Origin of the sequence: Brevibacillus sp. NPDC058079, assembly GCF_042885155.1 — a bacterium.
Classification (GTDB): Bacteria; Bacillota; Bacilli; order Brevibacillales; family Brevibacillaceae; genus Brevibacillus.
In genome coordinates this window covers 285,848-330,905 of the sequence record NZ_JBHVSO010000008.1, presented here as the reverse complement: position 1 = coordinate 330,905, position 45,058 = coordinate 285,848, and the positions used below count along the sequence as shown (strand labels likewise).

Here is a 45,058-nt window from a genome sequence, read left to right as displayed (position 1 = left end):
CCGCAACCAAATATGGAGCTGTGGTGAAGTTGGAGTTCACGCCGGTCTGTCACACCGGAGGTCGCGGGTTCGAGTCCCGTCAGCTCCGCCATTTCTAATCAAATGAAATTGGCGCGTAAAGCATGGATATAAGGCTCGGTAGCTCAGTCGGTAGAGCAGAGGACTGAAAATCCTCGTGTCGGCGGTTCGATTCCGTCCCGAGCCACCTTTATAGGGGCATAGTTTAAAGGTAGAACGAAGGTCTCCAAAACCTTTGGTGTGGGTTCGATTCCTACTGCCCCTGCCATTTTTCAAGACAACAGTAGTAATCATGGCGGTCGTGGCGAAGGGGTTAACGCACCGGATTGTGGCTCCGGCACTCGTGGGTTCAAGTCCCATCGATCGCCCCATAAATTCATAGTTGGGGATTACTTATTGGGGTATAGCCAAGCGGTAAGGCAACGGACTTTGACTCCGTCATTCCTAGGTTCAAATCCTAGTACCCCAGCCATTAAAATGCGGACGTAGCTCAATTGGTAGAGCGTCGCCTTGCCAAGGCGAAGGTCGAGGGTTCGAGACCCTTCGTCCGCTCCATTTCTCAAATTGTTTCACCTTATATCATGGAGGCATAGCCAAGGGGTAAGGCACGGGTCTGCAAAACCCTTATCCCCGGTTCAAATCCGGGTGCCTCCTCCATAGTACTTGCCGGTGTGGCGGAATGGCAGACGCGCGCGACTCAAAATCGTGAGGGAAACCGTGGGGGTTCAAGTCCCTTCACCGGCACCATACTTTTACAAGCTAACCCTGAATGTCAAGATATCTTGATGATTGGGGTTTTTTTCTGCTTTATTATGCACATAGTGTAGACAGGGAAATAGACAACTTGTGTACGTAAGAGGACGAGGTGGTTGAGGTGTTTTACAAACTACAAGACAAACCGCCAATGGGGATCACGACGCTGTCCGTATTGCAGTGGATGATCGTAACTGTTTCCAGCAGTGTGGCGGTACCACTAATGATTGGAGATATGTACGGCTTGCAGGCTGATGAAATTGGAAAGCTGATGCAGCAGACCATGTTTTACATTGGACTCGCGTCACTACTGCAGGTATGGATTGGACACCGCTATCCAATGATAGAAGGACCGGCTGGATTATGGTGGGGGATCTTTATCATTTTGGCTCAACTCGGAACGAGCATGGGTCTTCACCCACAAGAAATTGGTCAATCCTTTCAAGTGGGGATGATATTAGCAGGTCTACTCTTTTTCATTTTTGGTTTATTAGGCTGGATTGGCAAATTGCAGAAGTGGTTTACGCCGCTGGTTTCAGGGACGTATATGATTTTGCTTGCTGTTTCTTTGTGTAGTAACATTCTCACCGGCATGCTCGGTATTGGTTTTCAGCATTCAAAAGAGGTACAACCGGGTGTAGCACTTGTGTCTATAGGAATCGTAGCCCTTGTTGTGTTTATTATGCGAACGAAGCGATTCTCCAGTTTTGCCGTATTGTTTGGCATGGTTGGTGGCTGGATCGTGTACGCGCTTCTTGGATGGACAGAACCTGTCCGGCCTACTGAGCAATTATTTTCATGGCCTTCTATTTTCTTTTGGGGACCCCCACGCTGGGATTGGGGCGTTGTATTAACAAGTATGCTGACAGGATTCGTTCTGTTGACAAACCTCATGACGAGTTTGTCAGTCATGGGAAAAGCGACAGACACTGTGCCTACTGAAAAGCAGTACAACCGCGGGGGCATTTTTACAGGGGTATCCCATTTCCTGTCAGGCTTGAGCGGTGTGGTTGGTATGATTCCACTTTCCTTGGCAGCAGCGGTTATTCAAACGACGAAAATGGCTTCGCGCCTACCATTTGTGATAGCGATGCTGGGCATGATGCTGATTGGGTTGGTTCCCACTGTTGCTCATTTTTTGGCGGCTTTACCTACTCCAGTGGCATACGCGGCAATGTTCATTTCCTATACGCAACTGCTTGGCTTCGGGTTGAAGGATTACGTGAATGTGAAGATGGACGAACGTACGATTATTGTTGGGGGCAGCTCGCTTCTGATCGGGATCGGAGTCATGTTCGTACCTGCTGTAGCTTGGCAGCAACTTCCTGCATTAGCCAGTTTTTTGTTCGGCAATGGTTTACTGCTTGGAGTTATTGTGTGCCTGGTCCTGGAACATATTGTTTTTAGAAAAAAGGAAGATAGCGTAGAAAAAGACGGCCAGGCTGCATGACGGGCCGTCTTTTTCTTAGGCAGTAACTATAGAGGAGTGAGTCAGCTCGCCACCGTTGATTTCCGTAAACATGCGACCAACTGAACCTACGATTTCTTCTTTTTTAGATTGTTCTATTTTTTCATGGAAAAAGATGACTTGGAGGAGCGTGCTGCTTTGTTCCGTTACGCATGAGCGCTTGGAATCGACGATGGGACTCCCAAATGCCCCATTACCATCCGCGAGTAGCAGTTTTCCTTCCATGTTGACTTCGCGTCCATTTAATCCTTCATAGACATCATCGGCGTAGCCGAGGCGACAAGTGATATCACCCGCTAAGTAATTGACGTCATAAATCCCAAAAGGAAGCGCGTGCAAAACCGAGAAAAAATTATTAACATCAACAGCGCTATTAATCCAGAAAAAAGGATTTCCCTGCAGCAGTCGGCGAAGTAATGCTTCAGAGGAAGGGCGGTATCTGGATGGATCAATGCCAACTTGCTTAAAGCAGGCCCTCCACTCGCGGATGCCTTCGATTTCTGCCAGGTTTGCAGTGTCGTGCTCCAGCCGCAAGCTCTCCACATAATAATTAATGCGTCCTTGCAGCATTTTCGGGGAGTCACTAACGGAAGCATTGCTGTATTGTAAAATGCCGAGAGAAAATTGCGGCAGACGCTCGGACACGGAAGAATCTAGCTGAACTTGCATCTATAGACACTCCTTATTAAACCTATTTTTGGTAGTATAACAAAAAATTTTTGTGGAAGCGACTAAGCTTCGATACAATAGAAGAGAACAGAGGAGGGAACCCTGACGATGACGATGCGTGAGGTTGATATTTATACTGACGGAGCTTGTTCCGGCAATCCAGGACCAGGTGGTTGGGGAGCTGTACTGATGTACGGTCAACACATCAAGGAAATGTCCGGTGCCGAATCGCATACAACAAATAACAGAATGGAGCTGTTGGCGGCCATCAAGGCGCTCTCTACATTGAAGGAGCCTTGTAAAGTGGCGCTGTACAGCGATAGTGCATACTTGGTTAACTGCTTCAAGCAAGGCTGGTATAAAGGCTGGCTGAAAAACGGCTGGAAAAACAGCAAAGGCCAGCAGGTGGAAAATCAGGACTTATGGAAAGAACTGCTGCAATTGATGGACACCCACGAGGTAGAGTACGTAAAAGTCAAAGGACACGCCGACAACAAATGGAACAACCGCTGCGACGAATTGGCGACAGGAGCGATTAAACAGCTGTGAACGACTTGCAGTACTGGGAGCAGACAAAGCAGTCCATCATTGACTATGCCAAGGAAATCGGAATCGATAAGATCGGGTTTGCCAGTGCCGATCCATTCACGACCTTAAAAGAACGGCTTATTGTACACCGGGAAAAGGGTTATGAATCTGGATTTGAAGAGCATGATTTAGAAAAGAGAACGAACCCGGAACTGTTGTTAGACGGGGCACGTTCCCTGATTTCAATAGCACTGGCCTACCCATCCAAGCTCAAAAATCCACCAAAGTCAGAGCCTGGCGCGTATCGGGGAATCTTGTGCCGTGCTGCATGGGGAACCGATTACCATCACGTTCTGCGCGACAAGCTGGACAAGTTGACTCGATTCATTATGGAGCTGGAACCAGGGACTCGGATCGAATCCATGGTAGACACGGGAGCATTGTCTGATCGTGCGGTAGCCGAGCGAGCTGGGATTGGGTTTGTAGGAAAAAACTGTGCCATCATAACGCCAGAGTTCGGATCATGGGTGTACTTGGGGGAGCTTGTAACGAATCTTCCGTTGCCAAGCGACCAACCGATCGAAGAAGGCTGTGGCGACTGTAATATATGTGTAGACGCTTGTCCGACCGGAGCCTTGATTCAGGGCGGGCAGCTTGATGCACAGCGATGTGTTGCGTATTTGACTCAGGTAAAAGATTTTATTCCAGATGAATTCCGCGGAAAAATCGGGAATCGGCTGTATGGTTGCGACACTTGTCAGACGGTATGTCCTAAGAATCGTCGTATGGACAACGACCATCATGCTGAATTTCAGCCTGATCCGGAGATTGCCAAGCCTTTGTTGGTTCCGCTGCTTCAGATGAGCAATAAGGAGTTCAAGGAAAAGTTCGGCCAATCATCTTCATCTTGGCGGGGCAAAAAGCCCATTCAGCGTAATGCCATACTAGCGCTTGCACATTTCAAGGATCGGACGGCTGTTCCTCATTTGGAGCGTCTTTTGTTCGAAGATCCCCGTCCAGTCATTCGTGGAACTGCTGCATGGGCACTTGGAAAAATCGGAGGAGAGCAGGCACAAGAAGCGCTCATTACCGCGAAAGCAAAAGAGGCGTCACCAGAAGTAGTGGAAGAGATAGAAAAAGGCATGAGCATGATTCGTGCACAGGCTTAGTTTGAACGAGAGAGGGAGGACGTAAAATGGCAAAGGAATTAGGCTATACCATGATGGATTCACCGATTGGACCATTGCTCTTGGCTTCTACAGAAGAAGGGCTGTGCTACATTCAGTTTGCCAATGAACAAGACGGATTGGAGCCTCTGGTGTGCTGGTGCAAAAAAACGTTCTTAGGAATTACCCCAACACGCAACGATGCGATCAATGAGTCCGCAAAAATACAGCTAGAAGAGTATTTTGCAGGCAAGCGAAAAACGTTTGATGTTCCAACCGTATTGTACGGAACTCCCTTTCAAAAGTCTGTATGGAATGAGTTATCGAACATCCCCTATGGAGAAACTCGTTCTTACAAAGATATTGCCTTGGCTATTGGAGCGGCGAAAGCTGTTCGAGCCATTGGCGGTGCGAACAATCGCAATCCGATTCCTGTCATTATACCGTGCCATCGTGTCATTGGCTCGAATGGTGCCTTGGTCGGATACGGCGGTGGCTTATCCATTAAAGAATATTTGCTGTCCTTAGAAGAAGGTCCACTATTTGCTCACGCTTCTTCCTAATAAGCTGTCTGCTTGCTCGGGCAGCTTTTCTTTTTCTTCTGAATGCTCCACGAGCGACATATTCTTCATTGAGATGAGCGGTTTATGAGTCTATGTCGCAGGCTGGAGGCGGAAAGGAGGAGGGGAAAGTGGAGTGGCGTGAATTTGTTCAGCAATACTTTCAAGCAGTTCATCGGTCATCTATGGACGGAAAGTATGAGCGGCTGCTGCCTTTTTATTGCACAGGAGAGTCTGGCGTACAGGAAGAATGGGATCGACTGAACCGGGAGAAGCGGAAAATTGAGGAGCGGGGAGTCAAATTATTGGCTGTCCAGGGACAAGTAACGCCCATGTGTTGGGTAGATACCGATGCCACCATGGAAATAACGGTTCAATGGCAAGAAAATAAAACACTGGGGATCAAGCATACCAAGTATAAAGAGGCAAATAAAAGAGTGTTCCAGCTCCAGTTGCTCAAAACGAATGAAAAGTGGTCCATTATCGGGGCGAGGGAGTCGAATGGGGATCAAAAATTGGTGGTCGAGGAAGAGGAGGAGCCTGTCATCGTTGTGTCAGGCGTCGAGGATGCCATTGACCAACCTATGCTGATTGTGCATGGAGCGGGAGGTTACAACGCTTCAAATGCAGTCGCGTATGCGGAACGCTACTGGAACACGACCAATCCCGTGTATCCTCGTTTTACGGATGACTGCACGAATTTTATTTCGCAATGTTTACACGCTGGCGGAATCCCTATGCTGATGTCGAAAGAGATGGGCAAGGGCTGGTGGATTCGCACGGGAAAAGGAACCTCTTGGAGCTATAGCTGGACGGTAGCGCATAGCTTGTATTTGCTTTTGAAATCGGGTGGACCACCTATGCGGGCTGTTACGAAAAGCTCTGCGGCCGAATTGCTCCCAGGTGATATCATTTGTTATGACTTTGACGGGGATGGGCGTTTTCAGCACAATACGATCGTGGTCGCAAAAGACGCGAATCAGATGCCGTTAGTGAATGCCCATACAACAGATAGCAGCATGCGTTATTGGGCATATGAAGATTCCACAGCCTATACGCCCAAAATGCGCTATGCCTTCTTTCATATAAGAGGGGTATAATTACCGCTTGCGAAAAAAAGCTCTTCGTATAAATGAGATGCTGCGAATCATCCAAATCATTGCTGCGAAAATAAGCATGTCTGAAAAGGTATGCGGTTCTCCTTTAATGGATTGTATGTAAATCAAGCCATGGAACAACACGATGATAAAAAGCCATGGATTGGCGAGATGAAGCCTTTTCCAACTGGAGCCACCCAGCCATTTTTCTGCCCGTGCAGAAGAAGTCAGCCATAGGGCTAGTAGAATGAAAAAAGCAAGCAGCCCAAGATAGTTCGCAACGCCTGTGAGGGTCCAGTTGGGAGATGGCCACATGGTGGGATCAGAGGAATCGAAAAAGAACAGACCCAGCCATCCATCAGCCTTTTCAGAACGGTTTTCATGAATGATCATCAGGCGAGGCTCACTTTCAAAAAGGACGAGCACAAGAATGACATGCAGCAGTCCAATTAGTCCAGCCCATATGCCGATATCTCGACGGATGGACAAGCTGACAGCCGTCCAGCTAACAGGGAGCCAGGACTGGAGTGGACCAATCAGTAAGGTGCAGCCAATCAAAATAAATGAGAGATAGCCAAGAATCATGCTCCATGTTTCCAGTGCAGGGAACGAAGAAAAATCAGTCCACATCCAACTGGCGCCTAACAGGATCAAACTCACGATGCTCACATGTGCGACAAGGCGTCGCCCAAATGAAAAGGGTGTCCCCATCTAATCGTCACTCCTTCGATAGCCAAAGTTTTCTGATTAGATGCAGCAGGCACTCCATTTGTTACAGAAGCTGGGTACGGTGGTATAATAGGACGAGTACAGGTATCAAGTTCGCAATTTACAAGGAGATTTTCAGATATGCCGTTACATATTGTTTTGCATGAGCCGCTCATCCCTGCCAACACGGGAAACATCGCCCGTTCATGTGCAGCGACGGGAGCGCATCTGCATTTGATTCATCCGCTCGGATTTTCAACGGACGATCGTTACCTGAAGCGGGCTGGTCTCGATTATTGGCATGCAGTAAATGTTCACCATCATGAGAGCTTCGAGCACTTTGCTGCGGCACAAGGAGAAGGTCCGGGTACCTTTTACTTTGTGGAGACCTGGGGGGAGAAGTTGTATACAGACGTTTCTTTCCGGGATGGCGACTACATTATCTTGGGCAAGGAGACGACGGGCTTGCCAGAAGAGCTGACAGAAAAATATCGGGAACAGACTATTCGTATCCCGATGAGCGGTGCGACCCGTTCTGTGAACCTGTCCAATTGTGCAGCTATTGTCTTATTTGAGGGACTTCGTCAGTTAGGTTTTCCATCGCTATCGTAAGGCATTTGGGAGGGAGAGATCCATTATGACTGTGAACACCATCCTGTTTGATTTGGACGGTACGTTATTAGAGATGCAGACAGAACCCTTTGTCAAAAGTTACTTGGTTGAAGTAGGCCGTCATGTCGGAGATAAGTACGATACCGAAAAGCTGTTGGCGCTGATTTGGGATGCGACCAAGGCAATGATCATGAATCAAGAGCCTGACAAGACGAACGAGCAAGTTTTTATCGAACATTTTACCGAACACAGTGAGTGGGATCGGGAGGAAATATGGCCTCTGTTCGATTCGTTTTATCGCGATGTATTTCCGACACTTTCTCACCTGACGTATCCTTCACCATGGGCAAAGCAGATCATTGATGCCGCCAAAGAGCAAGGATTTCGGGTTGCAGTAGCGACGAATCCTGTTTTCCCGCGTGATGCGATTCACCATCGCCTCGCTTGGATCGGGATGTCCCCGAATGATTTCGAGCTGGTCACCGTCTACGAGGAGTCGCATTTCACAAAGCCGAATCCTGGTTACTACAAGGAGATTTGTCAAAAGCTCGGGGTTGAACCGACAGACTGTGTCATGGTCGGGAATCACATGCAGGAGGACATGGTCGCATCCAAGCTGGGAATGAAAACGTTTTTGGTAACCAATTGGATGGAAGACCGCGGTGAGCCTCAGTATCCGGTAGATCAGCGGGGATCATTAGAAGAGCTGTTTACGGCCCTTTCTGAAAAAAGCGGTGTGTTTGCAGGTTAAGGAATGACCATGAAAGTATAGACGAGAAGCAGGCTGTCCGTTTGAAAAAATGGTCAAGCCTGCTTTTTCACATACTTTTCCCAAAATCATCAGGTAGGCTAGAGGTGTACGACTACGTTTTACATAATAAAGGAGGAAAAAATCTGTATGAAAAAACTTGTTTCGTCTCTGGTGATGGCTACCTTACTGTTTAGCGGTATCTCTGTTGTGGCTGCAGCGGATACAGCAGCGGATGCTACGGTTAAGCACTCGAAAGTGGAGAAAAAGGAAGAAAACAGAGCAAAACTGAACGCGAAGGCTACCAAGTGGGGCGTAGAAACCACGGATAAAACAAATAAGGAAGTAAAAGCAGCCATTCAAGAAGCAAAAGCGGCAAAGAAAGCAGAAAACGTTGAGAAAAAAGCGGCAAAAGAAGCGAAGAAGCAAGAGCAACTCGCCAAGCTAAATGATAAAGCTGTGAAGCTGGGCGTTGATACAGCAGGTAAGACGGCGAAGGAAGTAAAAGCGGCTATTAAAGAAGCAAAAGTAGCAAAAAAAGCAGAAAACGTTGAGAAAAAGGCAGCAAAAGAAGCGAAGAAGCAAGAACAGCTCGAGAACCTGAAAGAAAAGGCGGCCAAGTGGGGCGTTGACATAACAGGTAAGAGCGCAAAAGAAATCAAGGCTGAAATCGAAGCGAAGAAAGCAGAAAAGAAAGAGAATAAGAAATAACAAGAAAACAAAAAAAGCAGGTTGCCACAGTAGGCAGCCTGCTTTTTTCCCCTGGATGCTTCTTACATGTTCCAGGTTTTGTCTTCGTTGTAGCCCGCTGTCAGCATGAAAAACAGAAAAGCTCCGAGGACCAATGCTACGATAAATGTACCCACGTTTGACAGCTCCTTTCGTAAACAAACTACTCCCATTATAGCGTAGCCTGCCCACTTTGCAAACGAATTAAAGCTGTTGCGCCCTTGTGAGTGACAATTTTCGATAGTCATACACGAGCTTTAAAAAAGCACTTAGCGCAATATATACACTCAGTTTCTCACCCGTATCGAGTTCCATCCCTGTCACTGCTTGGTAAATGAATATCGCAAGAATCACCAAGCTCGCGATGCCAGTCAAATAAAGTCCTTTTTTCACTTGAATGCGTTCTACTTGAATATCCATGATCGTTCCTCCTGTTATTTTATGCCAATCCGTCTTGGCCTCCGTGTATGTTGCTTATGATTGTATTTTACAGGGGAGATGGGCTTACAAACCATCGAATCAACTTACAGCTACGCACGGTAAACCTTACAATTCCGTAATCTTCCAAGCTGTTAAAAAGCAATGTGACGGATTTTTTATGGGAAGATTGCTGAAACTTGTGCAGATGTCTCGCATACACATATGTAAAGGCTGTAAGAGCCTGTTGGCAACCGGAGAAAACGGCTTGCACGTGAATGCGTGACCGCAGGCGGACATATACATGAGAGTACATTGTCGTTGGGAAGAGAGAGGGCTTAAGAGGGAGGAGTGTCGAACATGGACATTTTAAAACGGATCGCTGAGCACCGGGCCCGCGAAGAAAACCTGATGTGGAGAGGAACATTCGCCGAATATTTGCAACTGGTTCGTAAAAATCCGCAAATAGCCCAGACGGCGCACTCACGCGTCTACAACATGATTAAAAGCGCGGGGGTTGAAGAGAACGAGGACGGCTCACGTTCGTATCAATTTTTTAGTCGAGAAATCTTCGGATTGGATCGTTCTGTTGAGCGCCTAGTGGAGGAATATTTCCACTCGGCTGCACGTCGTCTGGATGTTCGCAAACGCATCTTGCTTTTGATGGGACCTGTCAGTGGCGGTAAGTCTACGCTCGTAACGATGCTCAAGCGAGGACTGGAAGAGTATTCTCGGACGGAAGACGGAGCGATCTTTGCACTTGATGGTTGCCCCATGCACGAAGAACCTCTTCATCTTATCCCGCACGAGCTGCGTCCAGAGGTAGAAGAAGAGCTGGGAATCAAGATTGAAGGGGAATTGACGCCCTATAACCGGATGAGGTTGGAGAACGAATTCGGAGGGTGCATCGAAGATTTCCCTGTTCACCGGATTTTGTTTTCCGAAGCCAATCGTGTCGGGATCGGTACATTTAGCCCTTCCGATCCGAAGTCACAGGATATTGCTGATTTGACGGGGAGCATCGACTTTTCGACGATTACGAAGTACGGCTCTGAGTCCGACCCGCGTGCGTATCGTTTTGATGGGGAGCTGAACAAAGCCAATCGCGGATTGATGGAATTCCAGGAAATGTTGAAATGCGACGAGAAATTTTTGTGGCATCTCCTGTCGCTGACACAGGAAGGGAACTTCAAGGCAGGTCGTTTTGCCCTCATTTCTGCAGATGAGCTGATTGTTGCGCATACGAATGAATCGGAGTACAAGGCTTTTATTGCGAATAAGAAAAATGAGGCACTGCAATCTCGGATTATCGTCATGCCGATGCCGTATAATCTGCGTGTCAGTGACGAAGAAAAAATATACGCAAAATTAATCAAGCAATCCGACTTGGGGCATGTGCATATTGCACCGCATGCGCTCCGGTCAGCAGCAGTCTTTTCCATTATGACCCGCCTGAAAGAATCGAAAAAGCAAGGGGCCGACTTGCTGAAAAAGATGCGGCTGTATGACGGTGAATCGGTGGAAGGCTTCAAGGGAGCCGATCTGGAAGAGCTGCGTAACGAGCATTCCGATGAAGGAATGTCCGGTATTGATCCGCGTTATGTCATCAACCGTATCTCCAGTGCACTGATCCGCCGCGACACCGAGTGCATCAATGCGCTTGATATTCTCCGGGCACTAAAAGAAGGCTTTGACCAGCATCCATCCATCACCAAGGAGCAGCGGGAGAGGTATATGAACTTCATCTCTATCGCGCGCAAGGAATACGACGAGCTGGCGAAAAAAGAAGTGCAGAAGGCGTTTGTCTACAGCTACGAAGAGTCGGCAAAAACGCTCATGGATAACTATTTGGACAATGTGGAAGCTTATTGCAACATGAACAAAATCCGTGACCCCGTTACAGGTGAGGAGATGGATCCAGATGAGCGCCTGATGCGTTCTATCGAGGAGCAAATCGGCATCTCAGAAAATGCCAAGCGGGCCTTCCGTGAAGAAATTCTCATCCGTATCTCGGCCTATGCGCGTAAAGGGAAGCGTTTTGACTACAGCACGCATGATCGTCTGCGGGAAGCTATCGAGAAGAAGCTGTTTGCCGATCTGAAGGATGTCGTCAAGATTACGACCTCGAACAAAACACCAGATGAGCATCAGCTCAAGAAGATTAATGAGGTCACCAAGCGTCTTATCGAAGAGCATCAATATTGCCCAGTTTGCGCAAATGAGCTGCTGCGCTATGTGGGTAGCCTGTTGAACAGATGACGGAACTTTGGCGACATGAGGAGCACGTCATATTCGGCGCAGATTGCGCCAGTTGCTAGGAGGAGACGGCATGAAAGATGAATCATCGTTCATTGTCTCCCGGGAAGACTGGTCGCTGCACCGCAAAGGGTACCAGGACCAAAATCGACACCAGGAAAAAGTGAAAGAAGCGATCAAAAAAAATCTGCCCGATCTCGTCAGCGAAGAAAACATCATCATGTCGAATGGTCGGGAAGTTATTAAGATCCCTATTCGCTCCCTGGATGAATACCGATTGCGTTTTAACTTCCAAAAGGGAAAACATGGCGGTCAAGGTAAAGGAAATAGTAAAGTAGGCGATGTCGTAGCCCGTGACGGCGATCCGGCACAAGGGCCAGGAAAAGGTCAGGGAGCGGGTGATCAGCCAGGTGTAGACTACTACGAGGCTGAAATCAGCGTAGAAGAATTGCAGGAGATGCTTTTCGCCGAGCTGGAGCTGCCGAACCTTCAACAAAAAGACGAGGAACAAATCGTCGTGGAAGAGACTCGGTTCAATGATGTCAGGAAAAAAGGCTTGATGGGCAACATTGATAAAAAACGTACGCTGATCGCAGCCATCCGCCGAAATGCGCTGGCAGGCTACAGTGATATGGAGCTGGGGATCACCGATGATGACCTGCGCTTCAAGACGTGGGAAGAGATCATCAAGCCACATTCCAATGCTGTCATTATTGCGATGATGGATACTTCCGGATCGATGGGCGTGTTTGAAAAGTATATCGCCCGCAGCTTCTTCTTCTGGATGGTACGTTTTCTGCGCACCAAGTACGAAAAAGTCGAGATCGTCTTCATTGCCCATCATACGGATGCGAAGGAAGTAACGGAGGACACCTTTTTCTCGAAAGGGGAAAGCGGGGGGACGATCTGCTCCTCTGCCTACAAGAAAGCGTTGGAGATCATCGATAGCCGCTACCCAACATCGCAGTACAACATTTACCCGTTCCATTTTTCCGATGGCGACAACCTCACGTCTGACAATGAGCGTTGCGTAAAGCTGGTAAAAGAGCTCATGGAGAGATGCAACATGTTCGGCTATGGCGAAGTGAATCAGTATAATCGTCATTCAACCCTCATGTCAGCATATCGCCACATCAAAGAGCCGAAATTCATGCATTGTGTCATTCGGGAAAAGGGCGAGGTATATAAGGCATTGCGTACTTTCTTTGGCAAGAAGGAAGCTGTGAAGTAATCATAGAGGCAACCGGGCGAGAAATCGTCCGGTTGACTTATATTTGCTTGCATGAGCCACATGAACAAAATGTGAGGGATGTTACTATGTATCCACAAAAGCATCGGATGCGCAACACGGGAGCCTTCACTTTCTTGGCATACTTTACATTGGGCGCAGGTGTACTGCTATTTTCCATCGGTTTATACAATGCAACAGGTCTTCAGCTGCACGAAAAGGGGTATTATATCGCATGTATGCTTCTGGTAGCAGTTGGATCGATTTTGACGCAAAAAGTAGTGAGAGATAATGCAGAGGATCGAGCGATTATCGAGGAACAGGAAAGAGAATTTAATTTGAAGGTATCGAAAGCGGAGAAAGATACGCCGAAATAGCCCTGTTTACATATGGGTGGTCCGGTTAATCCAGTTGACCCTGTAGAAACTTCGGAGTCTAGTATTCTCGTTAGAGTATCGCAGAGCAGCATCTCTTTTTGAATGACTGTCTGTAGCATATTTTGAACACTCGTATTCAGTAGTAATAAATCACTGAGCGATACAGGCTGAGTAAATCCTGGCATCGTTCCGAGTGCATACTGAATCTTTTCTGCTTCCGCATTGACGATATGACCGAGCCCCAATTCTTCTAAAGCGATCGAGGCTAAAAGTAATGTAATGGCATTCTCACGAGTAAGGCTGATTGGATGTTCACCCAATCTGGTCAAAATTGGACGGGGATGCAGCTATCGGCGGAACCAATGATTCGCAAAAGAAAACCGTCAGGGTCATGCCCTGACGGTTTTTCGAATGAGCTCTATAAACTCCGCTGCTTTCTCGATGTGTGGAGCATGCCCCACATGTTCCATGACAATCTCCTGATAGGAACCCCCAGCGCGTTGATACTGTTCGAGCACGTCACGAATTTGGGAGACCATTGGCTGCGGGGGATAGTCGTCTTCCCCTGGCCATCCGGGGACATAGCCAAGCTTGCCCAGCGTACCGAAATCAGCAAGTGACTGATCCGAGATAATGGCATCATCCGCACCGCGAATCCATAAAATCGGACACTTCGGCTCAATCTGGACAATACCGGACAAATTTACGTATTTGGGAGAAATCGCATTCGTAATCCCTGTCGTCCCAGGAGCAACACCGGGCCAATCGTTTACGTATTCAAAAGCACCAGGGTAAAAGTCTTCTCCCGTTCTCGTAGAGAGTATCGCGCTCACATAACGGTCTTCCTGCTCTGGGCCGACTTGGAACGGGGGCTTGAAATAAAGCTGATTCATGACATTGCGAGGACTGGAGGGAGATTCATTACTCATATCTTTGGCTGCTATCCTTTTAACCAACTCGGAGTTGACGGCTCCTCCACCCGAGCCTGAAAAGCTGCTGTAGCAAGGGGTGCCAGCTATATCCTTGGTTCCACCAAAGCCGTAAGGGGACATGGGGGCGATTAGAATCAGGGAGCGGACTTCCTGCGGGTGATCGATGGCAAACTGCATCACGATCCCTCCACCCAAAGACCAGCCGGCAAGATGGATAGGTGTTGGCAAGTCCAATGCCCGAATAAACGAATGAAGGTCATCCGACCAGTCTCGCAAACCGCGTGTTGCATCGATAGGCAATGCTTCACTTGCTCCATAGCCACGCATATCAGGTGCATACACACGGTACTGGTCACATAGAGCCGCAATGGTATCATCCCAGAACAAGTTGGCTGATGCATTGCCGTGAATGAGGAGAAGCGGTTCTCCTTCCGGTACGCCTGCTGTCAGGTGGGAAACAAGCAATCGATCTGTTTGAATCGTTTTTGTTTCGATTCGTGCATCCATCAATGATGTGCCTCCTTTCATTGTAAAAGAACATAAATATCAGAATATTTACATTATATATCTATTCAGTTACAAAATGAGAAAAGAAAACAACCGCCCGTGAAAGGCGGTTGCAGGAAGGTTACATATGGAGACCACGCATCTGTTGTTCGATTTTTTCAAAGCCGCCAGAAACCTTAACGACTTCGTCTTTTTGCTCAGAAACGAGAACAAGCACTTCTTCCAGGCTCTCTTTGTTCTTGTCGGTAATATCTGCGTTGACTTCTACTTTTGCGCCGACTTCCTGAATCATGCTGTGAACATGGATGATGAACTCTTGCAGGTTTTTCGTTTTATCCGCAAAGTTTTGCATGTAGTTGTCTACATTGGTGAACATTTCTTGCACTTCGAGGATGCCCTCGCTATTTTTCTCAAAAGAAGTCTGTGACTCGGAAATCATATCCGATACCAGCTTCATTTTTTCGCGAATGGTCATCAGCAGGCTCGAGATCGACTCAGAGGATAGCTTGGAGGATTCAGCCAGCTTGCGTACTTCATCTGCTACGACAGCAAATCCTCGGCCGTGTTCGCCTGCGCGAGACGCTTCAATCGTGGCATTGAGTGCCAACAGATTGGTTTGTGCAGAAATCTCGGAAATGGTTTGAATGATTTTCCCAATCGATTCGGTTTCTTTATTGAGCTCTTGAATCAGTTGGTTCGTACCTTGGATGTCCGTGATGAATCGTTCAAAGTCATTGCCGATGTTGCCAATGCGTTTGCCGCTCTCGCTAGTGGCTTCTTTGGTCGATTCTACGTACTCATGCATCTCTGTAACAGAGCGAGTCATATCCTCAACTTGCAGATTCGTCGAGCTCATTTCCCGACGCAGCTCGTCCGTATTGCTGGTCTGGACCGTAAAGGACTCCATAATGTCTTGCAGGGAAGCGACGGTTTCGACTGCTCGAACATTCACGCCGTCCGTCACCTGGTTCAAATTCTCTTGATAGTCTTGCATAGAGGTGAGTGATTCATTGATTTGATCCAGAACACGTTGCAAAGATTCCTTCGAGGCAATCGCTTCTTGCTTTTGTTGCTCACTTTCCTCTTGCAGCTTGTTATTGAATACAGCATGCATCATGCTCGTGACAGAGACGAAGCAGAAGGTAAGCAGGAAGTACATCAGATCAAGATTGTTAGTCGAATGGAAAATCGTTTCTCTCTGTGTCAGGAAGTAGTAAGAGACAATACCCAATGTCGATACAATCGTCAAAATATTGATGAGTCGGTCTTGATAAATCCCCATGACTGCTACAAAGAACATAATGGTCATGATATTGATCATATGCGGGTCTAGTCCAACTACGATGAACATGAAGATCCCGATTACGGCGAAGTTGAAAAACTTCATGAAGGGCGCTGCTTTTTCACGGAAGCTCGGGCGATTGGAGATGTAAGTAAAAGGTGCCAGCACACCATACAAAATACCCAGTATCGTGAAAACGAATGTGTACGATACGCCTAGAAAAAGGTTTAAGACCTGAACAACCGTAATAATACTTGCAAATACGATTACGACCCAATTGTTTCTTCTTCTCAATAGATCAATGTTATCAATGTTATCCATGTTACCCACCTACCTCGACTTTTACTTGGTTGGATGACGACGAATTGTACCAGGAATATTTCGGATCGTGCTTATTGTCATAGACATCTTTTAGATGAAAGAGGGTCGGAATAGCATCGGCCCCTTTGTAAAAGACGATATCTTTGGTTTGAGTCGCTTTTACTTGATACTTCTTGTTAATGAACGAAAAAAAAGTCGGATCTGCTACCCCAATTGCGTGGGTATAATCATGCTTTTCAGCGTAATCTATCATCAAGCAAATTCCTTTTTGCCCTAGTTGTCCACGGTATTTCGGCAAAACAGCAAGACTGTCTACCTCCATTACTTTCATATCTTCTGTAACAACATCCTGAAAAAGTGATTTCATATAAGCATTTGATTCGGAAAAGGGCGTCATTTCAAATGTTCCACCTGCTTCACCGTCTTCGGCAATTAAGAGGAATTGTGCGGAGCCTTCTTTCGCGTACTCCATCTCGAAGCCCATGCTTGTCCATACTGTTTCTTTGATTTCATGAAATTTTGCTAACTCTTGTACGGTTTCTACTTGTTTGTACATAACTTCCCCACTCCATCATTTTCTGATTACCGTGTTGTGTATGTTTGACGTCTCAAAAGTTATGTTTTTCCATCCGTTACGAAAATGAAAGTGCTTTCATCCTCCTTTCAAAAAACGAAACACAAAAAAAGGCCGTTCCATTGAAATGGAACAACCGAAGCTACCAACATCAAAAAAAATGGTCTCAAGATGATGGCAACCCGGCTATCATGGTCAAAGACTGTAGACCCGTGGTTTTGCGTCGCCACCTTTCGATGACTTTGCCTTTTGCATTTTTTAGCAAAACTTGTAAAAGTGTGTCGAATTTTGCTAGATATAATCATGCAAAATATAAGCCAAAAGATATATCTTTGTCAAGTTTTGGTAGGGAAAAGAAACTAATTGTTTATAAAGCTTAGACGTACAAAAAACCAGTTGTGGTATCAACTGGTTCTTCGTTATATAGGCGTTAGGTTAGGGTACGCAGAATGTCTAAAACTTCAGTTGGCTCCATTCGCTTTTTGTAATCTGGATCTAAGCATGCTAACCGGATTACGCTCTGGTTGTCGAGGATATAAGTAGCAGGAATGGGGAGCGTCCAAGAATCGTCACTATTAAAATGCTTGAGATCAATATCCAATGATCGGTAGGTATCCTGTAAAGAATCAGGCAGTCTGAATTTGAGTTTATATTTTTCTGCTACCTGGTTATTGGTATCGCATAACACGGGAAAGCTCAGTCCGTTTTTCTCTTGCATAGTAAGAGAGTGTGCAGGAGATTGTGGGCTAATGGCAAACAATTGGGCACCCAGAGAGGCTATCGTATCGATCTGTTTTTGGTATGCTTGCAGCTCCAAATTGCAGTAGGGGCACCATGATCCACGGAAAAACGTGAGGACGATGGGACCCTTTACGATTTCTTCCGACAAGGTAATGGTCTTGCCAGTGTGATCGTTCAATGTGAAATCAGGCGCCATCGAACCAATCGGTAAGCCCTTTGCCTGTCCAGAGATCCTCAGCTCCTCGATTGATCTTGTAAATGAATCTGTTACTTCACGAGTGAGGAAGTCTGCTATTTGAATGGTTGTATAATCTAGCTCTTCGCGCAGGCTCTGAAAATGTGGTTTATCCATATGTCGTTCCCCTCTTTTTCGAAAGAATAGTAGAAGCCATAGCTTTACGATATCTTTCTTTTGGAGGGAAAGATGTAAACTGGATTACATCTTCTTTAAAATGTTGTCCCGATGAATGGAAATGGTTTTAAAGCCTGTTTGAATTAGTTCTTCTCTTGCTAAAGCACGTAATGCTACCGTCACAGCTTCCCTGGATGCCCCGACAAAATGGGCGAGCTCTTGATGGGAAAGAGGTAACTCAATTTGTTGAAACGCAGAACTGTTAGGATTGCCAAATTGGTCGGCAAGCCTTACTAACGTGGAAATAATGCGATCTTGTAAAGGGAGAAGGGCAAGATTTTCGGCTGCTTGGCTGATCGAAACCATTCTATCGCTAATGAGCCTCATGATCTTCATCATCAGTTGCGGGTGTTCGATTATGTAGCTCTCAAATTTTGCTTTGCTCATTTTACAAATGAGGCAGTCTTCGATGGTTTCTATATACATCTCCCGTGTACCTAATGAGAGCAAATCCACTTCTCCAAACACATTGCCTTCCCCAAGGATATCAAATGTAAACTGCCGACCATCCCGATTTACTTTATATAAACGTACTTTCCCCTCTTTGATGAAGTAGAAGCCCTCTGAAAAAGTTTCTGGTGTTTGAGTGCACGTATTTTTGGGGAAAGGGGTTAAGGAGGTTAATTGATCGATTAAGCGCAAACTTTCCTCGGATAATGAATTCAACAAATAAAATTGGGATAAATATGTGATTCGGTTCATCATTTCTTTTCGGTTTGGGTCTTCAGGATGGTTCTTTTCGCTTTGGTTACAATTCTTTTCGTTTCCTTTGAATCAGAGATGCTTAGCCACTCGTCACAAAGCTGTATCACCCAGCTTGGTTGTGATTTACTCGCATCGTTCAACCAATTCCCTACAGAATCTTGAACATATTTAGATGGATCTGACTTCACTGGCGTGAGCAAAGGCAGGCAGCGAGCAGGCTCATTTTTCAATGCGTCAATATGTTTACACCAGACACCTCGTGGGCGTGTGGCCTCTACCGCAAAGCGGCGAATATTTTCGTCGGTATCTAGTACCCATTCGCTCAGAAGTTGAATGGAATGGTTCAGTTCATGCACGAGAGAATCTCGAATCGCCATCCATGCGATCTCTCTCACTCCAAAATGATGATTTGCCGCAAATTTTCTTATTTGCCTTAGTTTTTCTTCGACCGATAAGGTGTTGTCCAAGCCAATGATATAGGCACTCCAACAACGTACACTGTCTGACTTGTGGGTAGCCAACGATAGGAAAACGGGAGACGTAGCTATGGGTTCACCCGATTTGTGTAAGATCGCAAGTAGTTCTTGTCCAATCAGACGGATAGCCTTCATTCCGCTCGTAGATCCCGTTTCTTCTAATTGATCAACAAGTGGAGAGACATGCGCATCTAATTGAACATGAGGCAGAACGCTTCGTAACAGATGAATATGATCCACAGCCTGCCATTCAGTCAAATTGACGCTTTCTAATTCTCCAGCATAAAGGAGTGCTAATACATTTTCAGGGATGAGCGAGGCTTTAACTGCTCCTTTTCTCGTGTGTACCGAATCCGGCATTTTCACCAAACCCCTTTTCACTGAAATGATAGACATTCAAAACGGAATAGCTGCAACAAAAGTATACATAAAAATCACCCGTAACAAAAATTTTCCAACTATCCGATAACTAGAAGGAATAGGAGGGGATTTTATGAAGGAAGTAAAAGTGATTCAATTTTACTTTTCCGGAGGCGGTGAAACGATTAGCATCGAATCGACGGAACCGGAAGAGATCATTCAAATGGTCGCTAATCAAAGCGACGGATGGCTCCAGTATGATGATGTTGTCATCAACGTCAGAAATGTTTCGTATATCAAAGTACGCAATCAGGCGTAAGGATAGGAAAAGGGCGTCAAGCTCCGATACGAAAAAGCTCTCCTTTGAATGTGGAGGGCTTTTTCGTGTTGGAGGTAGCGCTGCTGGTTATCCTATTTAATAGAAGAAAAAGGAGGGTGGCAAGATGACGCTGGAAGAAGTCATGCAGAAGCTCGAAGCGATGGGGACAGAGCAGACGAAAAAAACGTTATTGCGGCATGGGGCGAAAGAGCCTTTGTTTGGCGTGCGAGTCGGCGATATGAAAAAGCTGGTCAAGGAGGTAAAGCGTGATCAGCAGCTCGTCCAGGCGCTGTACGATACGGGAAACTACGACGCCATGTACTTGGCAGGATTGACGGTTGACCCAAAGAGCATGACAAAAGAGCGGCTGCAGGCTTGGGTCAAGGAAGCGTCTTGGTACGCGCCCGCCGAATATACGGTTGCGAGTGTAGCCGCTGAGAGCCCTTTTGCCATGGAGTTGGCACGAGAATGGATCGAGTCAAAAGAAGAGATGGTAGCCACATGTGGGTGGAATACGTATTCGAACTACTTGTCGATTATTCCCGATGAACAGCTAGATAAAGAAGAAATCAAGCGGCTCCTTATGAGAGTGAAGGAGACGATTCACCAGGAACAAAATCGCGTACGGTACACCATGAATCAATTCGTTATTTCAGTAGGAGCATATGTACCGGAACTTCATCAGGAAGCGTTGGAAGTGGCCACAGAAATTGGCAAAGTGCATGTGGACGTCGGACAGACAGCGTGCAAGGTTCCGTTGGCTACGGAGTATATCAAAAAGATAGAGGAACGCGGGAGTGTCGGAAAAAAGAAAAAGACGTGCATCTGCTAGTCGGGCATTTTACTCATTCATTTGGCGTATATTTCTAAGGTGCTTTTGTTTACTAAAGTATCGACTATTCCTTGCTAATGTGCTATCATGATACCTTGTTAACGTATTACCACTTTATCAGAGTAAAATATAGAGTAGGGAAAACGAGGGGGATCATCACGATGAAGAAAATAGCATGGATGTCATTGTTATTGAGTGCGATGGTTTCATTGGTAGTGGGCTGTTCCAGCGCAAAGACTGGCGCTGACGCGAACAAGCTGATTATCGGAGTTGATGATAAGTTTGCACCAATGGGATTCCGGGATGAGAAAAATGAGCTAGTCGGTTTTGATATTGATTATGCGCGTGCAGCCGGCGAAAAGATGGGCAAACAAGTCGAGTTTCAACCTATCGATTGGAGCGCAAAAGAATCTGAACTAAATAGCGGTCGTATCGACTTGATCTGGAATGGATATACGATTACAGATGAGAGAAAAGAGAAGGTTCTCTTTACCAAGCCTTATCTGAAAAACGCGCAAGTAGTTGTTACGATGGCAAATAGCAACTTGACCAAGCTGTCAGACTTGGCCGGTAAAGGAATTGGTTTGCAAAAGCTGTCTTCCGCAGCTGACGCTGTCAATGCAAGTGACATGAAAAATCAGGTCAAATCAATTACAGAGTATCCTGATAATGTACTGGCATTGAGCGATATGAAGATTGGTCGCGTGGAAGCAGTTGTCATCGACCAGATTGTAGCCGATTACTACATGGCAAAAGAATCTGGAACCTTTAAGCTGTTGGAAGAATCACTTGCACCTGAGGAGTATGGAGTGGGCGTCAAAAAAGGGAACGAGGCGTTATTGAACGAACTGCAAAAAGCCTTGGATACCATGAATCAGGATGGAACAGCAGCTAAAATATCGGAAAAATGGTTTGGCGAAAATCGCGTGTTGAAATAAACGGAAGATACGATGGCTTCGCCGAATGATTGGCGAAGCCACGCTTTATTATAAGGATTAGGAGCATACCAGATGAGCTTAGACTATATTATCTCCATTACCGTGCCTATGCTAGAAGGGGCGCAGATGACGGTGTTACTGTTCTTCATCGCTATTCTGGCAGCGATCCCATTGGGATTTCTCATTACCTTAATGGCGAATAGCAGCAACAAAGGTCTGTCTTGGTTCGCGCACACCTATGTGTATGTCATGCGTGGAACGCCTCTATTATTACAGCTATTGTTTTTTGTCTTTGGCCTCCCCCTCTTGCCAGTGATCGGAGAATACTTGGTTATGGATCGATTCGTAGCTGCATGCCTCGGCTTCGTGCTGAACTACGCAGCGTATTTCGCGGAGATTTTCCGTGGAGGACTGCTGTCGATCGACAAAGGACAGTACGAGGCGGCACAGGTCCTCGGCTTTAGCAAATGGCAGACAACCAACAAGATTATTTTGCCGCAAATGTTTCGCGTGGCTTTACCTGCTGTCGCAAATGAATCCATTACTCTCGTAAAAGACACAGCGCTGCTCTATGCGGTTGCCGTCCCAGAATTGCTTCACTTTGCACAAACGGCTGTGAATCGCGATTTTACCATCGTTCCGTTTTTTATTGCGGGAATCATTTATTTGTTGATGACGCTATTGTTGACGTTGTTTTTTAAGTGGCTAGAGAAAAGATTCAAATTCGAATAAAGGGCTGGCGCAATATGGAAATCATTCAAGTATCGAATCTAAAGAAATCGTTTGGTAATCAGGAAGTTTTGCGAGATGTCTCGTTTTCGGTGAAAAAGAACGAAGTCGTGGCAGTAATCGGGCCTTCTGGCTCCGGCAAAAGCACGATGCTACGCAGCTTGGTCAATCTGGAGCAGGTGAATGGTGGCAGCATTCGTGTGCAGGATGATTATTTGGTGAAGGACGGCGTTTATGCCAGTAACCAGGAAATCAAGCAGATCACATCGAGAATGGGCATGGTCTTTCAGCATTTTAATCTGTTTCCTCATCTCACAGTAAAAGAAAATCTGGAGATTGCACCACGCGTAGTCAAAGGTGAGGCGCCCCAGGACATCCACAGAAAGAGTGCAGATCTCTTGGAAAAGGTCGGCCTGTCTGATAAGGCAGACGCGTATCCGGCGAAGCTCTCAGGTGGACAGAAGCAGCGTGTGGCGATCGCCAGAGCACTGATGATGAATCCGCAAATATTGTTGTTTGACGAGCCTACGTCTGCGCTCGATCCAGAACTGACGGGTGAGGTCCTGCAAGTCATCAAGCAGCTTGCCCAGGAGCATATGACGATGATGGTTGTGACGCATGAGATGGGATTCGCACGCGAGGTGGCGAACCAAATCATGTTTATGGACAACGGGGAATTCGTAGAGTCGGGGACACCTGAGCAATTGTTTACAAACGCTAAATTTGAGCGGACCAAATCTTTTTTGCATCGTGCATTAAAATAGGAAGATCAACAACAAATGCCCTCAGTGTCGAGAAGACAGATTGAGGGCATTTTGTATAGACAGGCTACATCACCTGATAGTTCAAGTACCGTTGGCTGATGAACGAATGAAAATGATCACTGAACGAGTCAGCATTTAAAAACGCATTGTAAGCGTAAGGAGTGACCCGACAGTAAACGACCTCTCGTCCATCGTGAAAACGGATGTAGAGGTGGCTTGAAGACAGATCGTAGCGAGCAGCTTTGATCAATTTCGATTCCAGTTCCTTGTAGGTAATTTCTTGGGGTTGATTCTGACGTGGCAGAAATTGGCGGAAAAAAGATCTCAATGTACGTGCAAACTCCTTTATCTAAAAATCTGCTTATCTATTTCTACGAGTCTTCATTTTACGCAAAAATTTAGATTCGGAATACAAAAATAGCACACCAATTGCAAAATAGGCTAAGAGAACCGTATTCAGAACGATCATCGGAAAGTCGGCAAGCATGTAAGTGCCTCCTGTTAGAGAGAATGAAGTCACGAATGAAAAGGAACCTGCTCCAAAAAAGTGAAAATTTTCTTTTTGCTTCGTTCTATGGGCCTATAATCTGATTGTGTATAGAAAGGGATGATCATCCGAAAGTATGTAGACTCATGAAAAATGTTGTCGAATATAGTCTATATTACCTATTTTGTTATTGTCAATAATTACATAGCACCAAAACTTCTTTTCGCAAATTTCCTTGGTGAACTACCTTGTATCACGAGGTATAGTGTGATAATCTCTAGGCATGTCACGGGGAGGAGATGCTTTTGTGAACAAGGAGTTGTTGAAAGGAAGCATCGATCTATTGCTTCTCTCGCTGATCGCACAGAAAGATCAGTACGGCTATGAGTTAGCCAAGAAGATTCGCGATAAAAGCGATGAGCTGTATGAAATCGGTGAAGGCACATTATACCCTGCCCTAAAGCGACTGGAGACGCAAAAGGCAGTGGAGTCTTACTGGGGGGAAGCCAACGAAGGCGGACGCCGCAAATATTATCGGATTACCAAGACTGGCCAGGGACTTCTTCAAGACAAGATGAAGGATTGGCAGAGCTTGAGCAGACTCATTACGCTCGTCAATGAGGGAAGTGAGTAAGCGAATGAAGCTGGAAGAGTACGCAGAGCGGGTTGTCAGTCGTTTGCCGTGTTCCAGATGGGAAAAGCAGGATGTCAAAGATGAGCTGATGGATCATTTAAGGAGCATGAAGAGTGAGTTGGTTGAAGAAGGCTACGAGGAACAGCAGGCCGTCTCTCTGACCATTCAACGATTTGGGCCTACGGGGGCAATCAGCCGGGAACTGTCTGAATCGATGCCGCTCATTGATAAATACTTCCGCAAATGGCTCATGACGTTGTTTTTCTTGTATGTAGCGATCTCCAGCTATCTCTTGTTATTGTCGCCTGATCGCTTCCGGCGCAGAGCTTTTACAGTGGAATGGAAGCAGAGGATGATCGAATACGGTGTCCCGCAATATACGCATCTTTTTCAAAATACGAAGCCATTTCAAACCTTGGTGGATTACGTCTTCCATTATGATCATTACAGCTTCGGTACGGTGATGTATAACTTGATAGGGAATATCCTTATTTTTTTGCCGTTGGGATTGTTTTTGCCGCTTTTATTCTTGTCCTTTCAAAACATGCATCGCGTGTTTTTTCTCACATTGTCCGCCAGTCTTATCATTGAAACGTTGCAGCTTTTTCTTGCATTAGGAAGCTTTGATGTCGATGATCTGCTGCTGAATGTAATCGGGGGACTGATTGGTTATGGAATGTTTCGATTAGGAGCAGCCATGATCCACAGGCGTAGGAAAAGCATTCGCTTCGATGACGATTTGTCCGCTACACCCTCGTAAAAGCAACATAAGTCGAAGAAGCCTCATGGACCGAGGTCGCCGAGTTGTAAGGTGACCTTGGACAAGGTTTTCGATGGCTTTTTATGTATGTGTACATCGTATTACGATATACATAGTTATTCGATCTAGGAGGATTTCATGAAAAGAAAAGCGATTTTACTCATCGTGTTCGCCCTCATGCTCCAAGTAGTAGTTGGTTGTGAGAGCAACCATGCTAACGGGCAAGTGCAGACGAAGCAACACGCAGATTTTACTTTTGATGTGAAGCCGGAGACCTTCGAAGTATTTGTCGAGAAAGACGGAGTGAAGGAAAGTGCTTCTGAGCCCATGCCAGCGCGTAAGGTAGCGAATGTACAAAAAGGTGAGCAGGAGATTACCTGGAGCTATCCAGACGATAAGCTGGATGTCTCGCTTCAAAAGAAAGAGGATCATTTGCAAATCACCCTGACCTCGACAGGGACAGAGAGCTTTTCCTGGCCTACCGTGAAAGGACCTAGCTATATGCTGCCTTTAGGGGAAGGCAAGTGGATTCCTGCCGACGACAGAGAGTGGCAGTCCTTTTTCAAAGAGGAGAGTCTTACTTTCGCGGAGTCATTCTCCATGCGCTTTTTTGCTGTCAATAAGAACAAGTATGCGCTCATGTACGTGGTGGACAACTTGTTTAACAGTACAGTCGATTTTGCAGTCGATCCGACGATTTCCTTCACGTTCTCGCATGAGTTCCCAACGATTAATTCAGACAAGACCTACGGATTCCGCTTGTATGTAACAGACAATGATCCAGTCAGCATTGCAGGCGTGTACAAGGATTATATAAAGGAAAAGGGAGAACTGTTAACGCTTGCTGAAAAAGCGAAAGCCAACCCGGATGTGGAAAAGCTGTACGGAGCTCCTCATTTTTATTTGTGGAACAAGAGCTTCCTGACTGCTGAGGATGTAAAATGGCGTGCATTGAAAACTAAACTGGACGCGAACTTCATCGGATGGATGGAGCAGTTCTTGCAAAGCAGCGAGGATGGAAAAGAGAGCATCCAGCAATTCCGCGAGATTCAAAAACAGGATTACGTCGCGGACTACCAGAAGAGAGCGATCATCAGCGGGTTCAACTATGCGTTGCGCTCGCGTGAGTTTTACAATCCGAAGCTATTTACGAACGTCGATGAGAAGACAAAAGAACTCATCGGAAAAGGGACCGACAAGCTGACGGAAGCACAACTGTACGACTTGAACAAACGACTGCTGAAAAGTGTATTGCAGGATGCCGTTCCACCGGTAGAAAAGTGGGGCAATGCGGATTCTACTGATCTGCTCAGGGACATGAAAGCAGCCGGAATTACGAATGCATGGATCGGCTTGCCGGACTGGACTGCCGCTTACATGAAGCCAGCATTCATTCAACAGGCGAATGATACAGGCTATTTGATCGCCAGCTACGACTCGTACCATTCCATTCATAAGGAAGAAAATCAGGATTGGAATACGGCTATTTTCGAGGATAAGAGCTTGTATGAGAATGCGACAATCACGAAGAAAAATGGAGAAAAGAAGGGTGGTTTTCTGCAACGTGGCAGATTGCTGAATCCAACCTTATCGCTGCCAAGTGTGAAGCAGCGCATGGATGAAATCATGAGTAACGATGTCGCTTTTAACTCGTGGTTTATTGATGTGGATGCAGCAGGGGATTTCAACGATGATTATTCGCCTGAGCACACGACGACAGAAGCGCAGGATATGAAGGCGAAGCTTGCGCGTATGGACTACATTCGTGATGAAAAGAAATTGGTCGTTGGCTCTGAGACGGGCAACGATTTCGCTAGTAGAAGCATTGCTTTTGCCCACGGGATTGAGACGCCTGTCATCAAATGGGCAGATCCAGATATGCGAAAAAACAAGCAAAGCCCGTATTATGTGGGAGGTTATTGGTCCCCAGCGGGTGAGATTCCAGAGCGTTACAAGAAGCAGGTTCCGATCAAGGAAGAGTACCAGCATGTGTACATTGATCCAGCGTACTCCTTGCCGCTATACAAACTGGTGTACAATAACTCGGTGATTACAAGCCATCATTGGGAGTGGGGTAGCCTGAAGATCAAGGGAGAAGTCGGTACTCGCATGCTCAAAGAACTGCTCTACAATGTTCCGCCCCTCTATCATGTGGATAGAAAGATGTGGGATGCTGAACAAGAGTTGATCATGAACTATCTGAAGGTGTGGTCTCCCTTCCATAAAAAAGCAGTGCAGCAAGAGATGACCGATTATCGCGTGTTGTCTGAAGACAGACTCGTGCAAAAGGCAGTTTATGGGGATGATTTGCAAGTGATCGCCAATTTCTCACAGAAAGATTTCACGTACGAGAATCAAGTGGTGAAGGCTAGATCGGCTCTCATTATTGATGGTAAGAATAAACAGACATTCCTTGCTCCAGCGCAATAGGAATGCATGGAAAAAGGCTGTCCGCGAAAATAATGCGGCAGCCTTTTTGTTTACTAAGGAAGCGGGGAGTATTTCTTGCTTTTCAAATCGTATTGGAGTCGATTGATAAAGTTCATGGAAATGCGGGAGTAATGCCGTTCCGCAGAGCGGACCCAGCCATAATAAATAGGTTGTTGATAAGGGATATCCAAATCAAGGGTTCGCGAGTCGGAGTCTTGCAAATGTGGTTCATGAACAAAAGAGTAGTCCAGTCCGATTGTAACAGCGAGATTTTGCCGGATCGCATTGCGGAGGGCTTCTGTGTTGTTTGTGGTGAACAGTATGTCGACAGGACCGTACGTAGCGGCAAAATCCTCTACGAACCATTTGACATAGTCGTCGTTATACAGGACAAAGGATTGCTTGCGAAGCTCTTCGGGCGTAACGGAATCTTGATAGGCAAGGGGCGAGTTTTTGCCTACACCAGCGACCATTTTTCCCTCTAGCAACTGTTCGAACACCAAACCGAGGCCCTCGCTCTTTTTGAGCAGGTTCTCATGGATAATGACCAGCCCAATGTCCAGCTTGTCATGAAGAATGTCCTCTAATATTTCCTGCGTGCCTTTTTCTGCAATTTCGGTACGGATGTGAGGATAATCTTTCTTAAAGCTCGCGACGGCATCGACCAGTAGATTCATGGGACCGGGAATCGTGGCGAGTCTCAGCTCACCCGTCAACGTGTTCGTGTAGTTTTGTGCTTCCTCCCAGATCTCCTGGATTTTCCCCAAGGCTTCAAACGCTTTTTTGATGATGATACGCCCTTCAGAGGTCGGTACAGCTCCTAAGCGCGAACGTGTAAACAGAGTAACGCCTAGCTCTGCTTCCAGACTGGAGAGCGACTGGCTGATGGCAGAGAGCGTGACATGCTTGTTCTGAGCGGCTTTGGTCAGGGAGCCTGCCTTCGCTATTTCTACGATATATTCCAGTTGTTCCAGATGCATTTCGTAAGGTCACATCCTTTAGTCGTACTTAAGGAAGGGTAAGTATGTTTACATATTTTTAAATATAAAAGAGTCCTATAATGAAAGCAAGGCAAGAGATCAGGTACAAAAGACATCATATATGGAGGCGTTTACAATGGCGAGACTCGAAGGGAAAGTAGCGATCATTTCCGGTGGCGGCACAGGAATCGGGAAAACAACAGCGATTCGTTTTGCCGAGGAAGGTGCGAAAGTAGTCGTTACCGATATTAACCTGGAAAGTGCCTCTCAGACGGTAGCCGAAATCAAGGATGCGGGTGGAGAAGCCATCGCGATTGCGCATGATGTAAGCCGTGAAGAGCAATGGCAGCAGGTAGTGGCAACCACCGTTGAGCAATACGACAAAGTAGATATCCTGTTCAATAATGCAGGCATTTATATCATTAAACCGCTGGCGGACATTACCGTGGAGGAATGGAATCGTCTCATGGCGATTAACGTCACGGGTGTCTTTTTGGGAATGAAGCATGTGATGCCACTCATGGCAAAACAACAAGGTGGTTCTGTCATCAATGCTTCTTCCATCGCTGGGCTTTTTGGTGCGCCGGGTCACGTCTTGTACGGAGCGAGCAAGGGAGCGGTTCGCATCATGTCCAAGGATGCAGCCATGGAGTATGCGGCACACGGTGTGCGTGTGAACTCGATTCACCCTGGCTATATCGATACAAACATGGTGTCCTATGCATCGGAGACGACCAAGCATTCCAAAGCAGAGTTGGCCCAGGCTGCTCCAACAGGTCGACTCGGTACTGTCGAGGATGTAGCCAATATGGTGCTGTTCCTTGCTTCTGACGAGTCATCCCATGTTACAGGGGCGGAATTCGTCATCGATGGCGGCGCAACAGCACGATAAAACGGTATGAATACCATTTTCGAAAATAGGAGGAGTTAACCATGAGACTCGAAAATAAAGTAGCGATCGTAACAGGTGGAGCAAGCGGAATCGGAGAGACAACCGTCCGTCTCTTCGCAAATGAAGGGGCAAAAGTAGTGATTGCTGACTTCTCCCCACGTGGAAATGAATTGGCGGAAGAGCTCAATCAGGCGGGCTTCGATGCGTTGTTCGTGAAAACGGACGTAACGAAAGAAGACGAAGTGAAAAATATGGTGAGCGCCACTGTAGAAAAGTTCGGAAAGGTAGACATTCTGTTTGCCAATGCGGGTATCGCGAAAGACGCACCAGGTCATCTGTTGAGTATGGATGATTGGCAAAGAACGATTGATATCAATCTGACAGGCGTGTTCTTGTGCGATAAATACGTTATCGAGCAAATGCTGGCGCAAGGGACTGGCGGCGCGATCGTCAATTGTGGCTCGATCCATAGCCATGCCGGAAAAGCAGGTGTGACAGCATACTCTTCCGCCAAAGGTGGCGTGAAGCTCCTGACTCAGACACTGGGACTTACGTATGCGAAGCAAGGGATTCGCGTAAATGCGGTCTGCCCAGGCTATATTGACACGCCGCTGATCGCTGGTCGAGATGAAGCCTTAAACGAGCACCTGATTGGATTGCATCCGATGGGGCGCTTGGGTAAACCAGAAGAAGTTGCCAAGGCTGTTCTGTTCCTTGCCAGCGATGATGCTTCCTTTGTCACTGGGACAAGCTTGCTGGTCGACGGCGGTTATACCGCGCAATAAAAAGGTCTTTCTCCTCGCGTAGATTTGTCTACTCGGGGAGATTTTTTTTTCGCAAGATCACATCGGACAAATGCCCTCAACCATCGTCCAAGCGGGCGCCAAACCGTTCGAATATGATGGGAATAAGCCATTACGCAACGGGGAGGGAGGAGTTTTGCCGACTTTTGTGGGCACGGTGACGATTACCAATAATGTCGGGAATATCAACTTTGGCGATACGGCAAACAACTCTCCGAAAAGCGTAACCAAAGCGTTTGCTGGTTCAGGTGGAAACAACAGTGGTAACGTGGTAAAGGTCATCAATGAAAATAGTCAAACCATCACATGGGTGGGTTCCATTACCCGTGGAATGAAGGCAAAAAAAGCAAAGAAACAAATCCGTCGCAAAGCTCGAAAAGGCAAAAATAAAAAGTAGCCTTGAAAAAGGCGCGTGTGAGAATGGACAAGCTCAAAAATAGAAAAGAGATTAAGACTATTGCGAATTTATGTGAATTGAGATAAAAAAGATGAAAGACGATCGCAGAAAGGAAAGCAAACCATATGACGAAAACAAATGAAGAATCACTCTTATTTACCCGTGTGAACAAAGACACGCAGGCACTGCCGATTTCCATTGAGGATTGGGAGAAAAAGGCGCGAGAGGTTTTGCCAGATGGGCCATTTGATTATGTTGCCGGGGGATCAGGGGCAGAAGAAACGCTGGTAGAAAATCGGACAGCTTTTTCCCGTTGGGCAATCATTCCGCGGATGATGCGGGATGTGACGAGTCGCACCATCGGTATTTCGATGTACAATCAAGCGTTGCGCACACCGATCTTCTTGGCACCTGTAGGCATGCAGACGATTTCACATCCCGATGGAGAGCTGGCGTCTGCCAAGGCGGCAGCAGCAGCCGGAGTGCCGTTCGTAGCCAGTACAGTTTCCGCTCACTCACTCGAACAGATTGCCGAAGTGATGGGCGATGCCTATCGTTGGTTCCAGCTCTATTGGTCGAATGATCGAGAGGTTTCTGCGAGCATGGTCAGACGAGCGGAAAAGTCTGACTATTCTGCTATTGTCCTCACGGTAGATACCGTCATGCTAGGGTGGAAGCGCAGAGACTTCCGCAACGGGTATTCGCCACTGCGCGAAGGAAGAGGACTGGCGAATTACTTGACAGACCCTGTTTTTTGCTCGAGACTCCCTGAGGTAACGCCGGAAAATGCAGTGGAGGAAGTGTTGAAAAACATTTATCATCCAGCGCTGAATTGGAACGATATCGCCTTTTTGCGTGAGCATACTCGTCTGCCGATTTTGGTAAAAGGCATTTTGCATCCGGATGATGCGCGACTTGCTTTAGAGCATGGGGTAGATGGTATCATCGTCTCCAATCACGGTGGGCGGCAGATGGATGGGGCTATTTCTACGCTGGATGCGTTGCCAGCGATTGCCGAGGTGGTAGCTGGAAAAATACCTGTCTTGCTCGACAGTGGCGTGCGTACAGGAGCAGATGTCATGAAAGCGATGGCTTTAGGTGCCAATGCCATCTTGATTGGTCGTCCATTCCTGTATGGACTGGCTGTTGCCGGAGAGCAAGGCGTAGCGAGTGTGTTAGATACACTCATCCATGAATTTGACGTCGCGATGGCGCTGTCTGGCAGCAATTCTGTCACAGACCTCAATCGCAGTATTCTTGCCCGCTTGTAAGGGGTAGCAGTCCGATCATACCCATTGTTGCAAAAAGTGAGCCAGGCTACGTGCACTGGTTCATTTTTTTCGTATGGACACCTCATGAAGTTTGCAAAAATGTTGTTTCTACCGCAGCTGTTCTCGTTGAACTTTCGGAAAAACATGGTAAAATGGAACGAACTTGTATTCTGAACGTTACGATCCTTCTGTAAGGATCATTTTTTTTGACTGTATTCGAAAGTATAAACAGGAGATTGAAATGAATAACCAAATGATATCTTCACTGACACCCCAAGATTGGGCTGGGCTACTACGCGAAAAAGATGGTGAGCTGAACATGGTTGTGAATGAGCTGGCAGATGTCAAATACGCTTTGGACCAATCCACGATCTTGGCAATTACGGACCATAAGGGGATTATTTTGCGGGCAAATGAGCAATTTTGCCGCATATCCAAATACGAACGAAGCGAATTGATTGGAAAAGACCATCGTATTCTTAATTCGGGTTACCATCCGCAAGGCTTTTTTAAAGAAATGTGGTCTTGCATTCGATCTGGCCAGGTCTGGAGGGGGGAAATTCGTAATCGCGCCAAAGATGGCAGCTATTATTGGGTCGATACAACCATCGTGCCATTTAAGAACCAAGAGGGCGAAATCTATCAATACCTTTCCATTCGCAGTGATATCACATGTCGCAAGCAGATGGAAGACGAGCTCAAGCGGAGTGAAGAAAAGTATCGCATTATCGCGGAAAACACATCGGATATCATCAGCATCATCAACCTGGATGGGGAATTCCTCTATTTGTCACCGTCACATAAGCGCGTATGGGAGCATACCGTTCCTGATGAGGAAATCCTGAACCTGTTCGAGTGGATTGTAGAGGATGACCGAGATATTTTTGCTTATGCGATTCAGCATGCCTTCTCTACGCGTAAAGAGTACATGGTAGAATGCCGAATTAACACCCAAAGAAACGATGTGATCTGGACAGAAAGCAAAATCAATCCGATCATGGATGAAGAAGGAAATGTGACGAAGCTGCTCCTCGTTACCCGTGACGTCACAGACCGTAAACAGTCCGAAGAGACGATTCACCACTTGGCTTATCACGATGCGTTGACAGACCTGCCGAATCGACGGATGTATGTCCAACAGCTCAGCAAGGAAATGATGCAGGCCAAGCGTTTCCAATCGAATCTGGCTGTGTTGTTTTTAGACATGGATCGCTTCAAGGATGTGAACGATTCGTTCGGTCATGACGTAGGGGATATGTTGCTGATCGAAGCATCAAAGCGTCTACAGGCATGCCTCAAGCCAGGAGATGTCGTGGCCAGGTTGGGTGGAGACGAATTTACGATTATGCAGAACCATCTACAAGATCGAAGCGAAGCGACTGCATTGGCAGAGCAGATCATGAATCAGTTACAGCGGCCGTTTGAATTAGAGGGTCATGTGTTCAACGTGTCGTGCAGCATCGGTATCGCCATGTACCCGCAGGATGGGGACAATCCCGAAGATTTGTTGAAAAGGGCCGATACGGCCTTATATACAGTGAAGTCACGTGGGAAGAATGGCTATGACTTTTTCGATCCAACGATGGAGGCGAAGTCGCTGGAGCGCATTTTGATGGAAAATGAGATGCGGAAAGCCATTGAACAAGAGCAGTTCCAAATTTACTACCAGCCCAAAATCGATATTGTGACAAGTTCGATGACAGGCATGGAGGCGCTCGTCAGATGGGTGCATCCAGAGCTGGGCATCATCCCGCCGAATCGCTTTATTCCTATCGCTGAGGAGACAGGAATGATTCTGGCGCTTGGGGAATGGATTTTGAAACAGGCGTGCAAACAAAATAAAATCTGGCACGATCAAGGATATACCCTGAAGGTCTCTGTGAATTTGTCAGCGAGACAGATCTATCAAAAAGATCTGGTCGAGATGATCAAGGATATTCTTCGGGAAACAAATCTGTCTCCTGATTGGCTAGAGCTCGAGATTACGGAGAGTATTTTTGTCAAAATGGAAGAGGCGACGGCAGTCCTGCAACAGATTCGGGACATCGGCATCCAAATTTCGATTGATGATTTTGGAACAGGCTATAGCTCGTTTAGTTATATTAAAAGCTTGCCAGTCGATACAATCAAAATTGACGCCTCATTTATTCGCGACATTCATCACAACCAAGAGAGTCAAGCGATTGTGAAAGCGATTGTCACGATCGCGCAAAGTCTCAATATGAATGTCATCGCAGAGGGAATTGAGCTCCATGATCAAGTAGCGGCTTTGAAGGAAAATGGCTGCGACCACGGTCAAGGCTATCTGTTCAGCAAGCCGCTTCCGACAGATGCTTTCGACCAGTTCCTGCGCCAAGAGCTGCAATAATATGGCAGGAAGCAAAGCCGGGTGAGAACATCCGGCTTCTTCTTTCGTGTGGTACTATAAGAGGCGGACAAAAACATAAGAGCAAGTGTGCAGCTAGAAAGGGAGGCCCCTCGTGGGAAAGTTTTCGGGTAAGACTGTTGTTGCTATTGCAAGTTTGGTATTGATGTGGGGATTAAGCTGGTCGATCTACAAAATGTCACTCGCTTATACGCCACCGATTTTATTCGCAGGAATGCGTTCGCTGATTGGCGGACTTCTGCTCGCTTTATTCATTTTACCGAAATGGAAAAAGATCAACTGGCGTGAAAACTGGTTGCGCTATTGTATATCTGCCTTTCTGAATACCTTGTGCTTTTACGGCATTCAGACGGTTGGACTCGTGTATTTGCCAGGTGGATTATTCTCTGTGTTGGTGTACTTCCAGCCAATCTTGATTGGACTCTTTGCCTGGTTGTGGCTGGGTGAGAGCATGACGGTCCTCAAGGTCATCGGGCTGATCATGGGATTCCTCGGGATACTTGCGGTCAGTGCAGATGGACTGACTGGACAGGTTTCCATCGTGGGCGTTATTTTAGGTTTGTTGACGGCTCTTACGTGGGCGCTGGGCGTGATCTATGTGAAAAAAGTTAGTGCCAAGGTAGATTCGCTGTGGATGGTTGCCATGCAATGCATCATCGGTGGCGCGGCCTTAACTCTTTTGGGGACAGGCGTAGAGAGCTGGTCCGACATTGTCTGGAATGTTCCGTATCTGATCGGTCTCAGCTATGGCGCTACATTTGGGGTACCGATTGCCATTGTCATTTACTTTGGGCTCGTGAATGCAGGCGAAGCGAGCAAGGTGGCCGCCTTTACGTTTCTCGTACCGCTCATCGCAGTCGTCACGGGTACCATTTTCATGGACGAGCCGGTTACGTATTCGCTCATCGCTGGTCTGGTATTGATCGTGTGCAGTATTTGCTTGGTGAACTATCAGAAAAAGATACGACAACCTGCAATTGCTAATACTCTTAATCGTTGATGAGACGACAAAAAAACAGCCGACACCAGGTTCGGCTGTTTTTCTTTTTGAGATTATACGTAGGGCTCTTTGTAGATTCCTTTTTCATAAATGTACTGAAGGCAAGCATCCGGCAACAGGAAGCTGGGATCGCCGCCCTTGCGGATTTCGTCTCGGATGTAGGTAGAGCTGATTCCCATGTTGATGCCTTTGCTCATAATGAGAAAATGCTCGTCGTGATTGCGCAGCAGCGCGTCCTCGGCGATCAGGTCAGCGGTCGGATAGCCTTCACGCGACATCACGATGAAGTTGAAGCCTGCGACCAGCTTTTCAGCGTTACCCCAGTTCGACAGTCCCTCTAACAAATCCGACCCCATGATGAAAAAGAGCTCGTCGTTCGGGTACTTCTTTTTCATGTGCATCATCGTATCGTACGTATAGGTTTCACCTGGCAAGGCATCCATCTCGACTGTAGAAATCTCGAAAAGAGGTTCGTCATATTTGTTTGTTTTGTGTGTACTGCTTGCTAAAGCCAGTTTGAGCATGTGCAAGCGATGGACGTCCTCTGTCTGCAATTTTTTATCATGACGCTTTGAAGAGCATGGTACGAAAATGACTTTGTCCAGTCGTCTCCGGTGAGCGACGGTCGCTGCGGTGAACAAATGGCTATAGGTTATGGGATCAAAGCTGCTGCCATAAATGCCGATTCGCATAAAAATTGCCTCCTATCGTCATGAGCCTGTTATTTTTTTCGAACAGTCATGCCAAGCTGGTTCTGAAAATGACCGAGAGCCCATTTGTGGCCTTCTGGAAGAAAGCTCGCTACAGAATCCTCGTGGATGACGACAGAAAAGCCGTTATAGAAGCCTTCAATCGCTGTATGGAGTACACAAATGTCCGTGCAGACACCTACCAGATGAATCTCGGTAATACCTCTCGTACGCAACAATAGCGCAAGGTCGGTACCTTGGAAAGCACTGTAGCGCGTCTTATCCATCCAGTGAATCGTATCTTCGAATTCCTCGTAAATCTCCTGAATGCTGCCATACAAATTCCGGCCAGCCGTCCCGATAATGTTGTGCGGAGGGTAGAGACCTGTCTCAGGGTGGTACGGGTCCTGCTCGCGATGAGCGTCGACTGCCATGACGACAAAGTCGCCTTCTGCGAGGAAGTCGCGGATCAGCTCTCCAATGCGTCCTTCAATAGCCTGACCAGGCTCTCCACAAGTCAATGCACCATCTGTCGCGACAAAATCATTCGTGTAGTCGATCACAATCAAAGCTTTCATGGCAAAAACCTCCTGAATGTGGACTTTTTCAGTAAATCATGGCAGTTGGGGTAAAGCCTGTAAAGCGATAGAGTTTGGCTGGTGAATTCGAAAACTCGGTCGAGTAGACAGGCTGTCCGTCAGCTGATAGAACTGGCTCGAGCAATCCTTGCCGTCTGGTTGTCGCAAGCAAGCGCCGCTCGAAATTGCCGCGATCTTTTGCCGAAAAGGACGGAACGACGGTCTCGATCACTTGCAGCAGTTCGCTCAAGGTAAACTCATCTGGCAAAAAAGCTTTGGCGATAGTTGTTTGCAGCATCTGCTCACGAACTCGCTGTAAGGCGTCAGTCAAAATTTCACGATGATCAAAAGCAAGGTTGAGGGCAAAAGCTTCTTCAATCGGAAACAGCTGCGCGTCTGATGCATCGTCGTTTGCCTGTGTGTGTTTCAATAAATCTTTATGAACGAGGGAGACATAGGCAACACTCGGGATCCAACCACGAGGGTCTCTACCTGGCTTGTAGTACGTCTTCAACTGCTCGATGTGTACATCGCGGTCAATATTCGTCTCTTCTTTCAATTCACGATAGGCGCTTTCGTCCAGTGTCTCCGATTCATGGGAAAATCCGCCGGGTAAGGCCCATTGCTCTCCAAATGTATCGCTTTTTCGCTTGATCAAAAGGACGGCCAATTGCTTGAGTGGCAGTGATTTTGTTTTCGTTTGGCGCGGGATGGAAAGGATCGTAAAGAGGCAAATATCTGTAGGAAGTCCATCCGGCGAGCGGTACTTTTTGGTACGATAGTGGATGCGTTTGGCTCGAAGGGGAGACGTACTCACAAGATCATCCTTTCCGTTTGCTCGAATCTGTTATCATGCTTTTATGTTATGATATCACTTTAACATTGTCAATATCACAATGTAAAAATCTGTGAAAAAAGACGTCTGTGAATGTCAGACGTCTCTCGAAGCAATTCCTGCGAAAAGCGATTGATTAAACAGCATCCAGCGCGAGTCGCAATGTAATGTTAATGTTTTCTTCCGTTTTGGCCACGATTGTATGAGGGCTAGTCAATCCGAAGTCACCAAACGTTACGACGGACGTTCCTTCCAACTGCAGCTTGCCTTGGGAATAAATCGCGTCAGCATTAATTTTCACGTCTTTGGTAATTCCTTTTACGGTCAGGACGCCATTGATGGTGAACGAAGCTTTTTGGCCTTCTGTCCAAGTGGTTGGCCAGTTCTCAAAGGATTTCGCTTCAAAGGTAGCTGCAGGGTTCACGGCTGTATCAAAGTAATCTGGAGATTTGATATGGGTGTCGCGCTTTTCATTACCGGAGTTCAGCTTATTCAAGTCTGCGGAAGCTATTGCTTTCATTTGATCTGGTGCAGAGAGGTTTACATCCCAGCTACCAGTAATGCCGTCCATTTCAAAGTTTACCGTTTCTTTCGACGTAGTTACGGAGAAATAGACTTTGGACTGGTCATTGATTGTCCATTTTTTATTCAGTTGATCTGCTGTCAAAGGTGTTGACAAAGCGGTAGATGAGGCTGTGGTTACCGCAGCTGCAGGCTGAATCTCCACATGGTTTCCCACGAAATAGTCATAGAGCATGTAACCTCCGATACCGACCACAAGCGTGGCAACTGATGCTGTCAGGATAACCGAATTCTTTTTCATTATTGTATAACCTCCATGTTTTGAAGTGTTCAGATTGTCGTATGTATTTGACTACGCAGGGATCATTATGAGAGAGGAAGCTGAGTGGGGCTTGAAAGCTGGCTGAAAGTTTGTTGAAAGTGCAATGGTAAGAGAATTATCAACGTTTTATATATTAAATTTACATTTATTGGGTTGCTGTACTATCAAAAGCTTTCAGCTCGTACTCAGGGCATATTCAGCAAACATTCAGCTACTCTTGGCCTGTTCAGGTAAAATAGAGGTGAGGTGAAAGAAATGAGCCTAAACAAAGGCATTAAAATATTGCTTGTCGATGATGAACCGACCATCCTGCAATTTTTGGAGATGGGTCTTGAAAATGAAGGTTTTCAAGTATTGACGGCACAAGATGGGATGACTGCCGTGACCATGGTAAAGGAGCATCAGCCCCATGTCGTCATTCTCGATGTGATGATGCCAGGCATGGACGGCTTCGAGGTATGCCGGATGTTGAAAAAGATACAGAATGTAGCAACGATCATGCTGACAGCCAGAGAAGACGTGGAGGATCGGGTAAAAGGGCTGACGCTCGGTGCCGATGATTATATGATCAAGCCGTTTAGCTTTGAGGAGCTGCTTGCCCGTATTCATGCGCGCATTCGCAATCATTACCCACATCTGCTCTCCAAGGTACATCTCGGCCCCTTCCAGATCGATGACAGGCGAAAGGAAATTACCTACGAAGAAACGCTTCTAGAGCTATCGCCAACGGAATACTCTTTGCTGAAATATTTGGTGACGAATCACGGCTTGGTGCTGAGTAAACCAATGATTTTGGATAACGTGTGGGGCTATGATTTCGGTGGGGAGGAGAACATTGTCGAGGTGTATATTCGCTCCCTGCGTGACAAACTGAACGATCGTCAGCATCGGATCATTCGCACATTGCGCGGTGCGGGCTATCGGGTTGATTTTGTATGACGATGAATCGAAACAATCAATGGGCCGCCTTCCTAGAACCGAACTCTTTGCGTTATCAGCTGTTGTCACGTTCGTTATTTATCTTATCTGGGTTGCTGCTTCTAATCGGCATGATTCAATACTTATTGATGGAGCAGTTCTTGTTTCGCAGCAAAGCGGAAAGCTTGTTAAATCTGGCAGTTACCGTTCCTTATCAGGTCTTGGAAGATACGGAAACGCTCCCGAAATACGATCAGTATGTCAGCGCATTGCTCTCCTTGCGTACACCTGATATCAAGTATGCCTTTATTGACAACGACGCCAATGTGACGGAGCTGTTTGCGAATCCGAGCGAAGGCTATTCCCCACGCTTTCCTGATAGTTTATACCGCGAGATCTTAGCTAGTGGCGTATGCACTTTTAAATATAAAATTTTGGAAGGTAGCACTGGGAAGGATTATTTAGTCGTGCTGGCACCTATCAAATCACCTGAACAGCTGCAAGGAATCGTACAACTGAGTACACCTGTCGGCTCGATGCGGGAAGTGCTATTTCCACAGCTGATCATTTTCTTCTCTGCATCTGCACTCGCCTTGCTAATTGGCTTGTTAACCTATGTGCCTGTGCTCCGCCGTACGCTGAACCCACTTTCTCGTATTGAGGTTACAGTTGAGCGGATTAATGCGGGTAATTTGGATGAACGACTGCCGATGGATCAAGGCCAAATGGAGATTGATCAATTATCGGCGGTCTTTAACGGAATGCTGGAGCGGTTGGAAACCTCCTTTAAAATCGAGCAAGAAGCTGGAGAACGGATGCGACGCTTTGTAGCAGACGCTTCGCACGAATTGCGAACACCGCTGACATCCATCCATGGTTTTTTGGAGGTGCTGCTACGCGGTGCGGCGGCAAATCCCGAACATTTGCAGAAAGCTTTGAAAAGCATGCACGGCGAGACAGAGCGGCTGAACAAACTGGTCAACGATTTGCTCTACCTGGCTCGGATGGATCGGGAACCGGCTTTTCTTTTGCAAGAAGGGCAGTTGGACGCGGTCGTGCACAGTATGGAATCGCAGCTCATGGTCCTGGCAGGTGACCGAAACGTTCATTTCCGCGTAGAACCGAATGTTACGGCTACTTTCGATTGTGACGGAATGAAGCAAGTTATTCTCAATCTGTTTCAAAATGCGGTGCAGCATACTGACCCTGTGAACGGTGAGATCGAGCTTACATTGAGCAAGATTGCCAATGGGATTGAACTGACGTTCAGAGATAATGGGGCAGGGATCGCACCGGAGCATGTCCCGCATGTATTCGACCGTTTCTATCGGATTGAATCCTCACGCGCACGCAAAAGCGGAGGTGCTGGCTTGGGGCTGTCGATCACCCAATCCATCGTAGAAAATCATCGTGGAAAAATTGACGTACAAAGCAGCTTGGGAACTGGGACCGTGTTTCGCGTCTGGTTGCCTAACGGTTTGAAAGAGGTCCAGAAGACAGAAGTTGTTGGTTGACAATGAGAGAAAACGTCATTTATAATCTGAGACATTCAATAAAACAACCAACACAGCCGTGAAAAGGAAAGTAAAAAAGGGATTTTGACGTCCAGAGAGTTGCCTGTTAGCTGAGAGGGCAGCCGCGAACTCTTTTTGAAAGCCACCTTGGAGCTCTGCTTTTGAAAATGCCAAGTAGAAAGCAGCGGATGGCCCACGTTATGGGGCGCATGTCTTTGTAGACAGCACGAGTTTGCCTTTTGTGAGAGAGGCAAAAAAGCTGAGTGGTAACGCGATACCTTCGCCTCAGCAATCAGATTCATGGAAATCATGAGTCTGGTTGCTGGGGCTTTTTGCATTATGAGGTTGTGTAAAAAATAAAGAGAAAACTGGAGTGGTGGGGCATGGATCGCTTGAAGCAAAGAGAGCTGTTACACCTGTTGGAAGAAGACAGTCGCATGAGCGCTGAGCAAATCGGAAAAATGATCGGGGAGCCGACCGAGGTCGTTGAACAGACGATTGCAGCATTGGAAGCCGAGAAGGTCATTGTCAAATATCCAGCGCTGGTGAACTGGGAGCGTGTGGACGATCATCCGTACGTGAACGCCATGATTGATGTGAAAGTGACGCCGAAGCGCGATGTCGGCTTTGATGAAGTGGCGGAGCGAATCTGCCGTTTCCCAGAAGTGAAGGCTGTTTACTTGATGTCTGGTGCAAGCTATGACTTGTCGATTATTTTGGAAGGCAAAACGATGAAAGAGGTAGCCACTTTTGTTTCGCAAAAGCTGTCCACTCTCGATTCCGTTGTCTCAACAGCTACACACTTTATTTTGAAACGTTACAAGCACGATGGCATTGAGCTGGAAGATCGTGACGAAGATCACAGGATGGTGGTTACGCCGTGAATACACAAGTCAAAGTCAAAAACCGTTTATCCAATACAGTTCAATCATTGAAGCCATCAGGCATTCGCCGCTTTTTCGATTTGGCAGCATCGATGGAGGGAGTCATTTCCTTAGGTGTAGGGGAGCCTGATTTCGTTACTCCTTGGCGCATGAGAGAAGCTTCGATTTCTTCGCTGGAGCGTGGACATACAGCTTATACATCCAATGCAGGTATGCTGCCATTGCGTGTGGAAATTCAGAAATACTTGGAAGAACGTTTTTCTGTCAGCTATCATCCAGAGACAGAAATTCTCGTGACGGTTGGTGCCAGCGAAGCGATTGATATCGCACTGCGTGCCATTCTCGATCCGGGTGATGAAGTGTTGGTTGTGGAACCTTGCTATGTCTCCTATGAACCAGTCATTCGCTTAGCTGGCGGGGTGCCGGTTTTCCTGAAAACAACGATGGAAAACCAGTTCAAGCTGACACCGCAAGAGCTGGAGACGCACATCACCGCGCGTACAAAAGCAATCATCTTCTGCTATCCAAATAACCCGACTGGGGGGACTATGACGGCTGAAGAGTGGAAAACACTTTTGCCGATCATTGAAAAGCACGACCTCATGGTGATCTCCGATGAGATTTATGCGGAACTTACCTACGGCCGAATGCACGATAGTATCGCGGCTCTGCCAGGGATGAAAGATCGGACGATCCTGATCTCCGGTTTTTCCAAAGCATTCGCGATGACCGGCTGGCGTCTGGGATATGTCTGCGCGTCGCCTGATTTGCTCGCAGGCATGCTGAAAATCCATCAGTACACCATGCTGTGTGCACCGACAATGGCTCAGATGGCTGCATTGGAAGCTCTGCGTCATGGACGTTCTGATATGGAAAGAATGATTGAGAGCTACCGTCAGCGCCGCAATTATGTGGTAGATGGATTCCGTCAAATCGGATTGACTTGCCACGAGCCGGACGGAGCATTCTACGCATTCCCGTCTGTAGCTTCTACAGGTCTCAGCTCTTCAGAGTTTGCAGAGAAGCTGCTGATGGAGGAAAAGGTAGCTGTCGTACCTGGAGATGTGTTCGGCGAAAGCGGACAGGGGCATATCCGTTGTTCTTATGCAACATCGATGGAGCAGTTGAAGAAGGCTCTAGAACGTATGGAGAGCTTGATGGGACGACTGTCATAACATTTTCCGGGAAATAAAGGGGGGCGGCTTTCGAAGCTGTCCCCTTTGTTGCGAAGTGGCTGTGGTGGGGAAGAAGCTCATTTCCAGTCTACGCTTCGGCCTACGCCCCGCAAGGGGGATTCACTGGCCGCTTCGGAAAAAATGGCGGGAGCGCTTCAAACCAGAAAACGCGAATGCGTTTTTGTATGTAATAAAAGCTGAAATTCCCCGCCATTTTTTCCGAAGCTGAGTTGTGCTCCAGAGGCGCTTAACTGGAAATGCGCTTCTTCTTACGCGGCTGTGGGAAGGGAACAGCTTGAAAACTGGTGTAAGAAGAATGATTGAAGGTAGGGCAAGAAGTTTTAAAGCCACAAGCCTTTTTAGGAGGAGATTCCTTAATGATTTCACTGCCAACCCAATTTACCCAAACAATTATGGGCGTACATAAAGAAGAGGGGCGTCTCTGGCTGGATTCCTTTCATGAGTTGATTGCCGATTGCGAAGAACGGTGGTCTCTAAAGGTGCTTGAGCCGTTTCCACTCTCCTATAACTTTGTCGCACCAGTTGTGTTGCAGGATGGGAGAAACGCAGTGCTGAAGCTGGGCGTGCCTGGACAGGATTGGCAAAGAGAGCTGGCAGCGATTCGGGCTTTTGCAGGGCGGGGAATGGTGCAGCTACTCAATGCTGACGAGGAAAAAGGGATCATGCTTTTGGAGCGCATCATGCCAGGGGAGACACTGGATATGCTGAGTAGTGAAGACGAGCGAATTCAATGCGTGGCGGACGTGATCAAAAGGATGCATACCCCCATTTCGAGAGTTGGCAAGCGTACGTCTATGTTTCCGACGATAGCAGACTGGGCTGTGGGACTGGAAGAGATTCGCCCTCATTTCCAAGGGGGGACAGGACCGATTCCCGAGCAAATGGTGGAGCGGGCCATGCAATGGTACAAAAAACTTCTCTCCACACAAAAAGAACAGTGCCTGCTGCATGGTGATCTTCATCATGAAAATATTTTGCGCGCTGAGAGAGAGCCGTGGCTGGCAATTGATCCAAAAGGGCTGATCGGGGAGACGGAATACGAGGTGATTCCGTTTTTGCTGAACCATTTGCCAGAGGATGGGATAGAAGAAGTAATGAAACAGCGGGTCGATGGGCTGACGAAGGCGCTGTCTTTGCAAAAAGAGAGAGTGTTGGCGTGGGCGTATTGCCACAGTGTGCTATCGGCTTGGTGGTTCATAGAGGATTTTGGTGTAGACGGTGGTCGTCTGGTGATGCCGGGAGTTTTTGAGAGGCTAATAAATGAGTAAAGGCTTCACCCTGTGGGATGAAGCCTTCTTTATTTTAAATGAATAAATGAGATCCTTCGTTATACGAAATATTAATAGCCAGTTGACTGATTCAAGGTGGTAGCAGCGAGATTGTATTGATAAACCGATTCGATTGCTTTTGTTTCGGAGTCAAACAGGTTTGCTTCGTCTTCCATCAGTTCTTTCATCGATGCTTTTCCTAATCTATATTGATCGATTGTTGCCTGATAGCGCTCCAATGCGGTTTCTTTCTTTGTCGTACTTTCCTCAAAAGTCTTTTTCGCTGCCAGTATCTTCGTATAGTTGTCACTTACTTCTTGGCTGACTTTCTTTTGTGTCTTTTGTTTTTGCAGTTCCGCTTTTTTGTGCTCGTTTTTTGCGATTGTACCTTTATGTGTACTGAGTGCGGAATACTCTGCCGTGTAATCAATTCTTACTTGGGCAAAGTCTATTTCTGCTTGTGCCTTGATCATCTCAGGACGTTTTTCAAAAGCTTTTGCATGCAATTGCTCCAGGGAAAGCAGCTCATGCTGGGTCAGATCAGTAGCGGTCATTTTCCATTGTCTGTCCGCTTTTTCATTCAATAAATCGTTGAGCTTGGCCAATGCTTGTTTGTAGCTGGTTTCAAGGGCAGCAAGATTTTTGTGAGCTTCTGTTTCTTGGGAGTCCAACCAGTACTGTCTTTGCAAGCTTTTCTTCTGCGCTTTGATTTTTGCGTCTAATGACTGGACTTCGAAGAATGCTTTTTGCACTTGCAATTGTATGGTGTTTTTTTGCGTATTCAGGGCGACTTCATCGACAACTACTTCTTTGACCGCTTTGGCTGCGTCTTCGAATTTCTTTTTTGCATCAGCCAGAGTCATGATGTCGGCTTTTTTGATTTCTTCTTTTTCTCTCAGTGTGATGGATGTCTCGTACTTCGTAATATCTAAATCAAGCCGAAGCACCTCCAGATCAACGCTGTTCTTTATTGCCTGTTCGACTGCGAAATCTAGCGATAAAAGGGAAACATCCGTCTGTTCAGCAGTGGCCACGAGTGGTGCGGCCAGAGCCATATGGGCGCCAC

Annotated in this window: 46 protein-coding genes, 8 tRNA genes, 1 pseudogene, 1 riboswitch and 1 other annotated feature (1 of these 57 only partly in view); of the genes and pseudogenes, 38 read left to right on the top strand and 17 right to left on the bottom strand. The window is 46.9% G+C overall.

Annotated features, from left to right (window positions below; translation table 11 throughout):
- Nucleotides 1-14: 14 nt before the first annotated feature.
- From ACFVS2_RS23890 to ACFVS2_RS23850, 9 genes are all read left to right on the top strand, one after another.
- Nucleotides 15-91 (top strand) — tRNA-Asp (locus tag ACFVS2_RS23890).
- A gap of 41 nt (nt 92-132) precedes the next feature.
- Nucleotides 133-205: transfer RNA gene (locus ACFVS2_RS23885), tRNA-Phe, on the top strand.
- Nucleotides 206-212: 7 nt separating this feature from the next.
- Nucleotides 213-286 (top strand) — tRNA-Trp (locus tag ACFVS2_RS23880).
- Between the two features lie 27 nt (nt 287-313).
- A tRNA-His gene (locus ACFVS2_RS23875) sits at nt 314-389 on the top strand.
- Nucleotides 390-415: 26 nt separating this feature from the next.
- Nucleotides 416-490: transfer RNA gene (locus tag ACFVS2_RS23870), tRNA-Gln, on the top strand.
- 7 nt (nt 491-497) lie between these two features.
- Nucleotides 498-573: transfer RNA gene (locus tag ACFVS2_RS23865), tRNA-Gly, on the top strand.
- Between the two features lie 28 nt (nt 574-601).
- Nucleotides 602-675: transfer RNA gene (locus ACFVS2_RS23860), tRNA-Cys, on the top strand.
- An 8-nt stretch (nt 676-683) separates the two neighbouring features.
- Nucleotides 684-765 (top strand) — tRNA-Leu (locus tag ACFVS2_RS23855).
- A 127-nt stretch (nt 766-892) separates the two neighbouring features.
- Entirely contained in the window at nt 893-2,221 is a 1,329-nt protein-coding gene (locus ACFVS2_RS23850) for a purine/pyrimidine permease (protein WP_390238320.1), read from the top strand.
- 15 nt (nt 2,222-2,236) lie between these two features.
- Here ACFVS2_RS23850 and ACFVS2_RS23845 read toward each other — a convergent pair whose 3' ends face one another.
- Nucleotides 2,237-2,908, bottom strand: a complete 672-nt coding sequence (locus tag ACFVS2_RS23845) for a B3/B4 domain-containing protein (RefSeq protein WP_390238318.1) — start codon at nt 2,906-2,908, stop codon at nt 2,237-2,239.
- A gap of 114 nt (nt 2,909-3,022) precedes the next feature.
- Between ACFVS2_RS23845 and rnhA the strand changes: the two genes are divergently transcribed.
- The 4 genes from rnhA to ACFVS2_RS23825 all read left to right on the top strand — a co-directional run bounded on the left by rnhA (nt 3,023) and on the right by ACFVS2_RS23825 (nt 6,262).
- Nucleotides 3,023-3,457: a ribonuclease HI gene (rnhA, locus tag ACFVS2_RS23840; RefSeq protein ID WP_390238334.1), complete on the top strand. Its 435-nt coding sequence runs from the start codon at nt 3,023-3,025 to the stop codon at nt 3,455-3,457.
- Complete coding sequence (queG, locus tag ACFVS2_RS23835) at nt 3,454-4,605, top strand: tRNA epoxyqueuosine(34) reductase QueG (protein WP_390238315.1); 1,152 nt, start codon at nt 3,454-3,456, stop codon at nt 4,603-4,605. Before rnhA ends, queG begins: the two co-directional genes overlap by 4 nt.
- A 26-nt stretch (nt 4,606-4,631) precedes the next feature.
- Nucleotides 4,632-5,165: a methylated-DNA--[protein]-cysteine S-methyltransferase gene (locus ACFVS2_RS23830; RefSeq protein WP_390238312.1), complete on the top strand. Its 534-nt coding sequence runs from the start codon at nt 4,632-4,634 to the stop codon at nt 5,163-5,165.
- 128 nt (nt 5,166-5,293) lie between these two features.
- A complete protein-coding gene (locus ACFVS2_RS23825) occupies nt 5,294-6,262 on the top strand; it encodes an amidase domain-containing protein (RefSeq protein WP_390238309.1) in 969 nt (322 codons plus the stop codon).
- Here the strand turns inward: ACFVS2_RS23825 and ACFVS2_RS23820 are convergent, their stop codons facing one another.
- Nucleotides 6,263-6,970: a ferric reductase-like transmembrane domain-containing protein gene (locus tag ACFVS2_RS23820; protein WP_390238308.1), complete on the bottom strand. Its 708-nt coding sequence runs from the start codon at nt 6,968-6,970 to the stop codon at nt 6,263-6,265.
- A 138-nt stretch (nt 6,971-7,108) separates the two neighbouring features.
- On the opposite strand from ACFVS2_RS23820, the gene trmL reads away from it, so the two are divergent.
- The 3 genes from trmL (at nt 7,109) to ACFVS2_RS23805 (ending at nt 9,038) form a co-directional block, all read left to right on the top strand.
- Nucleotides 7,109-7,579, top strand: coding sequence for a tRNA (uridine(34)/cytosine(34)/5-carboxymethylaminomethyluridine(34)-2'-O)-methyltransferase TrmL (gene trmL, locus ACFVS2_RS23815; protein ID WP_390238306.1), 471 nt, complete (start codon nt 7,109-7,111; stop codon nt 7,577-7,579).
- A 25-nt stretch (nt 7,580-7,604) separates the two neighbouring features.
- Nucleotides 7,605-8,330, top strand: coding sequence for an HAD family hydrolase (locus ACFVS2_RS23810; RefSeq protein ID WP_390238303.1), 726 nt, complete (start codon nt 7,605-7,607; stop codon nt 8,328-8,330).
- Between the two features lie 147 nt (nt 8,331-8,477).
- Nucleotides 8,478-9,038 (top strand): hypothetical protein, encoded by a 561-nt coding sequence (locus ACFVS2_RS23805; protein ID WP_390238300.1) that lies wholly within the window; start codon nt 8,478-8,480, stop codon nt 9,036-9,038.
- A 222-nt stretch (nt 9,039-9,260) separates the two neighbouring features.
- On the opposite strand, the gene ACFVS2_RS23800 is transcribed toward ACFVS2_RS23805, so the two are convergent.
- Nucleotides 9,261-9,476 (bottom strand): hypothetical protein, encoded by a 216-nt coding sequence (locus tag ACFVS2_RS23800; RefSeq protein WP_173621042.1) that lies wholly within the window; start codon nt 9,474-9,476, stop codon nt 9,261-9,263.
- Between the two features lie 357 nt (nt 9,477-9,833).
- Here ACFVS2_RS23800 and ACFVS2_RS23795 point away from each other — a divergent pair, with 357 nt between their 5' ends.
- From ACFVS2_RS23795 to ACFVS2_RS23785, 3 genes are all read left to right on the top strand, one after another.
- Nucleotides 9,834-11,732 carry a PrkA family serine protein kinase gene (locus ACFVS2_RS23795; protein WP_173621041.1) on the top strand — a complete coding sequence of 633 codons (1,899 nt, stop codon included), beginning with the start codon at nt 9,834-9,836 and terminating at the stop codon, nt 11,730-11,732.
- Nucleotides 11,733-11,802: 70 nt separating this feature from the next.
- Complete coding sequence (gene yhbH / locus ACFVS2_RS23790; protein WP_017251936.1) at nt 11,803-12,960, top strand: sporulation protein YhbH; 1,158 nt, start codon at nt 11,803-11,805, stop codon at nt 12,958-12,960.
- 86 nt (nt 12,961-13,046) lie between these two features.
- Nucleotides 13,047-13,334, top strand: coding sequence for a YiaA/YiaB family inner membrane protein (locus ACFVS2_RS23785; RefSeq protein WP_106655951.1), 288 nt, complete (start codon nt 13,047-13,049; stop codon nt 13,332-13,334).
- Nucleotides 13,335-13,402: 68 nt separating this feature from the next.
- Here the strand turns inward: ACFVS2_RS23785 and ACFVS2_RS34610 are convergent.
- The 7 genes and pseudogenes from ACFVS2_RS34610 to ACFVS2_RS23755 all read right to left on the bottom strand — a co-directional run.
- Nucleotides 13,403-13,654, bottom strand: a pseudogene (locus ACFVS2_RS34610) (alpha-helical endospore appendage domain-containing protein); the annotation flags it as partial.
- A 69-nt stretch (nt 13,655-13,723) separates the two neighbouring features.
- A complete protein-coding gene (locus ACFVS2_RS23780) occupies nt 13,724-14,773 on the bottom strand; it encodes an alpha/beta hydrolase (RefSeq protein WP_390238299.1) in 1,050 nt (349 codons plus the stop codon).
- 121 nt (nt 14,774-14,894) lie between these two features.
- The gene (locus ACFVS2_RS23775; protein WP_390238296.1) at nt 14,895-16,385 is read right to left on the bottom strand and encodes a methyl-accepting chemotaxis protein; all 1,491 of its coding nucleotides are present in this window, start codon (nt 16,383-16,385) and stop codon (nt 14,895-14,897) included.
- Entirely contained in the window at nt 16,378-16,932 is a 555-nt protein-coding gene (locus ACFVS2_RS23770) for an N-acetyltransferase (protein ID WP_390238294.1), read from the bottom strand. The genes ACFVS2_RS23775 and ACFVS2_RS23770 overlap by 8 nt, the downstream gene beginning before the upstream one ends.
- Nucleotides 16,933-17,123: 191 nt before the next feature.
- Nucleotides 17,124-17,207, bottom strand: a riboswitch (cyclic di-GMP riboswitch).
- Between the two features lie 173 nt (nt 17,208-17,380).
- Entirely contained in the window at nt 17,381-18,043 is a 663-nt protein-coding gene (locus ACFVS2_RS23765; protein WP_390238292.1) for a peroxiredoxin-like family protein, read from the bottom strand.
- 84 nt (nt 18,044-18,127) lie between these two features.
- Nucleotides 18,128-18,805, bottom strand: coding sequence for a Crp/Fnr family transcriptional regulator (locus ACFVS2_RS23760; RefSeq protein ID WP_390238289.1), 678 nt, complete (start codon nt 18,803-18,805; stop codon nt 18,128-18,130).
- Nucleotides 18,805-19,644 carry a DNA alkylation repair protein gene (locus tag ACFVS2_RS23755; protein ID WP_390238286.1) on the bottom strand — a complete coding sequence of 280 codons (840 nt, stop codon included), beginning with the start codon at nt 19,642-19,644 and terminating at the stop codon, nt 18,805-18,807. The genes ACFVS2_RS23760 and ACFVS2_RS23755 overlap by 1 nt, the downstream gene beginning before the upstream one ends.
- Before the next feature lie 133 nt (nt 19,645-19,777).
- On the opposite strand from ACFVS2_RS23755, the gene ACFVS2_RS23750 reads away from it, so the two are divergent.
- From ACFVS2_RS23750 to ACFVS2_RS23730, 5 genes are all read left to right on the top strand, one after another.
- The gene (locus ACFVS2_RS23750; RefSeq protein WP_173621035.1) at nt 19,778-19,963 is read left to right on the top strand and encodes a hypothetical protein; all 186 of its coding nucleotides are present in this window, start codon (nt 19,778-19,780) and stop codon (nt 19,961-19,963) included.
- A 124-nt stretch (nt 19,964-20,087) separates the two neighbouring features.
- Nucleotides 20,088-20,795, top strand: a complete 708-nt coding sequence (locus ACFVS2_RS23745) for a DNA alkylation repair protein (protein ID WP_173621034.1) — start codon at nt 20,088-20,090, stop codon at nt 20,793-20,795.
- A gap of 161 nt (nt 20,796-20,956) precedes the next feature.
- A complete protein-coding gene (locus ACFVS2_RS23740; protein WP_390238283.1) occupies nt 20,957-21,733 on the top strand; it encodes an amino acid ABC transporter substrate-binding protein in 777 nt (258 codons plus the stop codon).
- Between the two features lie 72 nt (nt 21,734-21,805).
- Entirely contained in the window at nt 21,806-22,465 is a 660-nt protein-coding gene (locus tag ACFVS2_RS23735; protein ID WP_390238281.1) for an amino acid ABC transporter permease, read from the top strand.
- 14 nt (nt 22,466-22,479) lie between these two features.
- A complete protein-coding gene (locus tag ACFVS2_RS23730) occupies nt 22,480-23,226 on the top strand; it encodes an amino acid ABC transporter ATP-binding protein (RefSeq protein WP_390238279.1) in 747 nt (248 codons plus the stop codon).
- Between the two features lie 64 nt (nt 23,227-23,290).
- Here ACFVS2_RS23730 and ACFVS2_RS23725 read toward each other — a convergent pair whose 3' ends face one another.
- The gene (locus tag ACFVS2_RS23725; protein ID WP_390238276.1) at nt 23,291-23,554 is read right to left on the bottom strand and encodes a KTSC domain-containing protein; all 264 of its coding nucleotides are present in this window, start codon (nt 23,552-23,554) and stop codon (nt 23,291-23,293) included.
- A 466-nt stretch (nt 23,555-24,020) separates the two neighbouring features.
- On the opposite strand from ACFVS2_RS23725, the gene ACFVS2_RS23720 reads away from it, so the two are divergent.
- From ACFVS2_RS23720 to ACFVS2_RS23710, 3 genes are all read left to right on the top strand, one after another.
- Nucleotides 24,021-24,347, top strand: a complete 327-nt coding sequence (locus tag ACFVS2_RS23720) for a PadR family transcriptional regulator (RefSeq protein WP_173621031.1) — start codon at nt 24,021-24,023, stop codon at nt 24,345-24,347.
- Nucleotides 24,348-24,351: 4 nt separating this feature from the next.
- Nucleotides 24,352-25,107, top strand: coding sequence for a VanZ family protein (locus ACFVS2_RS23715; protein WP_390238273.1), 756 nt, complete (start codon nt 24,352-24,354; stop codon nt 25,105-25,107).
- Nucleotides 25,108-25,245: 138 nt separating this feature from the next.
- Nucleotides 25,246-27,537, top strand: coding sequence for a glycoside hydrolase (locus ACFVS2_RS23710; protein WP_390238270.1), 2,292 nt, complete (start codon nt 25,246-25,248; stop codon nt 27,535-27,537).
- 53 nt (nt 27,538-27,590) lie between these two features.
- Here the strand turns inward: ACFVS2_RS23710 and ACFVS2_RS23705 are convergent, their stop codons facing one another.
- Nucleotides 27,591-28,517 carry a LysR family transcriptional regulator gene (locus ACFVS2_RS23705; RefSeq protein ID WP_390238267.1) on the bottom strand — a complete coding sequence of 309 codons (927 nt, stop codon included), beginning with the start codon at nt 28,515-28,517 and terminating at the stop codon, nt 27,591-27,593.
- Nucleotides 28,518-28,653: 136 nt separating this feature from the next.
- Here ACFVS2_RS23705 and ACFVS2_RS23700 point away from each other — a divergent pair, with 136 nt between their 5' ends.
- The 6 genes from ACFVS2_RS23700 to ACFVS2_RS23675 all read left to right on the top strand — a co-directional run bounded on the left by ACFVS2_RS23700 (nt 28,654) and on the right by ACFVS2_RS23675 (nt 35,266).
- Entirely contained in the window at nt 28,654-29,409 is a 756-nt protein-coding gene (locus tag ACFVS2_RS23700; protein ID WP_390238265.1) for an SDR family NAD(P)-dependent oxidoreductase, read from the top strand.
- Between the two features lie 41 nt (nt 29,410-29,450).
- Nucleotides 29,451-30,194, top strand: a complete 744-nt coding sequence (locus ACFVS2_RS23695; protein ID WP_173621027.1) for an SDR family NAD(P)-dependent oxidoreductase — start codon at nt 29,451-29,453, stop codon at nt 30,192-30,194.
- Between the two features lie 154 nt (nt 30,195-30,348).
- Nucleotides 30,349-30,609: a spore germination protein gene (locus ACFVS2_RS23690; RefSeq protein WP_390238262.1), complete on the top strand. Its 261-nt coding sequence runs from the start codon at nt 30,349-30,351 to the stop codon at nt 30,607-30,609.
- A 125-nt stretch (nt 30,610-30,734) separates the two neighbouring features.
- On the top strand, nt 30,735-31,880 hold the full coding sequence (locus ACFVS2_RS23685; RefSeq protein WP_390238259.1) for an alpha-hydroxy-acid oxidizing protein: 1,146 nt from the start codon (nt 30,735-30,737) through the stop codon (nt 31,878-31,880).
- Nucleotides 31,881-32,121: 241 nt separating this feature from the next.
- Complete coding sequence (locus ACFVS2_RS23680; RefSeq protein WP_390238257.1) at nt 32,122-34,248, top strand: bifunctional diguanylate cyclase/phosphodiesterase; 2,127 nt, start codon at nt 32,122-32,124, stop codon at nt 34,246-34,248.
- Between the two features lie 112 nt (nt 34,249-34,360).
- A complete protein-coding gene (locus ACFVS2_RS23675) occupies nt 34,361-35,266 on the top strand; it encodes a DMT family transporter (RefSeq protein ID WP_173621023.1) in 906 nt (301 codons plus the stop codon).
- 53 nt (nt 35,267-35,319) lie between these two features.
- On the opposite strand, the gene nadD is transcribed toward ACFVS2_RS23675, so the two are convergent.
- From nadD to ACFVS2_RS23655, 4 genes are all read right to left on the bottom strand, one after another.
- The gene (gene nadD, locus ACFVS2_RS23670; protein ID WP_390238254.1) at nt 35,320-35,958 is read right to left on the bottom strand and encodes a nicotinate-nucleotide adenylyltransferase; all 639 of its coding nucleotides are present in this window, start codon (nt 35,956-35,958) and stop codon (nt 35,320-35,322) included.
- Between the two features lie 29 nt (nt 35,959-35,987).
- Nucleotides 35,988-36,533 (bottom strand): cysteine hydrolase family protein, encoded by a 546-nt coding sequence (locus ACFVS2_RS23665; protein ID WP_390238251.1) that lies wholly within the window; start codon nt 36,531-36,533, stop codon nt 35,988-35,990.
- Nucleotides 36,534-36,561: 28 nt separating this feature from the next.
- Complete coding sequence (locus ACFVS2_RS23660; protein WP_390238249.1) at nt 36,562-37,350, bottom strand: NUDIX hydrolase; 789 nt, start codon at nt 37,348-37,350, stop codon at nt 36,562-36,564.
- Between the two features lie 154 nt (nt 37,351-37,504).
- Nucleotides 37,505-38,191 carry a YceI family protein gene (locus ACFVS2_RS23655; RefSeq protein ID WP_390238247.1) on the bottom strand — a complete coding sequence of 229 codons (687 nt, stop codon included), beginning with the start codon at nt 38,189-38,191 and terminating at the stop codon, nt 37,505-37,507.
- 276 nt (nt 38,192-38,467) lie between these two features.
- On the opposite strand from ACFVS2_RS23655, the gene ACFVS2_RS23650 reads away from it, so the two are divergent.
- The 5 genes from ACFVS2_RS23650 to ACFVS2_RS23630 all read left to right on the top strand — a co-directional run bounded on the left by ACFVS2_RS23650 (nt 38,468) and on the right by ACFVS2_RS23630 (nt 43,992).
- Nucleotides 38,468-39,151 (top strand): response regulator transcription factor, encoded by a 684-nt coding sequence (locus ACFVS2_RS23650; RefSeq protein WP_007722570.1) that lies wholly within the window; start codon nt 38,468-38,470, stop codon nt 39,149-39,151.
- Nucleotides 39,148-40,644 carry a sensor histidine kinase gene (locus ACFVS2_RS23645; protein ID WP_390238244.1) on the top strand — a complete coding sequence of 499 codons (1,497 nt, stop codon included), beginning with the start codon at nt 39,148-39,150 and terminating at the stop codon, nt 40,642-40,644. Before ACFVS2_RS23650 ends, ACFVS2_RS23645 begins: the two co-directional genes overlap by 4 nt.
- 49 nt (nt 40,645-40,693) lie before the next feature.
- Nucleotides 40,694-40,935, top strand: a binding site (T-box leader).
- Nucleotides 40,936-41,027: 92 nt separating this feature from the next.
- Nucleotides 41,028-41,528, top strand: a complete 501-nt coding sequence (locus tag ACFVS2_RS23640; protein ID WP_007722565.1) for an Lrp/AsnC family transcriptional regulator — start codon at nt 41,028-41,030, stop codon at nt 41,526-41,528.
- The gene (locus ACFVS2_RS23635) at nt 41,525-42,703 is read left to right on the top strand and encodes an aminotransferase (protein WP_390238242.1); all 1,179 of its coding nucleotides are present in this window, start codon (nt 41,525-41,527) and stop codon (nt 42,701-42,703) included. Before ACFVS2_RS23640 ends, ACFVS2_RS23635 begins: the two co-directional genes overlap by 4 nt.
- A gap of 377 nt (nt 42,704-43,080) precedes the next feature.
- The gene (locus ACFVS2_RS23630) at nt 43,081-43,992 is read left to right on the top strand and encodes an aminoglycoside phosphotransferase family protein (RefSeq protein ID WP_390238239.1); all 912 of its coding nucleotides are present in this window, start codon (nt 43,081-43,083) and stop codon (nt 43,990-43,992) included.
- A gap of 71 nt (nt 43,993-44,063) precedes the next feature.
- On the opposite strand, the gene ACFVS2_RS23625 is transcribed toward ACFVS2_RS23630, so the two are convergent.
- Nucleotides 44,064-45,058 carry the 3' portion of a TolC family protein gene (locus tag ACFVS2_RS23625; protein ID WP_390238236.1) on the bottom strand. Its footprint extends 61 nt past the window's final position, so only the last 995 of its 1,056 coding nucleotides appear in the window; its start codon lies beyond the right edge, outside the window; the stop codon is at nt 44,064-44,066.

What these genes read in the sequence shown, in the direction of transcription:
- ACFVS2_RS23845 (WP_390238318.1), bottom strand. Translation starts at nt 2,908, where the DNA reads ATGCAAGTTCAGCTAGATTCTTCCGTGTCCGAGCGTCTGCCGCAATTT.
- rnhA (WP_390238334.1), top strand. Translation starts at nt 3,023, where the DNA reads ATGCGTGAGGTTGATATTTATACTGACGGAGCTTGTTCCGGCAATCCA.
- ACFVS2_RS23830 (WP_390238312.1), top strand. Translation starts at nt 4,632, where the DNA reads ATGGCAAAGGAATTAGGCTATACCATGATGGATTCACCGATTGGACCA.
- ACFVS2_RS23820 (WP_390238308.1), bottom strand. Translation starts at nt 6,970, where the DNA reads ATGGGGACACCCTTTTCATTTGGGCGACGCCTTGTCGCACATGTGAGC.
- trmL (WP_390238306.1), top strand. Translation starts at nt 7,109, where the DNA reads ATGCCGTTACATATTGTTTTGCATGAGCCGCTCATCCCTGCCAACACG.
- ACFVS2_RS23810 (WP_390238303.1), top strand. Translation starts at nt 7,605, where the DNA reads ATGACTGTGAACACCATCCTGTTTGATTTGGACGGTACGTTATTAGAG.
- ACFVS2_RS23805 (WP_390238300.1), top strand. Translation starts at nt 8,478, where the DNA reads ATGAAAAAACTTGTTTCGTCTCTGGTGATGGCTACCTTACTGTTTAGC.
- ACFVS2_RS23800 (WP_173621042.1), bottom strand. Translation starts at nt 9,476, where the DNA reads ATGGATATTCAAGTAGAACGCATTCAAGTGAAAAAAGGACTTTATTTG.
- ACFVS2_RS23795 (WP_173621041.1), top strand. Translation starts at nt 9,834, where the DNA reads ATGGACATTTTAAAACGGATCGCTGAGCACCGGGCCCGCGAAGAAAAC.
- yhbH (WP_017251936.1), top strand. Translation starts at nt 11,803, where the DNA reads ATGAAAGATGAATCATCGTTCATTGTCTCCCGGGAAGACTGGTCGCTG.
- ACFVS2_RS23785 (WP_106655951.1), top strand. Translation starts at nt 13,047, where the DNA reads ATGTATCCACAAAAGCATCGGATGCGCAACACGGGAGCCTTCACTTTC.
- ACFVS2_RS23780 (WP_390238299.1), bottom strand. Translation starts at nt 14,773, where the DNA reads ATGGATGCACGAATCGAAACAAAAACGATTCAAACAGATCGATTGCTT.
- ACFVS2_RS23770 (WP_390238294.1), bottom strand. Translation starts at nt 16,932, where the DNA reads ATGTACAAACAAGTAGAAACCGTACAAGAGTTAGCAAAATTTCATGAA.
- ACFVS2_RS23765 (WP_390238292.1), bottom strand. Translation starts at nt 18,043, where the DNA reads ATGGATAAACCACATTTTCAGAGCCTGCGCGAAGAGCTAGATTATACA.
- ACFVS2_RS23760 (WP_390238289.1), bottom strand. Translation starts at nt 18,805, where the DNA reads ATGAACCGAATCACATATTTATCCCAATTTTATTTGTTGAATTCATTA.
- ACFVS2_RS23755 (WP_390238286.1), bottom strand. Translation starts at nt 19,644, where the DNA reads ATGCCGGATTCGGTACACACGAGAAAAGGAGCAGTTAAAGCCTCGCTC.
- ACFVS2_RS23750 (WP_173621035.1), top strand. Translation starts at nt 19,778, where the DNA reads ATGAAGGAAGTAAAAGTGATTCAATTTTACTTTTCCGGAGGCGGTGAA.
- ACFVS2_RS23745 (WP_173621034.1), top strand. Translation starts at nt 20,088, where the DNA reads ATGACGCTGGAAGAAGTCATGCAGAAGCTCGAAGCGATGGGGACAGAG.
- ACFVS2_RS23740 (WP_390238283.1), top strand. Translation starts at nt 20,957, where the DNA reads ATGAAGAAAATAGCATGGATGTCATTGTTATTGAGTGCGATGGTTTCA.
- ACFVS2_RS23735 (WP_390238281.1), top strand. Translation starts at nt 21,806, where the DNA reads ATGAGCTTAGACTATATTATCTCCATTACCGTGCCTATGCTAGAAGGG.
- ACFVS2_RS23730 (WP_390238279.1), top strand. Translation starts at nt 22,480, where the DNA reads ATGGAAATCATTCAAGTATCGAATCTAAAGAAATCGTTTGGTAATCAG.
- ACFVS2_RS23715 (WP_390238273.1), top strand. Translation starts at nt 24,352, where the DNA reads ATGAAGCTGGAAGAGTACGCAGAGCGGGTTGTCAGTCGTTTGCCGTGT.
- ACFVS2_RS23710 (WP_390238270.1), top strand. Translation starts at nt 25,246, where the DNA reads ATGAAAAGAAAAGCGATTTTACTCATCGTGTTCGCCCTCATGCTCCAA.
- ACFVS2_RS23705 (WP_390238267.1), bottom strand. Translation starts at nt 28,517, where the DNA reads ATGCATCTGGAACAACTGGAATATATCGTAGAAATAGCGAAGGCAGGC.
- ACFVS2_RS23700 (WP_390238265.1), top strand. Translation starts at nt 28,654, where the DNA reads ATGGCGAGACTCGAAGGGAAAGTAGCGATCATTTCCGGTGGCGGCACA.
- ACFVS2_RS23695 (WP_173621027.1), top strand. Translation starts at nt 29,451, where the DNA reads ATGAGACTCGAAAATAAAGTAGCGATCGTAACAGGTGGAGCAAGCGGA.
- ACFVS2_RS23685 (WP_390238259.1), top strand. Translation starts at nt 30,735, where the DNA reads ATGACGAAAACAAATGAAGAATCACTCTTATTTACCCGTGTGAACAAA.
- ACFVS2_RS23680 (WP_390238257.1), top strand. Translation starts at nt 32,122, where the DNA reads ATGAATAACCAAATGATATCTTCACTGACACCCCAAGATTGGGCTGGG.
- nadD (WP_390238254.1), bottom strand. Translation starts at nt 35,958, where the DNA reads ATGCGAATCGGCATTTATGGCAGCAGCTTTGATCCCATAACCTATAGC.
- ACFVS2_RS23665 (WP_390238251.1), bottom strand. Translation starts at nt 36,533, where the DNA reads ATGAAAGCTTTGATTGTGATCGACTACACGAATGATTTTGTCGCGACA.
- ACFVS2_RS23655 (WP_390238247.1), bottom strand. Translation starts at nt 38,191, where the DNA reads ATGAAAAAGAATTCGGTTATCCTGACAGCATCAGTTGCCACGCTTGTG.
- ACFVS2_RS23650 (WP_007722570.1), top strand. Translation starts at nt 38,468, where the DNA reads ATGAGCCTAAACAAAGGCATTAAAATATTGCTTGTCGATGATGAACCG.
- ACFVS2_RS23645 (WP_390238244.1), top strand. Translation starts at nt 39,148, where the DNA reads ATGACGATGAATCGAAACAATCAATGGGCCGCCTTCCTAGAACCGAAC.
- ACFVS2_RS23640 (WP_007722565.1), top strand. Translation starts at nt 41,028, where the DNA reads ATGGATCGCTTGAAGCAAAGAGAGCTGTTACACCTGTTGGAAGAAGAC.
- ACFVS2_RS23630 (WP_390238239.1), top strand. Translation starts at nt 43,081, where the DNA reads ATGATTTCACTGCCAACCCAATTTACCCAAACAATTATGGGCGTACAT.